The sequence below is a fragment of the Polynucleobacter sp. JS-Safj-400b-B2 genome (assembly GCF_018881975.1).
GTDB lineage: Bacteria > Pseudomonadota > Gammaproteobacteria > Burkholderiales > Burkholderiaceae > Polynucleobacter.
On record NZ_JACVPJ010000016.1, the window covers coordinates 1 to 43,760 of the forward strand.

Below are 43,760 nucleotides of genomic sequence, written 5' to 3' on the forward strand. Positions count from 1 at the left end.
GCAAAATGCATTTCAGAGGAAGGTGCAAAAGCGGTCACGCTGATTCTGAAACAGGTGGTCACGCTCACTCTGAAATGACCGGTCATTTGCCTGAAATGGGTGGTCACGCTGGTCTGAAATACGCAGACTTATCGATAATTTGCAGCAATTCAGGGCTTGCTGGCGCTAATGATTGCGCTGCTGCGACGCCTGAAAACAACATCAGACTAAGAGAAAGAAACTTTTTCATAAAACCCTCTTTGTATTATTTTTTACTTGGAACACCGTTTTAAATGCTTCTATACGCATTTATGCATATTTACGTAGTGTGAGCCCAAGTTAGCCTAAACTTAATACTGAGAAACCCCTATTGTTGATGGTGTTATCCCCTTTAATATCGCTAATAGCTAGTTTTTTAAGCTTTTTATTCATCCAAACACTGGAGTATTTATGAAAAATAGTCGTCGCCAATTTATGATTTTGTCTGCTGCTGGTGCCTGTACTTTGGCATTGAACGGTAAAGTTCAAGCTCAAGCAATGGTTGCAGAAACTGATCCACAAGCTGCTGCATTAGGTTACAAAGCAAATGCAACTACAGTAGATAAAGCTAAGTACGCTAAATACGCCGCTGGTCAAGAGTGCGATAACTGCGCCTTGTTCCAAGGTAAAGTTGGCGCCGCTGCTGGTGGTTGCTCATTGTTTGCTGGTAAGCAAGTTTCTGGTAAAGGCTGGTGTTCTGCTTACGCTAAGAAAGCGTAATTAAGTACTTCAAATAAAAAAGACTGCTTCGGCAGTCTTTTTTATTTGTATTCAGCAATCAAGAGCCTTCTTGTGAAAACTTTTTCAAACGGTTCATACTTGGCACCTGAATACTCAGCCTACTAATATTGGAAATTAGCCCTTGCTCAGCCATAGACGCAAGCGCCCTGCTAATAGTCTCAAACTTCACATCCATCATTAAGCCCATGTCCTCTCTTTTAAAGAGTGGTGCAACTGCCATATCGCCAGAAACTTTAGCAATTCGCAAGAAAAATCTAGCCAAACGAATTTCAATTCTTCCGGTATTAATTTCAGAAAACCAAGATTCTGATTGAGCCAGTGCCTCACCCCATTTCTTCACAATCTGCCTATGCAAGCGTGGCGACTCTTCTCCCAAACTAGAAATAATGGCTTTGGGTATGCGGCATAAATGGATGTTTGATAAAGCAGTGGCTGAATGAGCATAACTCTTACCCAACAAAGCCTCCATTCCGAATAAATCACCCGGCATTACTAATCGGACTATTCTAGTAGAGCCATCGGAATTGATATGTAATAGCTTTATATAGCCTTCACGCAAGGTAAATAAATGCTCAGCAGAATCTCCCTGTGTGTAAATCCCTGTGTTTGCTTCATATCGTAGATCATCGATTGGCGAATGAATCTTGGAAAAATCTTCTTCATTTAATTCGGCAAAGAGTGCGGAGCTCCGGATGGAACAAGCATTACAGTCACTATTACCCTGCCATGCGCTTTTTATTTCAATAGTCTTCATAGGAAAGTCATCACTTCTTAGCAACCAATCCCAATATTGCAGACATGCCAGTGTGGCGCGGGCCCTCAGAAAGCTCTTTCTCGTAACTTACAAGCTCAAGTATTTCAAAGTCTTTGGCAAGATCTCTAATTAACTCTTCTGTGTAGAGATGCTCTATTAATGACGGGCCGCCGGTTTTGTAATCTAGTTGCTTAGGGGTATAGCCCTGCAGAATAAAGAGGCCGCCCGGCTTTATCGCCTTGTACGCTTGCTGGAATATTCTGGCGCGCATTGCTGGATCAGCGAACTGTATGAAGATACCAATCACTGCGTCATAAGTATTTTCAGGCCAAGCATAGCTATCAGTATCAGAAAATGAATACTCGACCTCGACTTGATTATCTTTAGCAAACTGCTTTGCCTTAGCTAGCGCAATATCTGATGCATCAAAACCAACCACTTGCATGCCCTGCCTGGCAAGCCAAACACCATTTCGTCCTTCGCCATCAGCAATGCACAGCACTTTATCTTGCGGCTTTAGGTATTGTATTGTCTTCTCAACCAGATATTCATTGGGCTCTTTGCCAAAAATGAACTCCGCTTTATCAAAACGTTCATTCCAAAATTGCGTAGCATCAGAAAAACCCATGGGCTTATCTTGATGAACTTGATTATTTTTTGAGTCCACCAACAAGATCACTCTTTAAGTCGTTGATGTTTTCAAGGCCAACAGCAATACGCACCAAGCCATCCGAAATACCTGCAGCTTTACGAGCCTCAGGCGTTACACGGCAATGCGTTGTTGTAGCTGGGTGAGTAATAGTCGTGCGGGTATCACCCAAGTTTGCAGTAATCGAGCAAAGCTTAGTTTGGTTGATAAGTTTGAACGCCGCCTTCTTGCCACCCTTCAAGGTGAAAGACACAATCGCCCCACCCTCTTTTTGCTGGCGCATTGCCAACGCATGCTGAGGATGCGATTTCAGGCCAGGATGGTAAACGCGCTCTACTCCAGATTGCTTTTCAAGCCATTGAGCCAAGGCGAGAGCATTCTGACTCTGCTGCTTCATGCGAAGCTCTAAAGTCTCGAGGCCTTTGAGGAATACCCAGGCATTAAACGCTGATAGTGTTGGACCTGCGGTACGCACATATGGGAATACTTTGCCCATGATGAAATCTTTGCTGCCTACAATTGCTCCACCCACTACTCGGCCTTGTCCATCTAAGTACTTAGTGGCCGAATGAATCACAACATCAGCACCAAGCGCCAATGGTTTTTGCAAAGCAGGCGTACAGAAGCAGTTATCCACCGCGAATAAGGCGCCTGCTTTTTTAGCAATCTTTGAAATCGCCCTGATATCAGCAATCTCAGTTAAAGGATTGGAAGGCGTCTCTAGATAAAAAAGTTTAGTGTTTGGCTGGACAGCTGCCTGCCATGACTTGGTATCAGCCAAATCTGCATAAGTGGTTGTGATGCCAAAGCGGCCCAAGATATTAGTGAACAACTGAATCGTTGCACCAAATACCGAGCGCGAACAAACCACGTGATCACCTGCTTGTAAATGCGCCATCGCCATTGTGAGAATGGCAGACATTCCAGACGCAGTTGCAATACAAGCTTCACCGCCCTCTAAAGCAGCCAAGCGATCTTGGAACATGCTTACTGTGGGATTGGTAAAGCGAGAATAAATAAAGCCTTGATCAGCATGCGCAAAACCATCAGCAGCTAACTCTGCACTATCAAAGCAGAAGCTGGAAGTCAGGAACATCGCTTCTGAATGTTCTTGATATTCAGCTGTGCGACGAGTGCCGGCGCGGACCGCCAAGGTCTCAAGCGCTAGCTTAGAAAAATCCGGTTTTTTGCGGGTAGTTTTGCTCTTCATGCTGCTATTTTGACACCGAATTACGAATTTGCCCCGAGTGAGGCAAATTCCTGTCGATTTTTAGTCTTCGGTGGCCAAATGCAAGTGGAGTTGAGAACGAGCAAAGTCGCTTGAATCCTTTTGGCGATCTGCTTTAGCAGCCGAGGTATTTCTGGCAGCCTCTAAGGCATCTAGATATGACTCAGTGATATCACCGGTGACATAGAAGCCATCAAAGCAAGAAGCCTCAAAGTTCTTAATGTCCGGATTAACATCCCTTACTGCCTGCTTCATATCTTCAATGCTTTGATAGATCAGCTGATCGGCACCGATCATCTTATTGATCTCTTCATCAGTGCGACCATAGGCAACCAATTCGCTACGGGTTGGCATATCAATACCGTAGACGTTCGGAAAGCGCACCGGCGGCGCAGCAGAAGCAAATATCACTTTCTTCGCACCAGATTCACGTGCCATCTGGACGATCTCAAAAGAAGTGGTTCCACGCACAATTGAGTCATCCACAATTAATACAGTCTTATCTTTGAATTCAATGCGCATGGCATTGAGTTTTTGACGAACAGACTTTTTACGAACAGCCTGCCCCGGCATGATGAAAGTACGACCGATATAACGGTTCTTAAAGAAGCCTTCACGGTAATCCACGCCCAAGTTCTTTGCTACCTGCATCGCTGCTGGACGGCTGGAGTCTGGAATTGGCATCACGACATCGATCTCAGAGACATCAGTCTCCTTACGGATCTTTTCGGCCAAGTAATCGCCCATACGCATACGAACGTTGTAGACAGTGACGCCATCAATTGTGGAATCTGGTCTTGCCATGTAAACGTATTCAAAAATACAAGGCGTTAATACTGCATTAGGCACACATTGACGAGAATAGAAATTACCATCCAAGTCAATATAGATTGCCTCACCTGGGTTCACATCGCGCACGAATGTAAATCCTAGACCTTCAAGTGCTACTGACTCGGAAGCAATCATCCATTCAGGACCTTGAGGCGTATCAATACGACCAATACAAAGAGGACGGATGCCGTACTGATCACGGAAGGCCAGTAAGCCATAACCCGCAATTAAAGAAACTACTGCATAAGAACCTTTAACGCGATTAGTTACTCCTGTAACGGCATTAAACATCGCGCCCTCATCTAGAGCAGCGCTATTAGTTTCTTTTTGAAGCTCATCAGCCAAAACGTTGAGCAACACTTCAGTATCTGAGCTGGTATTAATGTGACGGCGGTCACGGTAGGCCATCTCCACACGCAGACTTGGTGCGTTGGTCAAGTTACCGTTATGCGCCAAGATAATTCCGTAAGGTGCACTTACATAAAAAGGTTGCGCCTCTTCTTCGCTGCTTGCCGAGCCTGCAGTTGGGTAACGCACTTGGCCAATGCCGGCGCTACCAACTAAGCTTCGCATATTGCGAGTTCTGAAGACGTCTCTGACTAAGCCATTGGCCTTATGCATCGTGAACGAATTACCATTCATCGTTGCAATGCCTGCTGCATCTTGACCACGATGTTGCAGAAGCAACAAAGCATCATAGAGAAGTTGATTTACTGGTGAGTGAGAAACAGTTCCGACGACGCCGCACATATTTCTAGATTCCTATTGTTATTTTAGGAGTAATGGTAGGGGTAACTTTAGGCATTGCATCACCCAATTGTTTTGCCCAATCGCTTGGCAACCAACCTTTAATTAAACCGGTTGCCATATCAATTGCTGGTCTGGTAATGGCATTTTTCCAAGCAATGCTTTGTGGGATTGGCGTAAGTGCAGCCAAAGTTGCCAACACTACAACAATCAAGCCGCCACGAATCATGCCAAATATCAAACCCAAGAAACGGTCAGTCAAACTAAGACCAACCGACAAAATAATTTTTTGCACTACCCCACCAAACAAACCGCAGATGATGAGGGTTAAAACAAACAAAATGATGAAGCTCAAACCTAGGCTAAGTAACTCATCTAAATGGAATGTCGACAACCATTCGGTTGAGAGGTAATTGCTGTAGTGATAAGCAACCCATGCAGCTGCAAACCAAGAGGCCAATGCAAGCAATTCTTTAAACAAGCCGCGCGATATACCAACCAATGCAGACACCAAGAGCACAACTAGGGTGAAGTAATCCACCGATGTTAACTTGAGGGTGGACAAGTATTCCATTACTGCTTACCAGACTCGACGAGTCTTGGAGTAAGACCCATCGCCTTAATTTTCTTTTCGGCCGCTTCTGCGACATCTTTATCGGTAAAGGGTCCTGCGCGCACAAGGAATATCTTGCCACCATCAGCGCCCGTCTTATTCAAGGTATAGCTAGGAATGTTTTGATTTTTGAGTTTTGCGGACAGTGCCTTTACATTCGCCTCAGATGCAAAAGCGCCAATCTGAATAACGTATTTACCTGAACCATTCGAAGTGGCAGGTTTAGTAACGTCATCCGACTTTGGCTTAGGCTCTGGTTTAGAGGCACTTGCAGCAACGACTTCTTCACCAGCCGCCAATCCCAATGTTGCAGATTTATTTGTAGCAGGTGGTGTTGGCTTAACTTCAGGCTTAGGCTCTGCCTTAGTTTCTGGGTTAGGTGCAACTGCAGCTTTAGGAGTTTCTTTAGCAGGCTCAACAGAGGTCTCTGCTTTTGTTTTTTCCTCCGGATTGATTTCAGTCCCTGGAATTGGCAAGCTCGTCACAATGTTGACTGCAATGTCGTTAGGCGACATCTTTGGTTTGCTATCCAAAATACGGGGTAAGCCGACAACAGCTATCAAGACTAAGACAGCTGCGCCGATAAGGCGATGACGCGCTCTTTGTTGCTCAGGATCTTCGGTGAGGGCAAGCTCTTCAGCTTCTGCTGCACGCTGAAAACTTCGTGGGGCCGCTCTTTTTGCGGTGCGGCTGCCCCTTGGACCTAATTCAAGGTCATCAGACTGGGTTTTTCGCTTAAAAAAGCTTGGTAAACGAATCATGGATCAGTGGGCCTGGTTGTTTCGGTAAGTCATTACACCTGCAACAGTAAAGAAGGATCCGAAGATGACGATTCTATCACCCTCACCCGCCAAAGATAGCGCTTTTTGATACGCTAAAGCAGGTTCTGGGAAGCATTCAATACCCCCATCTGCCCCATTTTTAGGCTTTACGCCCATAGTTTCAAGCTTCTCGGCCAAGACCTTGGCGCTGGCAGCCCTGGGAGTCGGTAAATCTGTGCAAAACCAGAAATCCACGATGTTTAAGAGGGGTTTAATCACCCCCTCAATATCCTTGTCAGCCATAGCCCCAAAAATGGCATAGGTATAGGGGTGATAACCCATCTTGTCGAGCCCTTGAGCCAAAGTAGCAGCGGCATGGGGATTGTGGGCAACATCCAGAACAATAGTAGGTTGACCGGGCAAGACCTGGAAACGGCCTGGCAACTCTACTAAAGCAAAGCCATTACGAATATCTTGGGCGCTGACTGGGAGACGCTGGTGCAAAGCCATTAAGGCAGCAATGACTGCAGACGCATTCAGAATCTGATTAGCGCCACGCAACGCTGGGTATCCAAGCCCACTAAAGCGTTTTTTGCGCCCTGCCCAACCCCATTGCTGCTTATCACCCTGGAAGTTGTAATCACGCCCTTGCAGCCAGAGATCACAGCCAAGTTTTTCAGCATGATCAATCAGTGATTTTGGTGGCACAGGATCGCCGCAAACAGCAATATGTCCGGGACGGAAAATGCCTGCCTTTTCTAAACCAATTGCTTCGCGTGTATCGCCCAAGAAATCTGCATGATCAATATCGATACTAGTCACAATGGCGCAGTCTGCATCCACGATGTTGACAGCATCAAGACGTCCGCCCATTCCAACCTCTAATACAACCGCATCTAAATTTGATTTAGAAAATAAATGCATGATAGCTAAGGTGGTGAACTCAAAATACGTCAAGGTGGGCGCATCCACCAAGCTCACACGTGCTTTTTCTACGGCAGCAAAATGTTCAAGCAAGATGGCGTCATTCACATCCTGACCATTGACACGAGCGCGCTCATTAAATGTAAGTAGATGTGGAGAGGTATGGCAACCGACGCGATAGCCCGATGCTAAAAGAATGCTTTCCAGAAAAGCGCAGGTAGATCCTTTACCGTTTGTACCTGCAACAGTTATCACTGGGCAGTCAAAATGTAAATCTAGCGCGGCCTTAACTCGATTAATGCGCTCAAGCCCCATATCGATACCGACAGGATGAGCAGTTTCGAGGTGGCTAAGCCAAGCCTCTAGGCTGGAAAACAATAAGGGGGCTTGGTGTGCTGAGCTCAAGCGCTTAAACGACTGCGCTACCCGCTATTGCAGGCTCAGGAAGCTTTTGTAATAAAGCAAGAAGGTGGGCAATTTCACCGCGAATCTGACGACGATCCACAATCATGTCAATTCCGCCTTTTTGCATCAGGAACTCAGATCTCTGGAATCCTTCTGGTAATTTCTCACGCACAGTTTGCTCAATCACGCGGGGACCCGCAAAACCAATTAAGGCTTTTGGCTCGGCCATCACTACATCACCCATAAATGCGAAGCTAGCAGAAATGCCGCCCATTGTTGGATCGGTGAGAACGCTAATGTATGGCAATCCTTTTTTAGCCAACAGAGTCAACATCGAGTTGGTCTTAGCCATCTGAAAAAGAGATAGCAAACTTTCTTGCATACGTGCACCGCCTGTAGCTGTGACGCAAATGAAAGCGCACTTCTTATTGATTGCTTCCTGAACACCGCGGGCAAAACGCTCACCCACTACAGAGCCCATAGAACCGCCCATGTATTGGAATTCAAAACAAGCAGCTACTACAGGAATGGCTTCAATTTTGCCGCCCATCACAATCAAGGCTTCGGACTCACCAGAAGCGTCATTTGCCTCTTTAATACGATCTGGATATTTTTTTGAATCTTTAAATTTGAGAGGATCGGTTGGATAGATGTCGGCACCAATTTCATAGCGCCCTTTTTCGTCCAACAAACTATCTAAGCGCAAACGCGCTCCAATACGCATGTGATGACTGCATTTTGGACATACTGATAAATTTGCTTCAATGTCAGTGCTATAGAGAACAGTCTCGCAACTTGGGCACTTGACCCACAATCCCTCAGGTACTGACTTGCGATTTGCAGGATCAGTGTGTTGAATTTGGGGTGGGAGTAATTTATCTATCCAGCTCATTAGTTTTTAACTATCCAATGCGTCGCGAATCTCACGAATGAAGGTTTCCAATGATTGTACTGCCTGCTCAGCAGGCGCATCCTCTAAAAGACGAATAATTCGGCTGCCAATCACCACGGCATCAGCACTTACGGATACCGCCTTGGCGCTAGCCGCATCACTAATGCCGAAGCCAACAGCGATCGGAATATCGGTCTCTTCACGAATTTTCGGGATGATGCTGGCTACATCCTGAGTATTAAGGTTAGAAGCACCGGTAACACCTCGCATAGAGACGTAATAGATATAACCAGATGCTATTTTGGCTGCCTCTTTAATGCGCTCGTGTGATGAAGTGGGCGCCAATAAGAAAATAGGATCAATTCCAGCAACACGCATGCTTGCAGCAAAATCTACACACTCTTCTGGTGGGTAATCCACTATGAGAACACCATCCACACCTGCAGCTTTTGCTTCAGTTGCAAAACGCTCTGCTCCCATTTGCTCAACGGGGTTTGCATATCCCATCAATACCACTGGTGTATCAGCATCTTTCTTGCGAAACTCTTTTACCATCTCTAAGCAACTGCGCAGAGTGACACCTTGAGTCAACGCGCGCTCCGATGATCTTTGAATCACAGGACCATCAGCCATCGGATCTGAAAACGGCACACCTAACTCGATCACACTTGAACCACCACGCACTAATGCATGCATCAATTCAACGGTTTGCTTAGGATCTGGATCACCAGCAGTAATAAAAGGAATCAATCCTTTTTTGCCTGTTGCTTTTAGCTCCTTAAAGAGCGCAGTAATTTTCGACATATCTGATTCTTAACCTTCTGATCCTGTTGCCTGTGCAACGGTATGCATATCCTTGTCACCACGGCCCGAGAGGTTTACCAAGATCGTCTTGTCTTTTGGCAAAGTCTTGGCCAGCTTGCAGGCATAGGCAATAGCATGAGAGGACTCCAAGGCTGGAATGATGCCTTCAATCTGGCAGCAATCATGGAATGCTTGGAGCGCTTCTTCATCCGTAATCGCCACATAATCTGCGCGACCAGAATCTTTCAGCCAAGCATGCTCAGGCCCAACTCCTGGGTAGTCCATGCCCGCAGAAACTGAATGTGTCTCAGAAATTTGGCCATTCTTGTCTTGTAATAAATAAGTACGGTTGCCATGCAACACACCAGGCGTGCCAACGCACAAGGCCGCTGAATGCAAGCCACTTCCTAGGCCATGACCTGCAGCTTCAACTCCAACGAGTTTCACTTCCGGAAAATCAATATACGGATAGAAAATACCCATTGCATTTGAACCACCGCCCACACAAGCCAATACATAGTCTGGTTGACGACCAGTCAGCTCTGGCATCTGTACTTTGCACTCTTCACCAATCACACTTTGGAAATCCCTTACCATCATTGGATAAGGATGAGGACCAGCAACAGTCCCGATGATGTAGAAAGTGTTATCTACGTTAGTAACCCAATCACGCATCGCTTCATTAAGCGCATCCTTCAAAGTCTTGGTGCCAGATTCCACTGGAAATACTTTGGCGCCTAGCAGCTTCATACGAAACACGTTTTGCGCTTGACGAGCTACGTCAACAGAACCTTGATATACCGTGCAATCCAAGCCAAAACGGGCACAGATGGTTGCTGTAGCAACTCCATGCTGACCAGCACCCGTTTCAGCAATGATGCGTGGCTTGCCCATGCGTTTGGCCAACATTGCTTGACCAATGACGTTGTTAATTTTGTGTGCGCCAGTGTGATTTAAATCTTCACGCTTGAGGTAAATCTGCGCACCACCTAGCATTTCGCTCCAACGCTTAGCGTGATACACCGGCGAAGGTCTGCCTACAAAGTGTTTTAGCTCGTAATGAAACTCTTCAATAAATTCTGGATCGAATTGATATTTTGCATATGCTTCTTTGAGCTCATCTAACGCAAACATCAATGTCTCAGAAACAAACACGCCACCGTATGGACCGAAGTGTCCTCGTGCATCTGGCTTGTCGTACATAGCTACCTCTTTTGATTTATCTACAGCAAATTATTGGGATGATGCTTTGGCATCTGCTGCGCGCACTGCTTTTACAAACTCAGTCATGAGCGCAGGGTCTTTAACACCCCTGCTTCTTTCTACGCCACTACTGACATCAACTGCGCAAGGATGCAGACGTGCGATCGCCTCGCCCACGTTGTGCGTGTTCAATCCACCACTCAAAACGACCCGAGGCGCGTTTTCGCTTACCCATGTCTGTGGAATCCCTTGCCAATCAAAAGGAACGCCCCCGCCACCATATCCCTCAACGAGGGCATCCAGCAGAAAAGCGTTTGCATCCCCATATTGTAGGGAAAAATCATCAAAAGCGAAGCCAGCGCCTACACGAGCGGCTTTCATCCAAGGCTCCCCTGCGGCAAGCTCTGCGCAGCGCTCCGGGGTTTCATCCCCGTGAAATTGCCACAAGGTGATTGAAGCAGCAGCTCGAATAGCGGCAAATTCCGCATCTGTAGCGTTTACGACCAGTCCAACGGCATCTACCCCTGCTGGCAGCCTAGAAATAAGCTGAGCAGCCATATTGGGGCTTACAGCGCGCACGCTTGGCGGGTAAAAGACAAAGCCAACAGCATCCACCCCTGCAGAAACAGCAGAATCCACATCCGCCGCGGTCTTTAAACCGCAGATTTTGACCCTGGTTCGACCAGAAGAGTATGTCAATAAGCCCATAAATGAATGATAAGGCCTGGGGCCTATTATTTCTTTTGCTCTTTCTGCTGTTCTTGTTTTTCTTCTAGGTTTTCTTCTTGCTTTTGTTTCCCGATGACCTGGGCTGGCAGCCAGGAGTTTTCCAGCCAAGGTTGGGGGATGGCAAATTCGTCTGGGTAGGTAATTTTGGCTAAATACAGGCCATCGGCCATAAAAGTAGGAGCGGCGATTTGCCTATTCTTAGCAGCCAAGACTTCGGCCATCCACTCCGGCTTTTGTCTGCCCTGACCAATTTGCAAAAAACAGCCGACCACATTGCGGATCATGTGATGCAAAAAAGCATTTCCCCGAATCCGAAAATACAGCCATGGTTGCTCAGAAATGATCTCAATGGAGTAAATCGTTTTTACGGGAGTTTTGCTCTGGCACTCAGATGATCTGAATGAGCTGAAATCATGCTCACCGATTAAACACTCAGCTGATTTTTTCATAGCCTCTACTTCAAGCCATTGATTTGGCGGCACCAGCAAGTAACCTGCGCGTGAGTGCGACATCGGCGAACGACAAGGCCCCGCTTGTAAGGCGTAAATATATTCACGCTCATAAGCAGAAAAGCGCGCACTGAACTGATCGGAAACAGGCTTTGCCCAGTTAATAACAATCGATGGCGGCAAGAATGAGTTCACCCCCCTTACCCATGAAAAGTCTTCACGCTCAACATTGGTATCAAAGTGCACAACCTGCCCTAAGGCATGAACACCAGTGTCAGTTCTTCCTGCGGTAATTGTATGAATGGGATGGTCCGCACAAGCCTGCTCACCAACAAAGGCCGTAATCGCCCTTTCCAATTCATCTTGTACTGTGTTGTGATTTACTTGGGTTTGCCAGCCGGAATAGGGACTGCCGTCGTACTGAAGACCAAGGGCTATACGCATGATCTAGGTATTGCGATGCGAGATCTCTGCCAACAAGCCCTGCGCTTCAATGGTGATTGATGGATCGACAGAATTACTGATACGTAGCACTTCATCCAAAGACTTTTTAGCTGCAGAGAAATCTTCAATCGTGATGTAAGCACGCGCTAGATTCAACTTCACTCGCAAGGTATCTGCAAGTGGATTTGACACTGGAGCAGTTATTGTTTCGAGAACCTCTTTTGCGGGCTTTGAAAGATCAAGATCTATGCCATCAAACAATGCCTTTGTACGAGCCGGCATTTCAAAATGAGAGCTGGCTGCAGGCTTCTCATTTTTAGCAACATGATGTGTATCGGCATGAAAGCTTGGCGCTTCAGAGCGACGCGAATTACGGGCTAAGCCCCAGAGCAATAAGCCAGTCAGAGCAATTAAGGTAAGAGCAAGGATCGCTGGCCCAAAGCCACCTAGACCAAAATTATTGTCTACCGCTTTTTTCTCTTTAGATTTATCTAGCAGCTTTTGCAGATCAGCAATATTCTTTTCCAGCTCAGCAACGCGAGCTTTAGTCTGCTCTAACATCTTCTCTTGAGCAACCAACTCCTCAGTGTAGCGACTCTCTTGATCGCTGCCATCAGCGCTTGAACCAATCTTGAGTCGATCCTTGGGAGCAACCTCCCCTGTTTTAGCATTACCTGATTTTCCATTAGCAGTGCCTACTTCTTTTTCGCCATGTTCTACTCGCCACTGTTCGTTAGCATCTGCAACGAACTGATTTGCCTCTGCCGGACTAATAGAGCGCAGCAGCGCCTGACTGGGTTTGGACAACTCAGCTCCGGAGGCCAAGCGATTGATGCTACCGCTAGCAAAGGCATCGGGGTTGGCCTTATACAAGGCCATCATGGTTTGATCTAAGGTGGCACCATCCAATTGAGGCGCCATGATGGCGGCTATTTCAGATAAGGACTGCCCCGGCTTTACAGTGATCTTCTGCACATCCCCGAGCAACAATGTGAATGTCTTGGTAAGGCTACCGCTAGACCAATTGAGATTAACTAATACATCCAAGAATGGATCATCGGTCATCGGCACAGAATTAACCGTCTCTACCAAAACCATCAGTTGTTCTTGACGATTGCGATACACCATTGCCTGCGGATTGAGCTCAAGAATCTTTTGTGAAATGCCCAAGCGGTCATAAGATGCCTTATTAGGCATTGTCACATTCAGGGTTGATAAAGCACCCCGCTCATCTGCCCGAACTCGAATTGGGATCTCTACGCGTAGAGGCTCTCCGGGACGGGACTGCAGCTGAGGAGCGCCTAAAGTAATCGCTCCAGCGATAGTTGACCAGCCAAGCAAAACAACGCTCAGGAGCTTTAATAAGCTTAGCTGGCTAATGCGAGACATAAAAGTTGAATTACTTCTCAAGCAAAATACGCAACATGCGGCGCAATGGCTCAGCAGCGCCCCATAACAACTGGTCGCCAACTGTAAATGCGCCCAAGTACTCAGGACCCATCGCCATCTTATGCAAGCGGCCAATTGGCACGGTCAATGTGCCGCTTACCGCAGCGGGAGATAAGTCACGCTCAGTAGTTTCACGATCATTGGGAACTACTTTTACCCACTGATTATCTGCGGCCAAAATCGCCTCGATCTCTTTTAGTGGAATATCTTTTTTCAACTTGACAGTTAAGCCTTGTGAATGGCAGCGCATCGCACCAACTCGCACGCACAAACCATCTACCGGAATGCTGCCAGGAGTACGAAATGCCGGACGACCCAGAATCTTATTGAACTCAGCTCCGCCCTTCCACTCTTCTTTAGTTTGACCATTCTCAACCGGCACATCAATCCAAGGAATCAAGCTGCCTGCTAGCGCTGTATTGCGGAAATTCTTTTTCGGAAAGTCAGAAGAGCGCAATGTCTCAGTCACTTTGCGATCAATATCCAAAATCCATGATGAAGGATCGGCTAACTCAGTTGCTACGCTGTCACGCAATGCACCCATTTGTAGGAGCAACTCGCGCATATTCTGAGCACCAGCACCTGAAGCCGCCTGATAAGTCATCGCGCTGATCCACTCAACCATGTCAGCCTTTACCAGGCCACCCATAGCCATCATCATCAAGCTTACAGTGCAATTACTACCAATCCAGTTCTTGCCACCTGCAGCCAAAGCCTTGTCAATCACAGGGCGATTGACTGGATCAAGAATCAATACGGCGTCATCTTTCATGCGCAATGCACTAGCCGCATCAATCCAATGACCATTCCACCCCGCTGCACGCAGCTTAAGGAAAATGTCATTCGTGTAATCGCCACCTTGGCAAGTAAGAATAATGTCGCAGCGTGAGAGCGCATTAATATCATTGGCATCCTGCAAAGTGCTTTCACTCTTGGTTACCTTTTGACCATTCAGGAGCGGCACTTCTCCACCCGCTTGACTGGTGCTAAAGAATATCGACTCGATAAAGTCGAAGTCTTTTTCTGCCAACATTCTCTCCATGAGAACGCTGCCAACCATACCTCGCCAGCCAACTAAACCAACCAAAGGTGTCTTTGAATTTGCCATGATCTTTAACTATCTAGTAAATGTGATTATTTTGTTTCTGCTTACTTCTCTTTGCTTCTGTTTAATTTCTTTGATTCTTTTAAATTTGTTACCCAAGTGCTGCAACTACTGCATCGCCCATTTCAACCGTTGATACTTTTTTCGTGCCTTCGGTATAAATGTCAGCAGTACGTAATCCTTGCGCAAGCACCTTCTGCACTGCCTTTTCAATTCTGTCAGCCTCTGCGGGCATGCCCAAGGAATAACGCAGCATCATTGCAGCAGACAAAATCGTTGCCAATGGGTTAGCAATTCCCTTGCCAGCAATATCAGGTGCAGAACCATGACTTGGCTCATACAAACCCTTGTTATTCTTATCCAGGGATGCGGATGGCAACATACCAATGGAACCAGTCAACATAGCAGCCTCATCAGACAAGATGTCGCCAAAGAGATTGCCAGTTACCACAACATCAAAAGCCTTTGGTGCTTTAACCAATTGCATTGCTGCGTTATCCACATACATATGAGTTAACTCAACATCTGGATATTCTTTTGATACGCGAATCATCACCTCACGCCAGAGCTGTGAAGTCTCTAAAACGTTTGCCTTATCAACGCTACAGACTTTTTTGCCGCGCTTACGTGCAGCCTCAAAAGCAACGCGACCAATGCGCTCTACTTCAGGCTCACTGTAATGCATAGTGTCAAAACCTTCACGTGCACCTTTGAACAGCGGCAACTCAGAAGTACGAATTCCGCGTGGCTGGCCAAAATAAATATCACCATTGAGCTCACGCACAATCAAAATATCCAAGCCACCAATAATTTCTGGCTTAAGGCTAGATGCAGCAGTGAGTTCTGGATAGCAAATGGCAGGTCTAAAGTTGGCAAACAACTCGAGGTGTTTACGTAAACCCAAGATCGCTTGCTCAGGACGCAGTTCACGTGCGAGCGTGTCATATTTCCAGTCACCTACTGCACCAAACAAAATAGCATCGGCTTTTTTAGCGAGCTCTAAAGTAGCTGGTGGCAAAGGATGTCCAGCGACGTCATAAGCTGCTCCGCCTACGGGAGCTTCTTCTAAATCAAAATTTGGGCCAAGCGCTTGGAGCACTCGAACGGCTTGAGCAACGATTTCCGGGCCGATACCATCGCCCGGTAGAACTGCAATTTTCATGAAAGGCCTTTAAATCAACGAAATTACGGCAATTGTGTAGCAAGCCAAGGCATTTTGAGAATGCGCTCAGCTTCATAAGCCTTGATTTTATCTGCATGTTGCAGAGTTAAGCCAATATCGTCTAGGCCGTTGAGCAGGCAATACTTTCTAAATGGGGCCACTTCGAAGCTAGAAGCAGTGCCATCAGGGGCAATAACCTGCTGTGCTGCTAGATCGATGGTTAATTGATAACCATTAAAAGCTTGAGTTTCATTAAAAAGATGGTCAACCTGCATTTCAGTCAAAACAATCGGCAAAACGCCGTTTTTGAAGCAGTTGTTGTAGAAGATGTCTGCAAAACTAGGTGCAATTACTGCTCTGAAACCAAATTGGTCCAAGGCCCAAGGGGCATGCTCACGAGAACTGCCACAGCCAAAGTTTTTGCGTGCCAACAAAATCCCTGCGCCTTTATAGCGTGATTGATTGAGAACAAAGTCTGGATTAATAGGACGCGTGCTGCAGTCCTGTCCAGGTTCACCATGATCTAAATAGCGCCACTCATCAAAGAGATTCTGACCAAAACCGGTCTTCTTGATGGATTTCAGAAACTGCTTCGGAATAATGGCATCGGTATCTACGTTCTCGCGATTAAGCGGAGCAACTAAACCTTTGTATACCGTAAATTTTTCCATGATTCGACTTTTACTCTATTGACTCTTATTGTTTACTTCACAGGGGTAACGACTACATCCTTACCCTTGGTTTGGGATTGATTATTTTGTTGTGTGTTGCTGGAACCGCCCATTGACGTTCCCATGTTCTGCAAGTCCTTACCAATACCTTCCATGGTGCTGCTACAAGCAGAAACAATCATTCCGATGGCGCCAACAATTGCTAGCCTGGAAATTAAAGAGAGTGAAGAAAATTTCATGAATTTGTTTCCTTATGAAATCTTACGAACATCAACAAAGTGGCCTTCAATTGCAGCGGCAGCTGCCATAGCAGGACTAACTAAATGGGTACGACCACCATTGCCTTGACGACCTTCGAAATTACGATTAGAGGTTGAGGCGCAGCGTTCACCAGGCTCAAGACGATCAGCATTCATGGCTAAACACATAGAACAACCAGGCTCACGCCATTCAAAACCAGCGGCCTTGAAAATGCGATCTAAACCTTCACGTTCTGCTTGGGCTTTTACCAAACCAGAGCCAGGTACCACTAAAGCTAACTTCACATTAGCGGCAACTTTCTTACCTAAACGATCAACCACCTTAGCAGCAGCACGCATATCTTCAATGCGGCTATTGGTACAAGAGCCGATAAATACTTTATCAATTGCAATACTGCTCAACGGTGTATTTGGAACGAGATTCATGTACTCCAACGCACGCTCCATTGCTGAGCGCTTATTTGGATCACGTTCTTTTTCTGGATCAGGAACACGCTCGCTAATAGCAAGCACCATTTCAGGCGAAGTGCCCCAGGTCACTTGCGGAGCAATTTCTTCTGCACGCAACTCCACTACGGCATCGAACTTAGCATCAGCATCTGAATGTAAGGTTCTCCAATATTGCAAAGCTTGCAACATCGCGGGACCCTTAGGTGCATATGGACGACCTTGAATATATTCAATCGTAGTTTCATCTACAGCAACCAAACCAGCGCGTGCGCCAGCCTCAATCGCCATATTGCAAACTGTCATGCGACCTTCCATTGACAGATTGCGAATCGCTTCACCAGCAAACTCAATGGTGTAACCAGTGCCACCTGCCGTGCCAATCTTGCCAATGACAGCAAGTACGATATCTTTAGCTGTGGAGCCGGGTTGCAAACGACCATCTACACGCACCAACATGTTCTTGCTCTTTTTCATAAGCAATGTTTGGGTTGCCAATACGTGCTCAACCTCAGATGTGCCGATACCAAATGCCAAAGCACCAAAGGCGCCATGTGTACTAGTATGGGAATCACCGCAAACCACTGTCATACCTGGCAAGGTTGCGCCCTGCTCTGGTCCGATAATATGAACAATCCCTTGGCGAGTATCGTTCATTTTGTATTGGGTAATACCAAAGGCATCGCAGTTTTGATCTAAGGTATCGACTTGCAACTTAGAAATTGGATCAGCAATACCTTCAGAACGATCAGTTGTTGGCACGTTGTGATCAGAAACCGCTAAATTGGCGGATATGCGCCAAACTGGACGGCCAGCCAAATTCAACCCTTCAAATGCTTGAGGACTAGTTACCTCATGTAGCAACTGACGATCAATATAAATCGTGGCTGTGCCATCTTCTTCAGAGTAAACAACGTGGTCATCCCACAATTTGTCATAAAGCGTACGAGACATGAGAGACCTTAATTACCTTATTTACGAACTGAGATGTTCGGAACCTTGCGAGTTGTTTCACCAACGTACAACTGACGTGGGCGACCAATCTTGTACTCAGGGTCGGTAATCATTTCTTCCCACTGAGCAATCCAACCTACTGTTCTTGCTAATGCAAAAATACAGGTGAACATTTCTGTTGGAATGCCAAGAGCGCGCTGAACAATTCCAGAGTAGAAGTCTACGTTTGGATAGAGCTTACGACTGACAAAGTATTCGTCTTCCAAAGCGATCTTTTCAAGAGTCATTGCAAGCTTGAACAATGGGTCATCCTGGAGGCCAAGTTCATTCAATACTTCGTAGCAAGTTTCACGCATCAACTTTGCACGTGGGTCAAAGTTTTTGTAAACACGGTGACCAAAGCCCATCAAGCGAACGCTTGAGTTTTTGTCTTTTACTTGCGCGATGAATTCATGAATCTTATCTACGCCGCCGTTAGCCTGGATCTCATTCAACATCTGCAAGCAGGCTTCGTTTGCACCACCGTGAGCTGGGCCCCAAAGGCAAGCAATACCAGCCGAGATAGCAGCAAATGGATTGGTGCCTGATGAGCCGCACAGGCGCACTGTAGAAGTAGAAGCATTTTGCTCATGGTCTGCATGCAATGTGAAGATGCGATCCAAAGCACGAACCAATACTGGGTTTACTTTGTACTCTTCACATGGAGTTGCAAACATCATGCGCATAAAGTTAGCGGTATATGACAAAGAGTTATCAGGATAGATAAATGGTTGACCTACTGAATATTTATATGCCATCGCAACCAAAGTTGGCATCTTCGCAATTAAACGAATTTGTGCAATTTCGCGGGCTTTAGGCTGGCTGTAATCAATTGAATCATGGTAGAAGGCAGCCATTGCGCCGACCAAACCAGTCAATACCGACATAGGATGCGCATCACGGCGGAAGCCACGCAAGAAGAATTGCATTTGCTCGTGAACCATGGTGTGGTGCATGACCATTTCTTCAAAGTCTTTTTTCTCAGTGGCATTTGGTAATTCGCCATGAATCAGGAGATAGCAAACTTCCAAGAAGTCACAGTTATTTGCTAAATCTTCAATTGGGTAGCCGCGATAGAGTAATTCACCCTTATCGCCATCGATGTAAGTAATTTTGCTATTGCATGAAGCTGTAGATAAGAAGCCTGAATCGTAAGTGAACTTACCAGTCTGACCATAAAGCTTGCGAATATCGATTACGTCAGGACCAACTGTCCCTTTGTAAATTGGCAGATCAATATCTGGTGTGCCATCCGAAAACGAGAGTTTTGCCTTGATGTCCGATTCAATCATTTCTAATCCTTAGTCATTCAAAATTATGATTAATACACTATTCGCTCATACTTCTTTACAGCCACTGCAATTGCTGAATTACTTCTCTCTCAGCCTTTGTAAAATCATTTTGAAAGAGTCTGTTTGCATCTCTTTCTCCAAGCTTGCTACTGAGTCTTTACGACCAATTAACAAGTCCATTAAGTCGTTGTCATCTAAGGCCAATAACTGGCTCAAAACTCTTCCATCCTCTACGCTTAACTGAGTGCCATAACGCTCAAAGAAGCGCTGCAGAATTAAATCGTTCTCTAGTAAGCCCCTGCGAGCATCACTCTTGAGACGATATAACTCTGCATTACCGAGGGTCATACCGCCCTGCGAACCATCAACTCCTTGATCTTGCCAATTGCCTTGGTTGGATTCAAGTGCTTAGGACATACGTCTACGCAATTCATGATGGTGTGGCAGCGGAACAAACGGTATGGGTCTTCCAAATTATCCAAACGCTGATTGGTATCCTCATCACGGCTATCAGCAATAAAGCGATAGGCCTGCAATAAGCCAGCTGGGCCAACGAACTTGTCTGGATTCCACCAGAATGACGGGCATGAAGTTGAGCATGATGCGCACAAGATGCACTCATATAAACCATTCAACTCTTCACGCTCTTCAGGGCTCTGAAGACGCTCTTTTTCAGGAGCTGGATTGTCGTTAACCAAATAAGGTTTGATAGACAAGTATTGCTTGAAGAACAAAGTCATGTCGACGATCAAGTCGCGTACTACTGGCAAGCCCGGCAATGGGCGCAATGTGATGACCTTAGGCAAAGTCAACATATTGGTCAAACAAGCCAAACCATTTTTACCGTTAATGTTCATTGCATCTGAACCGCACACACCTTCACGGCATGAACGACGATAAGAAATCGATTCGTCTTGCTTCTTCAAAGAAATCAAAGCATCCAACAACATACGCTCACCAGTGAGCTCTAACTCATAGCGTTCCATGCGTGGAGCAGCATCGACATCTGGATCGTAGCGGTAAATTTCGAATATACGGATATCACTCATTTTCTATTTCTCTTCGCTTAGAAAGTACGTTCTTTAGGTGGGAAGGACTCAACAGTTAAAGGCTTCAACACAACTGGCTTGTAAGACAGCTTATTTCCCTCGCTATACCAAAGGGTATGCTTCATCCAATTCTCATCGTCACGCTCTTGATGGTCATCATGCGAATGCGCACCACGACTCTCTTTACGAGCAGCTGCAGAAATCATGGTTGCATTTGCAGTCTCAACCAAGTTAGCTACTTCCAAAGCCTCAATACGTGCTGTATTGAAAATCTCGGATTTATCTTTAAGCCACAAGTTATTGGCGCGCTCAGTCAATTTAGCCATTTGACGCACACCTTCGTCCATCAGCTCTTGATTACGGAACACACCAGCATATTTCTGCATGCACTTGCGAATATCGTTTGCAACGTCTTGCGCGTACTCGCCTGAAGTTGAGTTATCCAACTTCGCAATACGCTCCAATGTTTGCTCACCAGCATTCGCAGGTAACGGCTTGAATTCACGATTCTTAAGATCAAGGCCAACAATGTGGTTACCAGCTGCACGGCCAAATACCAAGAGGTCGAGCAATGAGTTAGTACCCAAGCGGTTAGCGCCGTGAACAGAAACACATGAACACTCGCCAATCGCATATAAGCCATTGACGATTTCATTGTGAATACCATTCGCTGGAACAACCACTTGACCATTGATGTTCGTTGGAATACCACCCATCTGATAATGAATAGTTGGTACTACTGGAATGGGTTCTTTGGTTACATCAACGTTTGCAAAGTTAATGCCGATTTCATAAACAGATGGCAAACGCTTCATGATTGTCTCAGCGCCAATGTGTGTCAAATCGAGCACAACATAGTCACCGTTAGGACCGCAACCGCGCCCTTCTTTGATTTCTTGGTCCATACAGCGTGAAATGAAATCTCTAGGTGCTAAATCCTTGTAGGTTGGCGCGTAGCGTTCCATAAAACGCTCGCCATCTTTATTGCGCAAAATAGCACCCTCACCGCGGCAACCCTCGGTCAGCAACACGCCCGCACCAGCAACGCCAGTTGGGTGAAATTGCCAGAATTCCATATCTTCTAATGGGATGCCTGCACGAGCAGCTAAGCCCATACCGTCGCCAGTATTAATAAACGCGTTTGTGGATGCATCCCAAATACGGCCTGCGCCACCTGTTGCCAACATCACAATCTTGGCTTCAAGGATATAAACCTGTCCAGTTTCCATTTCGAGTGCTGTCACACCAACTACATCGCCAGCATCATCACGAATCAAATCTAGCGCCAACCACTCAACAAAAAAATTCGTCTTTGCGCGCACGTTGCGCTGATACAAAGTGTGCAACATTGCATGGCCAGTACGGTCAGCAGCTGCACAAGCACGTTGCACTGGCTTCTCGCCGTAGTTTGCTGTGTGGCCACCGAATGGACGCTGATAAATCGTGCCATCTGGATTACGGTCAAACGGCATACCAAAGTGCTCTAACTCGTAAACAACTTTAGGAGCTTCGCGACACATGAACTCGATCACGTCTTGGTCACCTAACCAGTCAGATCCTTTGATGGTGTCGTAGAAGTGATAGTGCCAATTGTCTTCACTCATATTGCCTAATGAAGCACCGATACCACCTTGTGCAGCAACAGTATGTGAACGTGTTGGAAATACCTTAGTTAGTACGGCAACATTCAAGCCGGCTTCAGCCAACTGCAATGATGCGCGCATACCAGAACCACCTGCTCCAATAATCACAGCATCAAAACGGCGGCGTGGCAATGATTTTTTAATTGCAGTCATCGAATTACACTTTCCACAAAATTTGTACGGCATAGGCCGCACAGGCTACGAGATACAGAACGGTTAACACTTGCAGGGTTAAACGAATGCTGACGGGCTTGATGTAATCCATCCAGATGTCACGGATACCGATCCAAGCGTGATAGAACAAGCTGATGAATGCCAAGAGCGTCAATAATTTCATGAATTGGTTGCTAAATAAAGCAGACCAGCCTTCATAAGTAGCGCTACCAGTTATGCAGTAATCAACTAACAAAACGATTGTGAAAACCACCATCACGATCGCAGTAACGCGTTGGATGATCCATTCTTTAAGGCCGTAGTGGGCGCCAACAACTAAGCGCTTTGGTCCAATTTGATAAATAGGCATGAAATTTCCTTAAATAATGTGCGCTTAGTACACGCCGAAGAGCTTGAGACCAACAACCGCTGTCAAAGCCAGGCCCAAGAAAAATACAAAGATCGCTGAGCGATTTGCATCCACTTTTTCAACGCCGATCTCTAAGTCCAAAAGGAGATAGCGAATGCCAGCGCAGAAATGATGCAAGAAACACCAAATCAATCCAAGGCAAATAATTTTCACCAGTACATGGCCAGTAATAGCTTGGAACGTTTGATAGCTGACCTCTGAGGCCAAGCTTTGATCTAAAAGATAAAGCAAGAAAGGCAGCATTAAAAATAATACTGCTCCGCTAATACGATGGAGAATTGATACCTTACCTGCCCAAGGAAGGCGGTATTTAATCAATTGGGCAAGACCAATATTTCGGTAGACCGGTCTATCTTTTTTTACGTTTTGCTGTGAATCAACCATGGGTAATCTTTATCTTTAGGTGGAGGTTCATTGTGGTTTTGTTGTATCGCAACATATTCTATTGGAAACCTTAGGGGTGGTGGGGATTTTTTAGCGTTTAAAGGGGTGAATTACTGGTTTTTACTGATTTAGCCCTTCAATAACTTAGTTCAATTTGTTCTCGTAATGCTGCTCTAAAGTGTCGTACCTTGCATGCCGAATTTCTACTGGTTTATTCCCGTAGGTAAATGCCACACGCTCTACCGAAAGGAGCGGTGCCCCCTCCTTCAGATGCAGATGTTTAGCCAACGCTGGATCAGCAGCAACAGCCTTAATTTTTTCTTCAGCTCTCACCATGTGTGTGGCGTGATGCCCCTCATAAAAGGCATACATCGGACCATGCCAAGTGTTGAGAGCCTCAAGATCCAAGCCCTTAAATCGAATGCCAGGGAGAAAAATCTCTTCAAAAACAATGGGTTTGCCTGCAAAACTTTGAACGCGGTCAATATGAATAATGGGGTCACCTGCCTTTAATTTAAGCAAATTGGCCACATAGGCTGGTGCTTTAGTCTTTTCGCAGGATAAAAATTGATTGGTGAGGTGGAACTTTTCACCAGAATCAGGGGCTAAACGCAAAAAACGATATTGCCATTCGTCCTCTTGGTGGGTGGCTACAAAGGTACCCTTACCCTGCCTTCGAACTAAGAGATTTTGAGCGGCAAGCTCATCAATGGCCTTGCGAACGGTGCCCTGGCTCACAGCATAACGGGCTGCAAGCTCCATTTCGCTGGGAATAGCCGCCCCTGGCAACCACTCCGAGGCTTGCAAACTAGCCAAAATCATCGCTTTAATCTGCTCGTACAGAGGGCTAAATGAGGCAATGGGCAAAGTCACATTAGGCAAATTAACTCCAAACCGCGTCAATTGGATAAAATTCAAGGTAATTCTAGTCTTATATAAGACATCATTGACAGTGTAAAGCGAAAGTTCCTACACTTGAATGGATAATAGAAAAGTTTTCTTTATTTAACCTACATAACCTTCATTTGGAGTTCTCAGTAATGGCAAAAGCCCCAATGCGTGTCGCCGTAACCGGTGCAGCCGGTCAAATCGGATATTCCCTTTTATTCCGTATCGCCAATGGCGACCTTTTGGGCAAAGATCAGCCCGTCATCCTGCAATTGCTTGAGATTCCTGATGAAAAAGCTCAGAAAGCGCTAACCGGCGTAATGATGGAGTTGGAAGACTGTGCATTCCCATTGCTAGCAGGTATGACAGCCCACTCTGACCCAATGACTGCCTTTAAAGATATCGACGTTGCCCTTTTAGTTGGCGCACGTCCACGTGGCCCTGGCATGGAGCGCAAAGATTTACTCTCCGCTAATGCACAAATTTTTACAGCCCAAGGTAAAGCATTAAATGCAGTTGCTAAGAAGACTGTAAAAGTATTAGTTGTTGGCAACCCAGCAAACACCAACGCTTACATCGCTATGAAATCTGCTCCAGATATTCCAGCGAAAAACTTCACTGCAATGTTGCGACTCGATCACAACCGCGCCCTCTCACAATTAGCTAGCAAGTTGAACAAGCCAGTTGCCGATATTGAAAAATTAGTTGTTTGGGGTAACCATAGCCCAACAATGTACCCAGACTATCGCTTTGCAACCATCGATGGCAAATCAGTAAAAGATTCCATTAACGATGCAGCATGGAATAAAGATGTTTTCATTCCTACCGTTGGTAAGCGTGGCGCAGCCATCATCGAAGCTCGCGGCCTTTCTTCTGCAGCCTCTGCAGCAAATGCAGCCATTGATCATATTCATGATTGGGTTCTCGGTACAAATGGTAAGTGGGTAACTATGGGTATTCCGTCTAAGGGCGAATACGGCATTCCTGCTGAAGTCATTTATGGCTTCCCTGTAGTATGTGAAAACGGCGAGTACAAAATGATCGAAGGTTTAGAGATCGATGAATTCTCCCGTGAGCGCATGACACACACATTGAATGAATTACTCGAAGAGCAGGCTGGCGTTAAGCACTTGCTCTCATAAGGAAAAATTGATGAAAAAAAACCTTCTCGCCATTAGCATTGTGCTAGCAAGCCTTTTGGGCGCCACAAACGTGAGCGCTGATGAAGAAGCATTTACATGGACATGCCAAGAGGGCAAGCAATTCAAAACTTCTGGTATCAATGATAAGGTTCGCTTAATTTGGGAATCAAAATCATATGATTTAGAGCGCCAAACTTCCCTACCAGGAAGCTTGCGTTACAAGAATATGAACTCTGGTTTCGACCTTGTGGTGTTGGGTAATAAGGCAATGCTATTCAACATTAAAGCAGGTGTTCGTCTTGCTGATTTCTGCCAAACAGCAGAAATGAAGTCAGGCAAGTTGCCACATTTGTTTGCCGGCACGGAACCTTTTGTGCAGAATTAAGTTCTGACATGCATCAACTAAAAAGCCGAGAATTTCTCGGCTTTTTTATTGCTTTAGTTATTGCTTAAGTTATTGCTTAAGTTATTGCTTAAGTTATTGCTTGTTATTTTTTATCTAGTGAAACAAGGGTTGTTGTGATGGTGCGTCGTCTGGCATTTCAGCATGCACAGCATCACCAGAACGATCCGGAAACAACGGGGCACCACAGTCATCGCAGAGTTCGGGGTCAAAGAGCATGGCATGACGAAATACATCCTCCACTCCCGCGTCATGCAAGGCATCACAAATCTTCTTAATCGGACTTTCGTCATCCGATAAATCATTCAAAGCATCGCTTGCCACACTTTCTCGATCATATAAGGGCCAAATGACCCCATACATCACCTCAGAGGAACCCTTTGCACTGAAAGAAATGCGATATTCATCCGCTTGCTCCTCACCAAATGCGCCAACCACACAAGACAAGCCGGCAGGCAATATTCCTAAGGCACTCTCTAGGAAGTTGGCTGCTGCACGAATACTCAAAGGTCGCACATGCTTATCCGCTAAGCGGCAGTTTGTGAAATATGCCTCGGGTAAGAGTAATTCAAATTCGCAACCAGGTAATAAGGATGCAATCGGATCTTGCATGGCATTTTGCCAACCAATCAAACTAACGCCACGTTCTTGACGCGCCGGTGGCTCTGCTTGCCAGCGGAATATTGGCGAACCACTCGGCGCACTTAAGGCGGCAATAATGAAACGAGGGTCTGCTAATACGGCAATGGTTTCAGACATATCACGCAGTTCGAGTTTGACTTCTTTTCCAGAGATTGCGGCAGTCGCTAGGGTCTCAGTCAGGATGCGCGTTTGACAATGCGAATGAGGCATTTGATCAATACTGTAAAGCCAAGGAACAATGGCTATACGTGTATCCGTTGAGGCGATAGCACTATGTAAAGCCTGGGCGGTTGACTCAATAATATTGACTGGCAATGGTCCTGATGGAATTTGATAACGCGTGTGGGCAACGATAGGCATGGCGAGTAACAGCACATCCCACTCCTGCCCATCATGCTCAACCCGCAATGACTCAGCTAATGTTTCAGCGATATCGGCAAGCACTTCAAAAGCCACTGTATTAATGCGAAAGGTCTGATCTAAAGCAGCATCAATAATATTTTGATTTTGACTTTTGAGTAAGCGCATTAAGCGCACATTCAGACGCTCTTCCCAAAAGCGATCCTCAACTTGACTTCCAGATGCTGCCAAAGAAATAGCATCAGCTACTAGCTTCTCGACTTCAGGAGAATTGCGTTGCGATGATTTGGTGCGATGTACGGCCATTATTTTCTTTCTGCCCTTCTAAATACCGGCTTGTCTACTGTAGATTCTGCAGCATAGTATTTATAACCATCTAAATTAAAGCCTTTTAAATCCGCTGGGTCAGTGATGCGATTTTCGACTACGAAGCGCGCCATTAAACCACGCGCACGCTTGGCATAAAAAGAAATGATCTTGTACTTGCCGTCCTTGGCATCCTGAAACACTGGGGAGATCACTTGGCAGTTCAGCTCTTTGGGCTGGAGTACCTTGAAATACTCTTCCGAAGCCAAGTTTAAGAGTACGGGCTTCTTTTGCTTCTCTAGATCCCTCTTAATAGAATCCGTTACGCGGCTACCCCAAAAAGCATAGAGATCCTTACCCCGGGGATTCTTAAAGGCTATACCCATTTCCAAACGGTAGGGTTGCATCAAGTCTAATGGCTTAAGTGCGCCATAAAGACCCGACAAAATACGGATATGGTCTTGCGCAAACGTCACGGCTTTGGCGTTTAAGGTTTTGACATCAAAACCATCATAGACATCGCCATCAAAAGCATAGATTGCCGGCTTACTGTTCTCTGCGGTGAATTTCTTGGACCAGTCCTGATAACGACCGACATTCAAAATAGCTAACTGATCAGATAGACCCATCAATTTGGCAACATCCTGGGGTGCCAATTTCTTGAGATCTGCAATGAGCTTGGCCGACTCTGAGACAAACTCAGGTAAGGTTGGTGCCTTGACCTTTACGGTGGTCTTGTAATCCAGAGATTTAGCAGGTGAGAGAACGATCAGCATGGCACAATTTGTTAATGTATTTTTACCATTCTAGCGACTACCGGATATATCCGCTGTAAATGACCAATCCCTACCCCTGCCTCCATGAACCCATTAGAGACGCCCTCTTTTCCAAGCCGCCTACCGCAGGTGGGAACTACGATCTTTACGACAATGTCCGCCCTTGCTGCAGAGCATCAAGCCATCAATCTCGGGCAAGGTTTTCCAGACTTTCCGTGTGACCGAAAACTGATTGCAAAGGTAAACGCTGCGATGCTGGCAGATTGCAACCAATACTCTCCAATGGCTGGCGTTGCAGAGCTTCGTGATGGTATTAGCCAGAAAATCGAAACCTTATATGGCCATCACTACGATCCTGATACTGAAATTACGATTACCGCTGGTGGTACACAAGCTATTTTTACTGCCATACTGTCTTGCGTTAGCCCTGGCGATGAAGTGATCATTATCGAACCTGCTTTTGACTGCTACCGCCCTGCAATTGATTTGGCTGGAGGCAAAACGATTGCGATTTCATTACAAGTGGTACGCGATGAATCAGGACAAGTTGCTGCCTATGAAATTCCTTGGGACTTATTGGCAAACGCAATCAATTCCAAAACGCGTCTTGTTTTAATTAACACGCCTCATAATCCAACTGGCATGATTTGAGATACATCAGACCTAGATCGTTTGGCAGCGCTCGTTCGTAATACTTCGGCATTAATTCTGAGTGATGAAGTCTATGAACATATGGTCTATGACGATGCCATGCATCACAGCGTTGCATCCCATCCGGAGCTAGCAGCTAGGAGCTTTCTGGTTTCTAGCTTTGGTAAAACCTTTCACGTTACCGGCTGGAAAGTTGGCTATGTAGCCGCACCTCCGTCTTTAAGCAAAGAGTTTCGTAAGGTGCATCAGTTCAACGTATTTGCCGTCAATACACCAATGCAATACGGCTTAGCTAGCTATCTTTTAGATGCGCAACATTATTTAAATCTACCAGCCTTTTATCAGGCGAAGCGAGATTTTTTTAGGGCAGGCTTAAGCCAAACTAAGTTCAAATTGCTCCCTACTTTAGGTAGTTATTTTCAATGCGCCGATTACTCCGCGCTGGGCATCCCTCAAGCAAAATTCAATGAGGCTGATTTTTGTAAATGGCTTACTACTGAAGTTGGAGTAGCAGCCATTCCAGTCTCTGCTTTTTATCACCAAGCGACCGATTCTGGCGTCATTCGCTTTTGTTTTGCAAAGCAAGAGCAGACGCTTACAAATGCGCTACAGCGCTTACAAACTTTATAGAGGAATATATGGCAAACCCAAAACCCAATAGCGTGATTGATGTTTACAGCTGGCCAACACCAAATGGCCATAAGGTACACATCATGCTCGAAGAATGTGGCTATCGCCTAGGTCGTGACTGGATCGCCCACCCAATTGATATTGGTGTTGGAGATCAATTTGCGCCTGAGTTTTTAAAAATCAGCCCCAATAACAAGATCCCTGCCATCGTTGATCCCAATGGCCCAGACGGCAATCCCATCAATATCTTTGAATCTGGCGCCATTCTGCTCTACCTCGCAGGCAAAACTGGGAAGTTTTTACCGCAAGACACGCGTGGTAAGTATGAGGTGTTGCAGTGGCTAATGTTCCAAATGGGTGGCCTGGGCCCCATGCTTGGACAAAACCATCACTTCCGCCTCTACGCACCCGAGAAAATTGAGTACGCTATCAATCGTTACACCAATGAGGCCAAGCGTATTTATGGGGTATTGGATGGTCAACTGAAAGATAATCCCTATATTGCCGGTAAATCCTACTCTATTGCTGATATTGCGATTTATCCATGGACACGTAATTGGAAGAATCAAGGAATTGATATAAACGACTACCCACATTTTAAAAAGTGGTTTGAAAAGATTGGTGCGCGACCAGCAGTCAAGCGTGGTTGCGAAGTGTTAACAGCATTACGAAAACCCTTGCACGATGACAAAGCAAGAGAGCAATTATTTGGTTCCACCCAATATCAAAAGAGGAAATAAGATGAGTATTCAATCAGTAGGCGTCATTGGTGCGGGCACCATGGGCAATGGAATTGCACAAGTGTGTGCTGTTGCGGGGCTGGATGTGGTCATGGTTGACATTAATGAGGCAGCAGTAGAACGCGGTCTTGAGCAAATCAGCAAAAGCCTTGATCGTCTTGTCAAGAAAGAAACTCTTACCGTTGCAGCAAAAGAAGCTGCACTAAAGCGCATTAAAGGGAGTACTTCTTATGCTGACTTTAAAGGGCTGGGTTTAGTTATTGAAGCTGCCACTGAAAATCAAGCAATTAAAGAACAAATTCTCAAGCAAGTAGATGAGATTGTGAGCAAAGACACCATCATTGCCACCAATACCTCCTCACTGTCCATTACCAAACTCGCAGCACTCGACTCTAACCCTGCACGCTTTATAGGTATGCACTTCTTTAACCCGCCACCCATGATGGCTTTGGTGGAAGTGATACGCGGTTTGCAAACTAGTGATGCTACACACGCGGCCATTATTGATATGGCCAAGCGCGTTGGTAAAGAGCCCATCACTGTCAAAAACTCTCCAGGCTTTGTAGTCAATCGTATTTTGTTGCCAATGATTAACGAGGCGTTCTTTGTTTTATCAGAAGGGCTCGCTAGCCCAGAAGATATTGATGCTGGAATGAAGTTGGGTTGCAATCAACCCATTGGCCCACTTGCATTGGCAGATCTGATTGGACTCGATACTTGTTTAGCAGTCATGGAAGTCTATTTTGAAAACTTCAGCGACTCTAAATACCGCCCTTGCCCACTACTTCGCGAAATGGTTGCTGCCGGATATCTCGGACGCAAAACAGGCCGTGGCGTTTATACCTACGATAAATAATTTCACTCATACTTCATTAACTTAAACATCTCAATCGTGAACCCAATCCCATCCCTAGTTCGCAAACTTGGCTATGCCGGTCTCATTCCATTTATTGGCTTAGCCTTAATGGTGCAGCTAGCTCCAACTCCATTGAATTACTTAAGTGCTGAATCTTTAGCGGGATATGGCGCTGTGATTACTTCCTTTATGGGTGCTTTGCACTGGGGCGCCAATTTACATCTATTAGGTAAAGCGCCCGCTGGTGACCGCTGGGAAGACCGTAATGCCTGGATCTGGGGCGTTATTCCGGCCTTGGTTGCATGGCTAGCGCTGCATATTTACATACCGGTAGGCCTACTAATTCTGGCCTCAACTTTGATTATTCAACGCAATATTGATCAGAACACCTATCAATATTATTTTTCTGATGAAGCAGCACGTACTGCATTCATGACGATGCGCAATCGCTTAACCTATGTTGCTGCTGCATGCCTTACTTGGGCATCCCTAGTGATTCTCTTTATTCAAGCATGATGCAATGACCAGTCTTTTTGATAGCGCTCCGCCTCCACCCTTAGCGGAAGCATTGCGCCCTAAAACGATTGAAGAAGTTATTGGACAAGCCCATCTATTAGCTAGCGGTAAACCGCTCAATCTAGCATTTGCCTCTGGCAAGCCTCACTCCATGATTTTGTGGGGGCCTCCAGGTGTGGGCAAAACTACGCTCGCACGTCTTTCAGCTAAAGCATTTGATCGAGAGTTCATTGCGATCTCCGCAGTTCTTGCTGGCGTAAAGGAAATTCGTGAAGCCATTGAGCAAGCTCAGCGAAACATGGATCAGTATGGCAAACAAACCATCCTGTTCGTAGATGAGATTCATCGCTTTAATAAAAGCCAACAAGATGCCCTGCTGCCCCATGTAGAGTCTGGCTTATTTACTTTTATTGGAGCCACTACTGAGAACCCGTCGTTTGAAGTGAACTCTGCTCTTTTGTCTCGCGCTCAGGTTTATGTCTTAAAGTCACTTACTCCCGTGGAGTTGAAATTACTCTTTGAACGTGCACATCAACATACAATGCCCGATGTGCAGTTTGAATCTGCTGCCATCGATACGCTCATCTCAAATGCTGATGGCGATGCTCGGCGCCTTCTCAACCTCGTAGAGCAAGTTCGTAATGCAGTTCTCACGCCAAATGCTGAAGTTAAATTAGTTGATCAGCAATTTATTGAAAATGCACTGAGTGCTCAAGCACGGCGATTTGGTAAAGGCGGCGATCACTTCTATGATCAAATCTCTGCTTTACACAAATCTGTGCGAGGATCGAATCCCGATGCATCCTTGTATTGGTTTTGTCGTATGCTCGATGGTGGCGCCGATCCCCGCTACCTAGCCAGGCGCATTATTCGTATGGCTTGGGAAGATATTGGACTGGCAGATCCAAGAGCAATGCAATTAGCTAACGATGCTGCGCAGACCTATGAGAGACTGGGCTCCCCTGAGGGTGAGCTCGCCCTTGGACAAGCAGTGGTTTATCTTGCTGTCGCCTCCAAGAGCAATGCCAGCTACAACGCTTTTAATGCAGCCCGCGCCTATGTAGCGAACGATCAATCTAAGGCTGTACCCAATCACCTGCGCAATGCACCTACAAAGTTGATGAAAGAGCTCGGTCATGGCAAAGCATATCGCTATGCCCATGATGAGCCTCATGGCTATGCTGCTGGAGAATCCTATCTACCAGAAGGCATGCAAGAACCCCATTGGTATGAACCGGTTGAGCGTGGACTTGAGTCGCAGATCAAAGAAAAATTGGCTTTCTTGAAAAAGCTCGATGAAGAGCACAAGAAGAAATAAATCAATTGAGCAATAACAAGTAAGGCAATATGAGCATAAAGACAGCGGCCACTTTTTATTACGACATCGTCTCACCTTTTGCCTATCTTTACATTAAGCAAAGACATCGCCTTGAAGGCAAACTGGATATCACGCCCGTCCCTATTTTATTAGGTGGACTTCTTAGGGCTACTGAGAATAAAGGGCCTGGAGAAGTAGTCGCTAAACGTCCGCACACCTATCAGTTTTGCATTTGGCAAGCAGAGAAATTGGGAATTCCTTTTCGCTTTCCTGAGCACCATCCATTTATGACCGTTGCTGCTCAGCGACTTTTAATAGAAAAGAATGCCGATTGGCCTATGGTTGAGCGCGCCTTTGATTATGTTTGGGTGGAAGGCAAGGATCCCAATCTATCTTGGCCAGAATTTTGTACTTACTTAGGTTTGCCGGTGGATACGCCTAAACCTGACAGTCCAGAAGTAAAAGCTAAGCTGATTGCCAATACCAATCAAGCCAAAGTTGATGGTGCTTTTGGGGTGCCCGCCTTAATAGTCAACCAACACTGCTTTTGGGGCGTCGATACCATTGACTGGGTTCTAGACTATTTATCTCGGCCCAGCATGTTTGAGGAGGCTTCTTATACCTATGCCGGCAATGTTCCTAATGGGCTAATTTGATTACCCTGAAACGGTTTACCTTTCCCGCATTATTGCGCAATACAATCAAGTGTCACCTATTTTTATCTTGTTTAAGGAGTTCTTATGCGTAAGCTATTTGTTGCCCTTGTAGTTGCTGTTTCTTGTTTTGCTAGTCATGCAGCATTTGCAGGACCAAAGGTGGAATTCAAAACCACGATGGGTAATTTCGTAGTGGAACTCGATGATGTAAAAGCACCTAAGACAACGGCTAACTTTTTGAATTACGTAAAGAGTGGTTTTTATAACGGCACCATCTTTCATCGTGTCATTGATGGCTTCATGATTCAGGGTGGCGGCTTTACTGCCGACTTAAATCAGAAACCAACAGATGCTCCAGTAGTTTCTGAAGCGCAGAATGGCCTTAAGAACAATGTTTATACGATTGCGATGGCTCGTACATCCGACCCCGATTCAGCTACTTCACAGTTCTTCATCAATGTGAAAGACAATGCCGCGCTGGACTACCCTAATGCTATGGGCAATGGATATACCGTGTTTGGCAAAGTGATATCTGGAACACAGACTATTGATGCTATTCGCAAAGTACCAACCATGGTTGCACCTGCTCCGCGCATGGGTAGAATGGCTGATGTTCCAAGCAAGACCGTCACTATTGAATCTGCAACAATTCTGAAGTAACTAGAACTTATTAGGTCAGCCGCGATGATTTTGCTCGATGATGCGCAAAGCACCGCGGCCTCGCCCACTAGTCGCCTCTATGAACATGCGCTCCATTATTGGCGCGTGCTTCCTACTGGCGATAACACTCAAGATCTAGCTGCAACCCAAACTTGCTTAGAAGAAATATCAGCCGCCCTGGCTAGGGGTGAGTTTGTCGTTTCTGCTTTCGCTTATGAATTGGGCAGGCAAATTCATAAACTGTCTCAGAGAATCAATCGATCGGATAGCCTGCATCCACTGATTGAGGCCTGGTCCTTTGCAGACTTTAAGAAATTATCAAAGCAAGATGTAGACCTCTGCATTAGCCAAAAACTGGCTTTCCCTGATCAATCCCAGAGAGATGCTGGGGTGATGGATATTCAGGAATCCCTGAATGAGGAGCAATTTTCCAGCGATATTGCCGCAATTCAGGAATACATTCGCAATGGTGATACCTACCAGATCAATCACACCTATCGGATAACAGGCAAAATCTACGGCTCTCCACTTGCTTTATATAGTCGCTTAAGAGATCGCCAACCCGGTCGATTTGGCGCTTTTATAGCGCATGGTGGAAGCTATCTTTTATCGCAATCGCCTGAGTTATTTATTGCGCGTGATGGCGACACTTTAAAAGCCATGCCCATGAAAGGTACTGCTAGCGCTTTATCTTCGGCAGCGAGCTCCCTATCCGATGACCCCAAGAATCAAGCAGAGAATGTCATGATTGTGGATCTTTTACGCAACGATCTGAGTCGCATTTCTTTGCCAGGCACAGTCACTGTGCCCAATTTATTTGAAGTGGCAAGACATGGCGATGTATTGCAAATGACTTCCACTGTGCAGGGTCAGATCAAACCTGAAACTTCTTTATTCGATATTTTCAAAGCAGTGTTTCCATGTGGATCTGTTACAGGTGCGCCCAAAAAACGCAGCATGGAAATTATTCAAGAATTAGAGCCTGAGGACCGTGGCTATTACTGTGGCGCCTTGGGTTGGCTTGATCCCAATGGTAATTTTGCCTTTAGTGTGCCGATTCGAACAGTAGAAATTCATCAGGATGAAGAGTCTCACGCATCTCATTTCACGCTAGGAATTGGTGCTGGCATTACGAATGACTCCGATACCGATCTGGAGTGGCAGGAGTGCCATATTAAATCTGCTTTCCTCATGGATCTGCCGAGCACTACAGGCTTGTTTGAAACCATTGCAATCTCTAAGGGTGAGGCAATGCGACTTGGGGAGCATCTGCATAGAATGCAAACCTCCGCTCACTCTCTGAGAATCGCTTTCAATTTAGAGAGTGCAAAGAATTTAATTATTAATGCTTGTGCATCACTTGATAAAAGCCTGTCATATCGACTAAGACTTGATCTCGCCCCTAATGGCGAGCTTTCTGTTGCCAGCGCTGTTATTGACCAAATACAAGAACCTGTCAAAGTTTTCTGGGCGAAAGATATTCTTCCTGGAAATGTAACGATGTTTTCTGGGGATGCTTTATTGCGTCATAAAATTACCAACCGCACTCTTTATGATCAAGCTTGGCAAGAATCTGTAAAGTTAGGTGGATTTGACGCCCTATTTGTGAATGAACAAGGTCTTGTTACTGAAGGTGGAAGGACTAGCATTTTTATCAAATATGCAGGCAGCCCTGAATGGCTCACGCCTCCTGTTTCAGCAGGTCTTTTGCCCGGGGTGATGCGCGCAGCATTACTTGCCGACCCCTCTATGAATGCCCGTGAAGCCAACCTGACTATTAAAGATGTTTCAATGGCAGAAGAGATTATTCTTAGTAATGCCCTACGTGGCGCCATTAAAGCCCGCTTTTAGAAAGTCAGCATGAAGTATTGCCCCAACTGCGCCTCTATATTAACGATCAAAATTCCAGCGGATGATTCTCGTGAACGTCATGTATGCGAAGCCTGCGGCAGTATTCATTATCAAAATCCTCGTAATGTAGTAGGCAGTATTCCGGTGTACGGCAAACAGATTCTTTTGTGTCGCCGAGCGATTGAGCCACGTCATGGCTTTTGGACCTTGCCTGCTGGATTTATGGAATTGGGTGAAAGTACTAGTCAAGGTGCCGCACGCGAGACTCTTGAAGAAGCAGGCGCCGTTGTGGAGATTGGGCCGCTCTATTCATTGCTGAATGTTCCTCATGCAGAACAAGTACATCTGTTTTATTTAGCCACGATGCCAACGCTGGAGTTTTCTGCTGGCGAAGAGAGCCTAGAAGTGGCACTCTTTGATGAGCATGACATTCCTTGGAATGAATTGGCCTTTCCCACTATTAAGCAAACACTTGAATGGTTCTTTGCTGATCGCGCTGCCGGTCTTTTAGATTCAGGGCAAGAATTTCATGTGCGCAGTCGCGATGTTTTGCCATCTGAACGAATTTGAGTCGACATGGGTCAGATTACTTGGTTAGGACCTCACGATCCTTTTCCAAATCCCCTCACAGAAGCAGATCCTGACCCCAGTGTTCCTGGATTAATTGCCGTCAGTGAACAAATCTATCCTGGGCAACTGGCTCGCGCCTATCAACAAGGTATTTTTCCTTGGTACTCGGATAATCAACCTATCCTATGGTGGTCTCCAGACCCTAGAATGGTATTGAAGCCTGGGGAATTTAAATGCAGTGACTCTTTGCGGAAAATTATTCGCTCTTTTTGTCAAAACGCTCAATCGCAGATAGTGGTAGACGATGATTTTGGCGCAGTCATTCGCTCATGCGCGACTAGCTCGCGCAAAGATCAAGATGGCACATGGATTACCCATGAAATTATTGATGCCTACACCGCACTGCATGAACAAGGAAATGCCCATAGCATTGCTGTTGTTGAAGATGGTCAACTAACTGGTGGCCTATATTGCGTATCATTTGGGGGAATGGTGTTTGGAGAATCTATGTTTAGCCATAAGACCAACGCCTCGAAGATTGCCTTAGCTGTCCTCAGCGCCTGGTGCCTTAGCAATGATATTCAGATGATTGACTGCCAGCAAGAGACAGCCCACCTACTCTCATTGGGGGCCGCCCCAATGCCTAGAAAGGTCTTTTTGGAGGAGCTGCAAATATCCATAAATCAAACTAAGATTAACCAATCTTGGACTTTTAATAAAACTATCTTGCATCACTGGCTATGACCCAGCTTAAAGAACTCCCCCTCACTACACTACAGTTCTATGCAACCGCACCATATGCCTGTAGCTATCTTCCCAATAGGACGGCTCGCTCACAAGTAGCTACGCCTTCCCATCTGATTCATGCGGATGTCTACAACGATTTACTCAATGCAGGGTTTCGACGCAGTGGTTTGTACACCTATCGACCTTACTGTGATGAATGCAAGGCTTGTATCTCTACGCGTCTTTTAGTAAATGAGTTCGAACCCTCTCGCAGTCAACGCCGCGCCCAGAAAAAACATGCAGGCCTAGAGACTTCGGTTCTCAATCTAGGTTATCAAGAGGAGCACTACGAACTCTACCAACGCTACCAATCTGAGCGTCACGAAGGCGGCGATATGGATAGTGATGATCAAGATCAATACATGCAGTTTTTATTGCAAAGTCGAGTGAATTCACGCATTGTCGAGTTTCGAGATGGTCCACACGACTCCCATCCTGGTCGATTGCGTATGGTGAGCATGATCGATATATTGGAGCAAGGCATTTCCTCGGTTTATACCTTTTACGACACTTCAATCCCATCAGCGAGTTATGGCAGCTACAGCATTCTGTGGCAGCTTGAACAAGCTCGTGTACTAGGCTTGCCTTACCTTTATCTTGGTTACTACATCAAGGAAAGTGACAAGATGTCGTATAAGGTCAAATTTCAGCCGATGGAGGGCTTGATTGATGACCATTGGCAGCCGCTGTCTGAGTCATAATATCTACCCATGATCGATCGCTACTCCCTTCTGCGCCCTTGGCTTTTTTGTATAGACCCAGAAAAAGCACATAACCTTACTCTGGGCAATATGGATCGCTTACAGCGCTGGGGTTTATTAGAGCGCCTGGTTGCAAAACCGATTAACGATCCACAAATACTTTGCGGCATTGAATTTCCGAATCCAGTGGGACTGGCTGCAGGGTTAGATAAAGATGGCAAACACATTGATGCACTCGCCGCACTGGGTTTTGGGTTCTTAGAAATTGGCACTGTAACGCCTAGAGCACAACCCGGCAATCCCAAGCCACGCATGTTTCGCTTAACCGAAGCTCAGGCCATTATTAATCGCATGGGCTTTAATAATGATGGCGTTGATGCCTGCGTTGCCAGAGTTCGTCGCTCGAAGTTCTGGCAGAACGGTGGTGTACTTGGTATGAATATTGGTAAAAATGCCAGCACACCAATTGAAGAAGCATCTCGTGACTATGTCTTAGCAATGGAAGCGGTCTACGACATTGCCACCTACATCACCGTCAACATCTCTTCTCCAAACACTCAAAATCTACGCGCCTTACAAGGCGAAGAAATGCTCCGAGAATTATTAGGAAGTCTGGATGAAGCTAGAAAGCGTCTGAGCGATCGCTATGGCGTCCGCAAGCCACTCTTTCTGAAGATTGCACCTGACCTGGATCATGGCGACATCAACTTGATTGCCGATCTTCTGATGGAGTTTGGAATTGATGCGGTGATTGCCACCAACACAACCATCTCGCGCGATGCAGTGCAGGGCATGCAATTTGCTACTGAAGCTGGTGGCCTATCAGGCGCACCAGTGCGCCATGCATCTAACGTAGTCATCAAGGCTTTAAAAGCCAGATTAGGCAATGCGCTACCCATCATTGGCGTTGGCGGTATCTTATCGGGCGCCGATGCTCGGGAGAAAATCATGGCTGGTGCCAGCCTAGTTCAACTCTATAGCGGACTAATCTATCGCGGTCCAGATCTTGTAAATGAGTGCGCCAAGGCCTTAAGACAAGCCTAGGCATATCCTTATTGCTGGGATAGCCCCCCTAAAATAGGATTTCATATTATGCAATTTCATCTGAAATCGCTACAATATGGGCTATGAACACCAGCAAAACTGTCAAAACTCCTAGATCCACTGGCGAAGTTGGCAAAACTGCAATCCAGGTGGTGGAGCGCATGATGAACTTGCTGGACGCACTTGCCGATCAAGAAGACTCTAGTAGCCTGAAGAATCTGGCTGAGCTTACTGGTCTTCACCCCTCCACTGCCCATCGTATTTTGAATGACATGGTTGCCTGCCGATTGGTTGAGCGTGGTGATGGCGGCACATATCGGCTTGGCCTCAAGCTATTAGAACTAGGTAACCTCGTTAAAGCACGCCTATCCGTTCGTGAGGCTGCTCAACTACCAATGCGCACCCTTCATAAACTCACCGGTGAAACCGTGAATCTATCTGTACGCCAAGGTGATGAAATCGTCTACGTTGATCGTGCCTATAGCGAGCGCTCAGGAATGCAGGTTGTACGCGCCATTGGTGGTCGCGCCCCTCTACACCTCACTTCCGTTGGCAAACTCTTTTTAGCGAGCGATGATCCAGGGCAAGTACGCGCGTATGTCACACGTACCGGTTTGTCAGGCCACACACGCAATAGCATTACCGAGCTGGGCAAGCTAGAAACTGAGCTCAATCACGTTCGTAAAGTCGGTAGCGCGCGTGATGATGAAGAATTAGAGTTGGGCGTGAGCTGCTTAGCTGCTGCCATTTTGGATGACACCGGAAAACTGGTTGCCGGCTTATCTCTGAGTGCCCCAACCGATCGCATTCAGGCAGATTGGCTACGCGCCTTACAAGAAACTGCCCTGCAGATATCTAAAGGAATGGGCTTTAAACCCAAGTCTGCTGAGCCAGGCTCAGCAACTTAATTAGATTAACCAGTTACATCAAGCGACGAATGGGTTGCGTGCCAGATGGCATGCGCTCATACCAATCGCGCACCCGTACTGCGTCTGCAAAACGTGATTGGGTCCCAACAGAATCCAAGAACACCAATAACAATGGTGTGTTGTTTACTCTTGCTTGCATTACCAAACATCTACCTGCGGCGTTAATAAAGCCCGTCTTCTGCAGTCCAATATCCATATCCCCAGAGCGCACCAAACGATTTGTGTTCAAAAACTTTTGCGGGCGATTTGCGATCACCATAGTTAAATCTGGCCAAGTTGAGAACTCACGAATAGTCTTGTACTGATAGGCGGCATTTAGCATGCGCGTGAGATCTTCTGCCGAAGCAACATTCTCACTAGTCAGTCCAGTAGTATCCTCAAAATGAGAGTGCTCCATGCCGAGATCTTTTGCCTTACGATTCATAGCAGCAACAAATGCGGGTAGGCCGCCGGGATAGTTTCTGGCCAAGGTATATGCAGCGCGGTTCTCAGAGGACATCAAAGCTAAATGCAGCGCATCTTCTCGAGTAAGTGAAGTGCCTTCAGCCAAACGAGAATGCCGATAAATATGCGCGTCTTCAGCATTAATGACAATGACGTCATCCATTGGCAATTTTGCATCGAGCGTCACCATAGCAGTCATGAGTTTGGTGATAGAGGCGATTGGCAAACTGACGGAAGGATTCTTCTCGTAATAGACTTCCTTCGTATCTTGATTGACCACCATCACTACAGTGGATTTAAGATTGAGCTCATCGCGCTGACCACGCAAACCTAATGCAGTAGCCAATGATGGAGGTCCTGCAACTACAGGTGCAGATGATCTAGTAACAGTGACGCGGACAGTCTTGGCTCTTTTGGGTGACTTAGTCACCACTTTTGTCGACTTTGCTTGCTTCTGCTTATCTTTTGTTGCGGCCTGAACAGGTGCGTTAAACAATACTCCAAACGAAAAGAGTAATGCAATGACTAGGGGCCAAAATCGATTCAAACGCATCCCAAAATACCTTCCAAAACTTTCAACATACGGAATGATAATTAATTTCCTGAGGGAAGGCAGTTTTATTCGCCCCAACCTAGGTAATTCATTCCACTAAATAAGCACCCTACTCGGCAATCGTCGCTACCGTATTGGTCTGACGGGCATTTACGAGCACCACGCCAGTCATCGTCAAACACAAGCCTACTGCCATTAGTAATGTGAATGGCTCATCAAACAATATCCAAGCCATTGCAGCCGTTGTCGGTGGCACTAAGTAGAGAAAGCTCGTGACTTTAGTTGCAGCCCCTTTTCGAATCATCATGAATAGCAAGCTAATGGATCCAATTGATAAGGGAAAGATTGCCCAAAGCAAAGCGCCGGTGACCGGGAGATTCCAAACCATCTCTCCTGACTCAAAAAAATACATGCAGATAAAGCAAAGTACTGCCGACACACCAAACTGAATAGAAGATCCAGCACGCAGATCAAATACAGGGCAGAATTTCTTTTGATACAGCGTACCAAACGTAATGGATAAGAGTGCAATAAATGCCAATACGTAGCTAACTAGAGGGATGTGTACAAAACCAATCTTCTCTGCCACCACCAAAGCAACGCCTGCAAATCCAAAACCTAGGCCTATCCACTGACGCGGTGTGACCTTTTCAGAAATCCAAGCCGCAAACCATGCGGTGACGATCGGCTGAAGTCCAACGATAATGGCCACCAATCCTGCAGTCATTCCCAATCTGACAGCAAACCAAACTCCCAGCAAATAACCAAATTGCAGCAAGATGCCAGCAACGGCGATATGCTTGATTTGAGACCAGCTGGGCCAGGTAATTCTCCAGACTAGACTAAGGGCTGCCATCGCTGCTAGAACACCTGCAAAACGCCAAAATAAGAATGTAGCTGGCTCTACGTAAGGCATGGCTAGACGTGCAATTACAAAGCCGGTACTCCAGATGAGGACAAATATCGGTGCAATAGCATTATCGAGCGAAAGCTTCATGGGTAACTTACTGAAAATATTGAGATTTTTTTCTGAGACCCTAATTTTAGGCTCTTTTCATGAATAGACTTTGCAGATGAGTTCTGCGGAAATTATGCTGCAACGCAATATATACGCAATACAATGGTGCAAAGAGAGTACATTAAGCAAATGCTTTAAGTCAGAATACAAACCAGTCAAACGGAAGCAGATAGATATGAACTTAACTCCAGAACAAATTGCCGCAGCTCAAAAAGCAAACTTAGAGACCCTGAGCGGATTAACTAATCAAGCTTTGCAAAGCATTGAAAAATTAGTTGAGCTCAATATGCAAATAGCCAAGCAGAGCTTGAGCGATAGCATGAATAACGCCAAGAAAGCCTTGGAAGTAAAAGACATTCAACAATTACTCGCCCATCAGGCGGAAGCGGTGCAGCCAATGGCCGAAAAAATTATGGCCTATAGCCGTCATTTATACGAATTGGCTCATGAAACACAAAATAGTTTCACAGAGTCAGCTGAAAAAGAATTTCAAGCAGGTCAAAAGAAAATGAACTCTTTAGTCGAAGAGTGGACAAAGAATGCACCGGCTGGATCTGATGCTGCTGTGCAAGTCATGAAGCAAGCAATTGCTTCTGCGAACAATGTATTTGAAACCAGCCAAAAGGCAGTAAAGCATGCGGTTGAAGTTACAGAAACCAACATTAACAGCGCTACTGAAACCGTAATGAAGACAGCTGGCACAGCTAGCAAAGCAAAAAAGAAGTAATAAGATTTGCAGAGAGCTCTGCAAAGTAAAAGCCCCGATCTCTCGGGGCTTTTTTACTACTGAAGAAATTAATAAGGCTTAGGATTTCTTTTTCACTGGCGGCAAATCAGTGCAATGACCATGCGCTGCTTCAGCAGCCAATCCAACTGACTCACCTAGCGTTGGATGCGGATGAATGGTTTTACCGATATCTACTGCATCAGCACCCATCTCGATTGCCAAACACACTTCGCCAATTAAATCACCAGCATGCGTGCCCACAATGCCGCCACCAATAATGCGGTGGGTAGTTGCATCAAAAATGAGTTTTGTGAAACCTTCATCACGTCCATTAGCGATTGCGCGGCCACTAGCTGCCCATGGGAATAAACCCTTCTCATAAGCAATGCCTTGAGCTTTACATTGCTCCTCTGTCAAGCCAGCCCAAGCTACTTCAGGATCGGTATAAGCCACTGATGGAATTTGCTTCGCATCAAAGTAGGATTTCTGACCTGCAGCAACTTCGGCAGCAACGTGACCCTCATGGACTGCCTTATGCGCCAACATTGGCTGACCAACTAAGTCACCAATCGCAAAAATATTCGGAACGTTGGTACGCATTTGTTTATCAACAGGAATAAAGCCGCGTTCATCCACCTGAACACCCGCTTTGTCAGCATCAATTTTCTTGCCATTCGGAGTGCGTCCAACTGCAACCAATACCAAGTCATAGGTTTGCGGTTCTGCTGGTGCGTTCTCACCTTCGAAAGAAACTTGAATTCCGTCAGGCTTTACCTCTGCTTTAGTGGCACGGGTCTTGAGCATGATTTTTTCAAAACGTCCGGCATTAAACTTCTCCCAGACTTTTTCTAAATCACGGTCAGCACCGGCCATGAGACCATCCATCATCTCTGCGATATCAATACGTGAACCTAGCGTACTGTAAACAGTAGCCATCTCTAAGCCAATGATGCCGCCACCAATGACGAGCATGCGCTTCGGAATACTCTTGAGTAATAAGGCGCCGGTGCTATCCACAATGCGCGGATCTTCTGGCAAGAAAGGTAATTTCACTGGCTGACTACCAGCGGCAATGATGGCCTTCTGAAAGCGCACCACTTCTTTTTTGCCAGTGAGATCCTGGCCAGTGCCGTCGGTTAGCTCTACCTCGACATGGTTTGCATCTAAGAACTTACCTAGGCCACGCACTACTTTTACTTTACGAGCCTTGGCCATACCAGCAAGACCGCCAGTTAATTTAGGGAAACACAGATTTATTCACCCCTCATGACAACCTAAGCATCCCATCAAACGTTATTTACTGATCAACTCCAATCGAGATCAGTAATGACCAGCGCAATCAATCCACAACTTAGTTTTGCTC

General features: G+C 46.0%; 46 protein-coding genes and 2 pseudogenes. 17 read left to right on the forward strand and 31 right to left on the reverse strand.

The genetic code is table 11. The features are described 5' to 3' along the window. Positions 1-103 precede the first annotated feature (103 nt). Positions 104-229, reverse strand: coding sequence for a hypothetical protein (locus tag ICN48_RS13965; protein ID WP_255539565.1), 126 nt, complete (start codon positions 227-229; stop codon positions 104-106). Positions 230-429: 200 nt separating this feature from the next. Here ICN48_RS13965 and ICN48_RS12135 point away from each other — a divergent pair, with 200 nt between their 5' ends. Beyond that, positions 430-738 (forward strand): high-potential iron-sulfur protein, encoded by a 309-nt coding sequence (locus ICN48_RS12135; protein WP_216153947.1) that lies wholly within the window; start codon positions 430-432, stop codon positions 736-738. Between the two features lie 58 nt (positions 739-796). On the opposite strand, the gene ICN48_RS12140 is transcribed toward ICN48_RS12135, so the two are convergent. From ICN48_RS12140 to ICN48_RS12260, 25 genes are all read right to left on the reverse strand, one after another. Then, positions 797-1,513 carry a Crp/Fnr family transcriptional regulator gene (locus tag ICN48_RS12140; protein ID WP_215363309.1) on the reverse strand — a complete coding sequence of 239 codons (717 nt, stop codon included), beginning with the start codon at positions 1,511-1,513 and terminating at the stop codon, positions 797-799. Between the two features lie 10 nt (positions 1,514-1,523). Further along, positions 1,524-2,180 carry a class I SAM-dependent methyltransferase gene (locus ICN48_RS12145; protein ID WP_370624225.1) on the reverse strand — a complete coding sequence of 219 codons (657 nt, stop codon included), beginning with the start codon at positions 2,178-2,180 and terminating at the stop codon, positions 1,524-1,526. Next, positions 2,164-3,372, reverse strand: coding sequence for an O-succinylhomoserine sulfhydrylase (locus ICN48_RS12150; protein WP_216153948.1), 1,209 nt, complete (start codon positions 3,370-3,372; stop codon positions 2,164-2,166). Before ICN48_RS12150 ends, ICN48_RS12145 begins: the two co-directional genes overlap by 17 nt. A 60-nt stretch (positions 3,373-3,432) precedes the next feature. Next, a complete protein-coding gene (gene purF, locus ICN48_RS12155; RefSeq protein WP_216153949.1) occupies positions 3,433-4,971 on the reverse strand; it encodes an amidophosphoribosyltransferase in 1,539 nt (512 codons plus the stop codon). A 4-nt stretch (positions 4,972-4,975) separates the two neighbouring features. Then, positions 4,976-5,542: a CvpA family protein gene (locus ICN48_RS12160; RefSeq protein ID WP_216153950.1), complete on the reverse strand. Its 567-nt coding sequence runs from the start codon at positions 5,540-5,542 to the stop codon at positions 4,976-4,978. Then, positions 5,542-6,342 (reverse strand): SPOR domain-containing protein, encoded by an 801-nt coding sequence (locus tag ICN48_RS12165; protein ID WP_216153951.1) that lies wholly within the window; start codon positions 6,340-6,342, stop codon positions 5,542-5,544. The genes ICN48_RS12160 and ICN48_RS12165 overlap by 1 nt, the downstream gene beginning before the upstream one ends. Positions 6,343-6,345: 3 nt before the next feature. Then, positions 6,346-7,671 carry a bifunctional tetrahydrofolate synthase/dihydrofolate synthase gene (gene folC / locus ICN48_RS12170; RefSeq protein ID WP_216153952.1) on the reverse strand — a complete coding sequence of 442 codons (1,326 nt, stop codon included), beginning with the start codon at positions 7,669-7,671 and terminating at the stop codon, positions 6,346-6,348. A gap of 4 nt (positions 7,672-7,675) precedes the next feature. Continuing rightward, positions 7,676-8,563, reverse strand: a complete 888-nt coding sequence (accD, locus tag ICN48_RS12175; protein WP_216153953.1) for an acetyl-CoA carboxylase, carboxyltransferase subunit beta — start codon at positions 8,561-8,563, stop codon at positions 7,676-7,678. 6 nt (positions 8,564-8,569) lie between these two features. Further along, positions 8,570-9,367 carry a tryptophan synthase subunit alpha gene (gene trpA, locus ICN48_RS12180; protein ID WP_216153954.1) on the reverse strand — a complete coding sequence of 266 codons (798 nt, stop codon included), beginning with the start codon at positions 9,365-9,367 and terminating at the stop codon, positions 8,570-8,572. A 9-nt stretch (positions 9,368-9,376) separates the two neighbouring features. Next, positions 9,377-10,570, reverse strand: a complete 1,194-nt coding sequence (gene trpB, locus ICN48_RS12185; protein WP_216153955.1) for a tryptophan synthase subunit beta — start codon at positions 10,568-10,570, stop codon at positions 9,377-9,379. A 30-nt stretch (positions 10,571-10,600) separates the two neighbouring features. Beyond that, positions 10,601-11,278, reverse strand: coding sequence for a phosphoribosylanthranilate isomerase (locus ICN48_RS12190; RefSeq protein ID WP_216153956.1), 678 nt, complete (start codon positions 11,276-11,278; stop codon positions 10,601-10,603). A 26-nt stretch (positions 11,279-11,304) separates the two neighbouring features. Then, positions 11,305-12,192 carry a tRNA pseudouridine(38-40) synthase TruA gene (truA, locus tag ICN48_RS12195; protein WP_216153957.1) on the reverse strand — a complete coding sequence of 296 codons (888 nt, stop codon included), beginning with the start codon at positions 12,190-12,192 and terminating at the stop codon, positions 11,305-11,307. A 3-nt stretch (positions 12,193-12,195) separates the two neighbouring features. Continuing rightward, the gene (locus ICN48_RS12200; RefSeq protein WP_216153958.1) at positions 12,196-13,581 is read right to left on the reverse strand and encodes a FimV/HubP family polar landmark protein; all 1,386 of its coding nucleotides are present in this window, start codon (positions 13,579-13,581) and stop codon (positions 12,196-12,198) included. Between the two features lie 10 nt (positions 13,582-13,591). Next, the gene (asd, locus tag ICN48_RS12205; RefSeq protein WP_216153959.1) at positions 13,592-14,749 is read right to left on the reverse strand and encodes an aspartate-semialdehyde dehydrogenase; all 1,158 of its coding nucleotides are present in this window, start codon (positions 14,747-14,749) and stop codon (positions 13,592-13,594) included. A gap of 88 nt (positions 14,750-14,837) precedes the next feature. Further along, complete coding sequence (gene leuB, locus ICN48_RS12210; RefSeq protein WP_216153960.1) at positions 14,838-15,908, reverse strand: 3-isopropylmalate dehydrogenase; 1,071 nt, start codon at positions 15,906-15,908, stop codon at positions 14,838-14,840. Between the two features lie 23 nt (positions 15,909-15,931). After that, on the reverse strand, positions 15,932-16,579 hold the full coding sequence (leuD, locus tag ICN48_RS12215; RefSeq protein WP_216153961.1) for a 3-isopropylmalate dehydratase small subunit: 648 nt from the start codon (positions 16,577-16,579) through the stop codon (positions 15,932-15,934). A gap of 32 nt (positions 16,580-16,611) precedes the next feature. After that, a complete protein-coding gene (locus ICN48_RS12220; protein ID WP_216153962.1) occupies positions 16,612-16,818 on the reverse strand; it encodes a hypothetical protein in 207 nt (68 codons plus the stop codon). A 12-nt stretch (positions 16,819-16,830) separates the two neighbouring features. After that, entirely contained in the window at positions 16,831-18,240 is a 1,410-nt protein-coding gene (gene leuC / locus ICN48_RS12225; RefSeq protein WP_216153963.1) for a 3-isopropylmalate dehydratase large subunit, read from the reverse strand. 17 nt (positions 18,241-18,257) lie between these two features. Next, positions 18,258-19,571: a citrate synthase gene (gene gltA, locus ICN48_RS12230; RefSeq protein WP_216153964.1), complete on the reverse strand. Its 1,314-nt coding sequence runs from the start codon at positions 19,569-19,571 to the stop codon at positions 18,258-18,260. Between the two features lie 78 nt (positions 19,572-19,649). Beyond that, on the reverse strand, positions 19,650-19,919 hold the full coding sequence (locus tag ICN48_RS12235; RefSeq protein WP_216153965.1) for a succinate dehydrogenase assembly factor 2: 270 nt from the start codon (positions 19,917-19,919) through the stop codon (positions 19,650-19,652). Further along, positions 19,916-20,620: a succinate dehydrogenase iron-sulfur subunit gene (locus tag ICN48_RS12240; protein ID WP_216153966.1), complete on the reverse strand. Its 705-nt coding sequence runs from the start codon at positions 20,618-20,620 to the stop codon at positions 19,916-19,918. The genes ICN48_RS12235 and ICN48_RS12240 overlap by 4 nt, the downstream gene beginning before the upstream one ends. 17 nt (positions 20,621-20,637) lie before the next feature. Next, positions 20,638-22,416, reverse strand: coding sequence for a succinate dehydrogenase flavoprotein subunit (gene sdhA, locus ICN48_RS12245; protein ID WP_216153967.1), 1,779 nt, complete (start codon positions 22,414-22,416; stop codon positions 20,638-20,640). A 4-nt stretch (positions 22,417-22,420) separates the two neighbouring features. Continuing rightward, the gene (sdhD, locus tag ICN48_RS12250) at positions 22,421-22,786 is read right to left on the reverse strand and encodes a succinate dehydrogenase, hydrophobic membrane anchor protein (RefSeq protein ID WP_072582237.1); all 366 of its coding nucleotides are present in this window, start codon (positions 22,784-22,786) and stop codon (positions 22,421-22,423) included. A gap of 24 nt (positions 22,787-22,810) precedes the next feature. Next, positions 22,811-23,230 carry a succinate dehydrogenase, cytochrome b556 subunit gene (sdhC, locus tag ICN48_RS12255; RefSeq protein ID WP_216153968.1) on the reverse strand — a complete coding sequence of 140 codons (420 nt, stop codon included), beginning with the start codon at positions 23,228-23,230 and terminating at the stop codon, positions 22,811-22,813. 144 nt (positions 23,231-23,374) lie between these two features. Continuing rightward, the gene (locus ICN48_RS12260; RefSeq protein WP_370624228.1) at positions 23,375-24,103 is read right to left on the reverse strand and encodes a GntR family transcriptional regulator; all 729 of its coding nucleotides are present in this window, start codon (positions 24,101-24,103) and stop codon (positions 23,375-23,377) included. 167 nt (positions 24,104-24,270) lie between these two features. Between ICN48_RS12260 and ICN48_RS12265 the strand changes: the two genes are divergently transcribed. Together ICN48_RS12265 and ICN48_RS12270 are read left to right on the forward strand one after the other, a co-directional pair. Further along, positions 24,271-25,260 (forward strand): malate dehydrogenase, encoded by a 990-nt coding sequence (locus tag ICN48_RS12265; protein WP_216153970.1) that lies wholly within the window; start codon positions 24,271-24,273, stop codon positions 25,258-25,260. Between the two features lie 10 nt (positions 25,261-25,270). Then, on the forward strand, positions 25,271-25,645 hold the full coding sequence (locus ICN48_RS12270; protein ID WP_216153971.1) for a hypothetical protein: 375 nt from the start codon (positions 25,271-25,273) through the stop codon (positions 25,643-25,645). Between the two features lie 114 nt (positions 25,646-25,759). On the opposite strand, the gene ICN48_RS12275 is transcribed toward ICN48_RS12270, so the two are convergent. Both ICN48_RS12275 and yaaA read right to left on the reverse strand, forming a co-directional pair. Further along, entirely contained in the window at positions 25,760-26,971 is a 1,212-nt protein-coding gene (locus tag ICN48_RS12275) for a DUF2863 family protein (protein ID WP_216153972.1), read from the reverse strand. Beyond that, the gene (gene yaaA, locus ICN48_RS12280) at positions 26,971-27,747 is read right to left on the reverse strand and encodes a peroxide stress protein YaaA (protein ID WP_216153973.1); all 777 of its coding nucleotides are present in this window, start codon (positions 27,745-27,747) and stop codon (positions 26,971-26,973) included. The genes ICN48_RS12275 and yaaA overlap by 1 nt, the downstream gene beginning before the upstream one ends. A gap of 84 nt (positions 27,748-27,831) precedes the next feature. On the opposite strand from yaaA, the pseudogene ICN48_RS12285 reads away from it, so the two are divergent. The 13 genes and pseudogenes from ICN48_RS12285 to ICN48_RS12345 all read left to right on the forward strand — a co-directional run bounded on the left by ICN48_RS12285 (position 27,832) and on the right by ICN48_RS12345 (position 39,634). Continuing rightward, a pseudogene (locus ICN48_RS12285) lies at positions 27,832-29,028 on the forward strand (methionine aminotransferase). Between the two features lie 32 nt (positions 29,029-29,060). Continuing rightward, positions 29,061-29,768, forward strand: coding sequence for a glutathione binding-like protein (locus tag ICN48_RS12290; protein WP_216153988.1), 708 nt, complete (start codon positions 29,061-29,063; stop codon positions 29,766-29,768). 1 nt (position 29,769) lies between these two features. Continuing rightward, on the forward strand, positions 29,770-30,624 hold the full coding sequence (locus ICN48_RS12295) for a 3-hydroxybutyryl-CoA dehydrogenase (protein ID WP_216153974.1): 855 nt from the start codon (positions 29,770-29,772) through the stop codon (positions 30,622-30,624). 36 nt (positions 30,625-30,660) lie between these two features. Continuing rightward, on the forward strand, positions 30,661-31,140 hold the full coding sequence (locus ICN48_RS12300; protein WP_370624226.1) for a DUF3429 domain-containing protein: 480 nt from the start codon (positions 30,661-30,663) through the stop codon (positions 31,138-31,140). 4 nt (positions 31,141-31,144) lie between these two features. Continuing rightward, complete coding sequence (locus ICN48_RS12305) at positions 31,145-32,458, forward strand: replication-associated recombination protein A (RefSeq protein WP_216153975.1); 1,314 nt, start codon at positions 31,145-31,147, stop codon at positions 32,456-32,458. A gap of 29 nt (positions 32,459-32,487) precedes the next feature. Beyond that, complete coding sequence (locus ICN48_RS12310; RefSeq protein WP_216153976.1) at positions 32,488-33,114, forward strand: 2-hydroxychromene-2-carboxylate isomerase; 627 nt, start codon at positions 32,488-32,490, stop codon at positions 33,112-33,114. 84 nt (positions 33,115-33,198) lie between these two features. Next, the gene (locus ICN48_RS12315; protein WP_216153977.1) at positions 33,199-33,774 is read left to right on the forward strand and encodes a peptidylprolyl isomerase; all 576 of its coding nucleotides are present in this window, start codon (positions 33,199-33,201) and stop codon (positions 33,772-33,774) included. A gap of 24 nt (positions 33,775-33,798) precedes the next feature. Beyond that, positions 33,799-35,625 carry a bifunctional chorismate-binding protein/class IV aminotransferase gene (locus tag ICN48_RS12320; protein ID WP_216153978.1) on the forward strand — a complete coding sequence of 609 codons (1,827 nt, stop codon included), beginning with the start codon at positions 33,799-33,801 and terminating at the stop codon, positions 35,623-35,625. Between the two features lie 9 nt (positions 35,626-35,634). Next, complete coding sequence (locus ICN48_RS12325) at positions 35,635-36,195, forward strand: NUDIX hydrolase (protein WP_216153979.1); 561 nt, start codon at positions 35,635-35,637, stop codon at positions 36,193-36,195. Between the two features lie 6 nt (positions 36,196-36,201). After that, entirely contained in the window at positions 36,202-36,939 is a 738-nt protein-coding gene (gene aat / locus ICN48_RS12330; RefSeq protein WP_216153980.1) for a leucyl/phenylalanyl-tRNA--protein transferase, read from the forward strand. After that, complete coding sequence (locus ICN48_RS12335; protein WP_216153981.1) at positions 36,936-37,682, forward strand: arginyltransferase; 747 nt, start codon at positions 36,936-36,938, stop codon at positions 37,680-37,682. Before aat ends, ICN48_RS12335 begins: the two co-directional genes overlap by 4 nt. 9 nt (positions 37,683-37,691) lie before the next feature. After that, on the forward strand, positions 37,692-38,726 hold the full coding sequence (locus ICN48_RS12340) for a quinone-dependent dihydroorotate dehydrogenase (protein WP_216153982.1): 1,035 nt from the start codon (positions 37,692-37,694) through the stop codon (positions 38,724-38,726). A gap of 83 nt (positions 38,727-38,809) precedes the next feature. Continuing rightward, on the forward strand, positions 38,810-39,634 hold the full coding sequence (locus ICN48_RS12345) for an IclR family transcriptional regulator (protein WP_216153983.1): 825 nt from the start codon (positions 38,810-38,812) through the stop codon (positions 39,632-39,634). 13 nt (positions 39,635-39,647) lie between these two features. Here ICN48_RS12345 and ICN48_RS12350 read toward each other — a convergent pair whose 3' ends face one another. Together ICN48_RS12350 and ICN48_RS12355 are read right to left on the reverse strand one after the other, a co-directional pair. Next, a complete protein-coding gene (locus ICN48_RS12350; protein ID WP_216153984.1) occupies positions 39,648-40,652 on the reverse strand; it encodes a serine hydrolase in 1,005 nt (334 codons plus the stop codon). Positions 40,653-40,761: 109 nt separating this feature from the next. Continuing rightward, entirely contained in the window at positions 40,762-41,649 is an 888-nt protein-coding gene (locus tag ICN48_RS12355) for a DMT family transporter (protein WP_216153985.1), read from the reverse strand. A 196-nt stretch (positions 41,650-41,845) separates the two neighbouring features. Between ICN48_RS12355 and ICN48_RS12360 the strand changes: the two genes are divergently transcribed. Then, positions 41,846-42,397 carry a phasin family protein gene (locus ICN48_RS12360; RefSeq protein WP_216153986.1) on the forward strand — a complete coding sequence of 184 codons (552 nt, stop codon included), beginning with the start codon at positions 41,846-41,848 and terminating at the stop codon, positions 42,395-42,397. A gap of 78 nt (positions 42,398-42,475) precedes the next feature. Here ICN48_RS12360 and ICN48_RS12365 read toward each other — a convergent pair. Beyond that, positions 42,476-43,636: pseudogene (locus ICN48_RS12365) on the reverse strand (NAD(P)/FAD-dependent oxidoreductase); the annotation flags it as partial. Positions 43,637-43,760: the final 124 nt, after the last annotated feature.

Bases quoted from the DNA above. Each gene is read 5' to 3' on its own strand.
- ICN48_RS13965 (WP_255539565.1), bottom strand. From the start codon at position 229: ATGAAAAAGTTTCTTTCTCTTAGTCTGATGTTGTTTTCAGGCGTCGCA.
- ICN48_RS12135 (WP_216153947.1), top strand. From the start codon at position 430: ATGAAAAATAGTCGTCGCCAATTTATGATTTTGTCTGCTGCTGGTGCC.
- ICN48_RS12140 (WP_215363309.1), bottom strand. From the start codon at position 1,513: ATGAAGACTATTGAAATAAAAAGCGCATGGCAGGGTAATAGTGACTGT.
- ICN48_RS12150 (WP_216153948.1), bottom strand. From the start codon at position 3,372: ATGAAGAGCAAAACTACCCGCAAAAAACCGGATTTTTCTAAGCTAGCG.
- purF (WP_216153949.1), bottom strand. From the start codon at position 4,971: ATGTGCGGCGTCGTCGGAACTGTTTCTCACTCACCAGTAAATCAACTT.
- ICN48_RS12160 (WP_216153950.1), bottom strand. From the start codon at position 5,542: ATGGAATACTTGTCCACCCTCAAGTTAACATCGGTGGATTACTTCACC.
- ICN48_RS12165 (WP_216153951.1), bottom strand. From the start codon at position 6,342: ATGATTCGTTTACCAAGCTTTTTTAAGCGAAAAACCCAGTCTGATGAC.
- accD (WP_216153953.1), bottom strand. From the start codon at position 8,563: ATGAGCTGGATAGATAAATTACTCCCACCCCAAATTCAACACACTGAT.
- trpA (WP_216153954.1), bottom strand. From the start codon at position 9,367: ATGTCGAAAATTACTGCGCTCTTTAAGGAGCTAAAAGCAACAGGCAAA.
- trpB (WP_216153955.1), bottom strand. From the start codon at position 10,570: ATGTACGACAAGCCAGATGCACGAGGACACTTCGGTCCATACGGTGGC.
- ICN48_RS12190 (WP_216153956.1), bottom strand. From the start codon at position 11,278: ATGGGCTTATTGACATACTCTTCTGGTCGAACCAGGGTCAAAATCTGC.
- truA (WP_216153957.1), bottom strand. From the start codon at position 12,192: ATGCGTATAGCCCTTGGTCTTCAGTACGACGGCAGTCCCTATTCCGGC.
- ICN48_RS12200 (WP_216153958.1), bottom strand. From the start codon at position 13,581: ATGTCTCGCATTAGCCAGCTAAGCTTATTAAAGCTCCTGAGCGTTGTT.
- asd (WP_216153959.1), bottom strand. From the start codon at position 14,749: ATGGCAAATTCAAAGACACCTTTGGTTGGTTTAGTTGGCTGGCGAGGT.
- leuB (WP_216153960.1), bottom strand. From the start codon at position 15,908: ATGAAAATTGCAGTTCTACCGGGCGATGGTATCGGCCCGGAAATCGTT.
- leuD (WP_216153961.1), bottom strand. From the start codon at position 16,579: ATGGAAAAATTTACGGTATACAAAGGTTTAGTTGCTCCGCTTAATCGC.
- ICN48_RS12220 (WP_216153962.1), bottom strand. From the start codon at position 16,818: ATGAAATTTTCTTCACTCTCTTTAATTTCCAGGCTAGCAATTGTTGGC.
- leuC (WP_216153963.1), bottom strand. From the start codon at position 18,240: ATGTCTCGTACGCTTTATGACAAATTGTGGGATGACCACGTTGTTTAC.
- gltA (WP_216153964.1), bottom strand. From the start codon at position 19,571: ATGATTGAATCGGACATCAAGGCAAAACTCTCGTTTTCGGATGGCACA.
- ICN48_RS12235 (WP_216153965.1), bottom strand. From the start codon at position 19,919: ATGACCCTCGGTAATGCAGAGTTATATCGTCTCAAGAGTGATGCTCGC.
- ICN48_RS12240 (WP_216153966.1), bottom strand. From the start codon at position 20,620: ATGAGTGATATCCGTATATTCGAAATTTACCGCTACGATCCAGATGTC.
- sdhA (WP_216153967.1), bottom strand. From the start codon at position 22,416: ATGACTGCAATTAAAAAATCATTGCCACGCCGCCGTTTTGATGCTGTG.
- sdhD (WP_072582237.1), bottom strand. From the start codon at position 22,786: ATGCCTATTTATCAAATTGGACCAAAGCGCTTAGTTGTTGGCGCCCAC.
- sdhC (WP_216153968.1), bottom strand. From the start codon at position 23,230: ATGGTTGATTCACAGCAAAACGTAAAAAAAGATAGACCGGTCTACCGA.
- ICN48_RS12265 (WP_216153970.1), top strand. From the start codon at position 24,271: ATGGCAAAAGCCCCAATGCGTGTCGCCGTAACCGGTGCAGCCGGTCAA.
- ICN48_RS12270 (WP_216153971.1), top strand. From the start codon at position 25,271: ATGAAAAAAAACCTTCTCGCCATTAGCATTGTGCTAGCAAGCCTTTTG.
- ICN48_RS12275 (WP_216153972.1), bottom strand. From the start codon at position 26,971: ATGGCCGTACATCGCACCAAATCATCGCAACGCAATTCTCCTGAAGTC.
- yaaA (WP_216153973.1), bottom strand. From the start codon at position 27,747: ATGCTGATCGTTCTCTCACCTGCTAAATCTCTGGATTACAAGACCACC.
- ICN48_RS12295 (WP_216153974.1), top strand. From the start codon at position 29,770: ATGAGTATTCAATCAGTAGGCGTCATTGGTGCGGGCACCATGGGCAAT.
- ICN48_RS12305 (WP_216153975.1), top strand. From the start codon at position 31,145: ATGACCAGTCTTTTTGATAGCGCTCCGCCTCCACCCTTAGCGGAAGCA.
- ICN48_RS12310 (WP_216153976.1), top strand. From the start codon at position 32,488: ATGAGCATAAAGACAGCGGCCACTTTTTATTACGACATCGTCTCACCT.
- ICN48_RS12315 (WP_216153977.1), top strand. From the start codon at position 33,199: ATGCGTAAGCTATTTGTTGCCCTTGTAGTTGCTGTTTCTTGTTTTGCT.
- ICN48_RS12320 (WP_216153978.1), top strand. From the start codon at position 33,799: ATGATTTTGCTCGATGATGCGCAAAGCACCGCGGCCTCGCCCACTAGT.
- ICN48_RS12325 (WP_216153979.1), top strand. From the start codon at position 35,635: ATGAAGTATTGCCCCAACTGCGCCTCTATATTAACGATCAAAATTCCA.
- aat (WP_216153980.1), top strand. From the start codon at position 36,202: ATGGGTCAGATTACTTGGTTAGGACCTCACGATCCTTTTCCAAATCCC.
- ICN48_RS12335 (WP_216153981.1), top strand. From the start codon at position 36,936: ATGACCCAGCTTAAAGAACTCCCCCTCACTACACTACAGTTCTATGCA.
- ICN48_RS12340 (WP_216153982.1), top strand. From the start codon at position 37,692: ATGATCGATCGCTACTCCCTTCTGCGCCCTTGGCTTTTTTGTATAGAC.
- ICN48_RS12345 (WP_216153983.1), top strand. From the start codon at position 38,810: ATGAACACCAGCAAAACTGTCAAAACTCCTAGATCCACTGGCGAAGTT.
- ICN48_RS12350 (WP_216153984.1), bottom strand. From the start codon at position 40,652: ATGCGTTTGAATCGATTTTGGCCCCTAGTCATTGCATTACTCTTTTCG.
- ICN48_RS12355 (WP_216153985.1), bottom strand. From the start codon at position 41,649: ATGAAGCTTTCGCTCGATAATGCTATTGCACCGATATTTGTCCTCATC.
- ICN48_RS12360 (WP_216153986.1), top strand. From the start codon at position 41,846: ATGAACTTAACTCCAGAACAAATTGCCGCAGCTCAAAAAGCAAACTTA.